This window comes from Algivirga pacifica (assembly GCF_039543525.1).
GTDB classification, from domain to species: domain Bacteria; phylum Bacteroidota; class Bacteroidia; order Cytophagales; family Flammeovirgaceae; genus Algivirga; species Algivirga pacifica.
The window spans coordinates 57,672-115,342 of sequence record NZ_BAABJX010000020.1 but is presented as its reverse complement, the minus strand read 5'-3'; the positions used below and the strand labels follow the sequence as shown (position 1 = coordinate 115,342).

39 protein-coding genes and 1 other RNA gene (2 of these 40 cut by a window edge) are annotated in these 57,671 nt (G+C 40.0%); 31 read left to right on the top strand and 9 right to left on the bottom strand.

Translation table 11 applies throughout. The annotated features are described in order from the left end of the window. The 10 genes from ABD985_RS05730 to ABD985_RS05685 all read left to right on the top strand — a co-directional run. On the top strand, positions 1-825 hold the end of the coding sequence (locus ABD985_RS05730; RefSeq protein ID WP_345369953.1) for a two-component regulator propeller domain-containing protein. It extends 2,610 nt beyond the left edge of the window; the window shows 825 of its 3,435 coding nt (coding positions 2,611-3,435); its start codon lies beyond the left edge, outside the window; it ends in the stop codon at positions 823-825. Positions 826-851: 26 nt separating this feature from the next. Beyond that, the gene (locus ABD985_RS05725; RefSeq protein WP_345369951.1) at positions 852-4,277 is read left to right on the top strand and encodes a two-component regulator propeller domain-containing protein; all 3,426 of its coding nucleotides are present in this window, start codon (positions 852-854) and stop codon (positions 4,275-4,277) included. A gap of 190 nt (positions 4,278-4,467) precedes the next feature. Further along, positions 4,468-4,719, top strand: a complete 252-nt coding sequence (locus ABD985_RS05720; RefSeq protein WP_345369950.1) for an SH3 domain-containing protein — start codon at positions 4,468-4,470, stop codon at positions 4,717-4,719. A 90-nt stretch (positions 4,720-4,809) separates the two neighbouring features. Further along, complete coding sequence (locus tag ABD985_RS05715) at positions 4,810-5,169, top strand: hypothetical protein (RefSeq protein ID WP_345369948.1); 360 nt, start codon at positions 4,810-4,812, stop codon at positions 5,167-5,169. Between the two features lie 45 nt (positions 5,170-5,214). Then, a complete protein-coding gene (locus ABD985_RS05710) occupies positions 5,215-5,730 on the top strand; it encodes a hypothetical protein (RefSeq protein WP_345369946.1) in 516 nt (171 codons plus the stop codon). A gap of 256 nt (positions 5,731-5,986) precedes the next feature. Continuing rightward, positions 5,987-11,275 (top strand): thioester reductase domain-containing protein, encoded by a 5,289-nt coding sequence (locus tag ABD985_RS05705; RefSeq protein WP_345369944.1) that lies wholly within the window; start codon positions 5,987-5,989, stop codon positions 11,273-11,275. Beyond that, positions 11,272-12,342 (top strand): alpha/beta hydrolase, encoded by a 1,071-nt coding sequence (locus tag ABD985_RS05700; protein ID WP_345369943.1) that lies wholly within the window; start codon positions 11,272-11,274, stop codon positions 12,340-12,342. Before ABD985_RS05705 ends, ABD985_RS05700 begins: the two co-directional genes overlap by 4 nt. Before the next feature lie 375 nt (positions 12,343-12,717). Continuing rightward, the gene (locus ABD985_RS05695; RefSeq protein WP_345369941.1) at positions 12,718-14,217 is read left to right on the top strand and encodes an aminotransferase class V-fold PLP-dependent enzyme; all 1,500 of its coding nucleotides are present in this window, start codon (positions 12,718-12,720) and stop codon (positions 14,215-14,217) included. Between the two features lie 710 nt (positions 14,218-14,927). After that, positions 14,928-15,809 carry a tetratricopeptide repeat protein gene (locus ABD985_RS05690; protein WP_345369939.1) on the top strand — a complete coding sequence of 294 codons (882 nt, stop codon included), beginning with the start codon at positions 14,928-14,930 and terminating at the stop codon, positions 15,807-15,809. Between the two features lie 123 nt (positions 15,810-15,932). Then, positions 15,933-16,772 carry a hypothetical protein gene (locus tag ABD985_RS05685; protein WP_345369938.1) on the top strand — a complete coding sequence of 280 codons (840 nt, stop codon included), beginning with the start codon at positions 15,933-15,935 and terminating at the stop codon, positions 16,770-16,772. A 104-nt stretch (positions 16,773-16,876) separates the two neighbouring features. Here ABD985_RS05685 and ABD985_RS05680 read toward each other — a convergent pair whose 3' ends face one another. The 4 genes from ABD985_RS05680 to ABD985_RS05665 form a co-directional block, all read right to left on the bottom strand. Next, entirely contained in the window at positions 16,877-19,531 is a 2,655-nt protein-coding gene (locus tag ABD985_RS05680; RefSeq protein WP_345369936.1) for an FtsK/SpoIIIE family DNA translocase, read from the bottom strand. Between the two features lie 496 nt (positions 19,532-20,027). Further along, on the bottom strand, positions 20,028-20,582 hold the full coding sequence (locus ABD985_RS05675) for a hypothetical protein (RefSeq protein WP_345369934.1): 555 nt from the start codon (positions 20,580-20,582) through the stop codon (positions 20,028-20,030). Between the two features lie 65 nt (positions 20,583-20,647). Beyond that, entirely contained in the window at positions 20,648-21,499 is an 852-nt protein-coding gene (locus ABD985_RS05670; RefSeq protein ID WP_345369933.1) for a hypothetical protein, read from the bottom strand. Positions 21,500-21,873: 374 nt separating this feature from the next. Further along, positions 21,874-22,260, bottom strand: a complete 387-nt coding sequence (locus ABD985_RS05665) for a hypothetical protein (protein WP_345369931.1) — start codon at positions 22,258-22,260, stop codon at positions 21,874-21,876. A 301-nt stretch (positions 22,261-22,561) separates the two neighbouring features. Here ABD985_RS05665 and hpt point away from each other — a divergent pair, with 301 nt between their 5' ends. The 10 genes from hpt (at position 22,562) to ABD985_RS05615 (ending at position 35,276) form a co-directional block, all read left to right on the top strand. Beyond that, the gene (gene hpt / locus ABD985_RS05660) at positions 22,562-23,089 is read left to right on the top strand and encodes a hypoxanthine phosphoribosyltransferase (RefSeq protein WP_345369929.1); all 528 of its coding nucleotides are present in this window, start codon (positions 22,562-22,564) and stop codon (positions 23,087-23,089) included. 172 nt (positions 23,090-23,261) lie between these two features. Continuing rightward, positions 23,262-23,768 (top strand): peptidylprolyl isomerase, encoded by a 507-nt coding sequence (locus ABD985_RS05655; RefSeq protein ID WP_345369928.1) that lies wholly within the window; start codon positions 23,262-23,264, stop codon positions 23,766-23,768. 61 nt (positions 23,769-23,829) lie between these two features. Beyond that, entirely contained in the window at positions 23,830-24,135 is a 306-nt protein-coding gene (nuoK, locus tag ABD985_RS05650) for an NADH-quinone oxidoreductase subunit NuoK (RefSeq protein ID WP_345369927.1), read from the top strand. 44 nt (positions 24,136-24,179) lie between these two features. Then, positions 24,180-26,225: an NADH-quinone oxidoreductase subunit 5 family protein gene (locus ABD985_RS05645; RefSeq protein ID WP_345370236.1), complete on the top strand. Its 2,046-nt coding sequence runs from the start codon at positions 24,180-24,182 to the stop codon at positions 26,223-26,225. Between the two features lie 173 nt (positions 26,226-26,398). Continuing rightward, complete coding sequence (locus tag ABD985_RS05640; RefSeq protein WP_345369925.1) at positions 26,399-28,147, top strand: complex I subunit 4 family protein; 1,749 nt, start codon at positions 26,399-26,401, stop codon at positions 28,145-28,147. 338 nt (positions 28,148-28,485) lie between these two features. Continuing rightward, a complete protein-coding gene (locus ABD985_RS05635; protein WP_345369923.1) occupies positions 28,486-29,958 on the top strand; it encodes an NADH-quinone oxidoreductase subunit N in 1,473 nt (490 codons plus the stop codon). Positions 29,959-30,248: 290 nt separating this feature from the next. Then, on the top strand, positions 30,249-30,854 hold the full coding sequence (locus tag ABD985_RS05630; protein WP_345369921.1) for a TIGR04282 family arsenosugar biosynthesis glycosyltransferase: 606 nt from the start codon (positions 30,249-30,251) through the stop codon (positions 30,852-30,854). 455 nt (positions 30,855-31,309) lie between these two features. Beyond that, entirely contained in the window at positions 31,310-31,759 is a 450-nt protein-coding gene (locus ABD985_RS05625) for a thioredoxin family protein (RefSeq protein ID WP_345369919.1), read from the top strand. 66 nt (positions 31,760-31,825) lie between these two features. Beyond that, the gene (locus ABD985_RS05620) at positions 31,826-33,967 is read left to right on the top strand and encodes a carboxy terminal-processing peptidase (RefSeq protein WP_345369917.1); all 2,142 of its coding nucleotides are present in this window, start codon (positions 31,826-31,828) and stop codon (positions 33,965-33,967) included. Between the two features lie 403 nt (positions 33,968-34,370). Further along, a complete protein-coding gene (locus ABD985_RS05615; RefSeq protein WP_345369915.1) occupies positions 34,371-35,276 on the top strand; it encodes a histone deacetylase family protein in 906 nt (301 codons plus the stop codon). 172 nt (positions 35,277-35,448) lie between these two features. Here ABD985_RS05615 and ABD985_RS05610 read toward each other — a convergent pair whose 3' ends face one another. Together ABD985_RS05610 and ABD985_RS05605 are read right to left on the bottom strand one after the other, a co-directional pair. Then, positions 35,449-36,126: an LOG family protein gene (locus ABD985_RS05610; protein ID WP_345369913.1), complete on the bottom strand. Its 678-nt coding sequence runs from the start codon at positions 36,124-36,126 to the stop codon at positions 35,449-35,451. A gap of 1,266 nt (positions 36,127-37,392) precedes the next feature. Then, entirely contained in the window at positions 37,393-40,548 is a 3,156-nt protein-coding gene (locus tag ABD985_RS05605) for an Ig-like domain-containing protein (protein ID WP_345369911.1), read from the bottom strand. Between the two features lie 323 nt (positions 40,549-40,871). On the opposite strand from ABD985_RS05605, the gene ABD985_RS05600 reads away from it, so the two are divergent. Next, positions 40,872-41,744 (top strand): hypothetical protein, encoded by an 873-nt coding sequence (locus ABD985_RS05600; RefSeq protein WP_345369910.1) that lies wholly within the window; start codon positions 40,872-40,874, stop codon positions 41,742-41,744. Positions 41,745-42,103: 359 nt separating this feature from the next. Here ABD985_RS05600 and ABD985_RS05595 read toward each other — a convergent pair whose 3' ends face one another. Further along, entirely contained in the window at positions 42,104-42,976 is an 873-nt protein-coding gene (locus ABD985_RS05595) for an Rpn family recombination-promoting nuclease/putative transposase (RefSeq protein ID WP_345369909.1), read from the bottom strand. A gap of 152 nt (positions 42,977-43,128) precedes the next feature. On the opposite strand from ABD985_RS05595, the gene ABD985_RS05590 reads away from it, so the two are divergent. The 4 genes from ABD985_RS05590 to ABD985_RS05575 all read left to right on the top strand — a co-directional run bounded on the left by ABD985_RS05590 (position 43,129) and on the right by ABD985_RS05575 (position 49,765). Next, on the top strand, positions 43,129-43,557 hold the full coding sequence (locus ABD985_RS05590; protein WP_345369907.1) for a VOC family protein: 429 nt from the start codon (positions 43,129-43,131) through the stop codon (positions 43,555-43,557). A gap of 55 nt (positions 43,558-43,612) precedes the next feature. Then, positions 43,613-45,253: a hypothetical protein gene (locus tag ABD985_RS05585; protein ID WP_345369906.1), complete on the top strand. Its 1,641-nt coding sequence runs from the start codon at positions 43,613-43,615 to the stop codon at positions 45,251-45,253. A gap of 462 nt (positions 45,254-45,715) precedes the next feature. After that, on the top strand, positions 45,716-49,096 hold the full coding sequence (locus ABD985_RS05580; protein WP_345369905.1) for a methylmalonyl-CoA mutase family protein: 3,381 nt from the start codon (positions 45,716-45,718) through the stop codon (positions 49,094-49,096). Positions 49,097-49,231: 135 nt separating this feature from the next. Continuing rightward, positions 49,232-49,765: an NADPH-dependent FMN reductase gene (locus ABD985_RS05575; RefSeq protein WP_345369903.1), complete on the top strand. Its 534-nt coding sequence runs from the start codon at positions 49,232-49,234 to the stop codon at positions 49,763-49,765. Positions 49,766-49,849: 84 nt separating this feature from the next. Here ABD985_RS05575 and ABD985_RS05570 read toward each other — a convergent pair whose 3' ends face one another. Both ABD985_RS05570 and ABD985_RS05565 read right to left on the bottom strand, forming a co-directional pair. Then, positions 49,850-51,166, bottom strand: a complete 1,317-nt coding sequence (locus ABD985_RS05570; protein ID WP_345369901.1) for a tetratricopeptide repeat protein — start codon at positions 51,164-51,166, stop codon at positions 49,850-49,852. Between the two features lie 311 nt (positions 51,167-51,477). Continuing rightward, entirely contained in the window at positions 51,478-52,584 is a 1,107-nt protein-coding gene (locus tag ABD985_RS05565; RefSeq protein WP_345369900.1) for a hypothetical protein, read from the bottom strand. A gap of 509 nt (positions 52,585-53,093) precedes the next feature. Between ABD985_RS05565 and ABD985_RS05560 the strand changes: the two genes are divergently transcribed. The 6 genes from ABD985_RS05560 to ABD985_RS05535 all read left to right on the top strand — a co-directional run. Next, positions 53,094-54,296, top strand: coding sequence for a hypothetical protein (locus tag ABD985_RS05560; RefSeq protein WP_345369898.1), 1,203 nt, complete (start codon positions 53,094-53,096; stop codon positions 54,294-54,296). 319 nt (positions 54,297-54,615) lie between these two features. Next, the gene (locus tag ABD985_RS05555; protein ID WP_345369896.1) at positions 54,616-55,650 is read left to right on the top strand and encodes a guanosine monophosphate reductase; all 1,035 of its coding nucleotides are present in this window, start codon (positions 54,616-54,618) and stop codon (positions 55,648-55,650) included. Between the two features lie 164 nt (positions 55,651-55,814). Further along, positions 55,815-56,456 carry a PAQR family membrane homeostasis protein TrhA gene (gene trhA, locus ABD985_RS05550; RefSeq protein WP_345369894.1) on the top strand — a complete coding sequence of 214 codons (642 nt, stop codon included), beginning with the start codon at positions 55,815-55,817 and terminating at the stop codon, positions 56,454-56,456. 33 nt (positions 56,457-56,489) lie between these two features. Further along, an RNA gene (gene ffs / locus ABD985_RS05545) (signal recognition particle sRNA small type) lies at positions 56,490-56,572 on the top strand. A 117-nt stretch (positions 56,573-56,689) separates the two neighbouring features. Continuing rightward, entirely contained in the window at positions 56,690-57,346 is a 657-nt protein-coding gene (gene fsa / locus ABD985_RS05540) for a fructose-6-phosphate aldolase (RefSeq protein WP_345369893.1), read from the top strand. Between the two features lie 171 nt (positions 57,347-57,517). Next, positions 57,518-57,671, top strand: the 5' portion of a protein-coding gene (locus tag ABD985_RS05535; RefSeq protein WP_345369892.1) for a fructose-6-phosphate aldolase. It continues 50 nt past the right edge of the window; the window shows 154 of its 204 coding nt (coding positions 1-154); it begins with the start codon at positions 57,518-57,520; its stop codon lies beyond the right edge, outside the window.

Genomic DNA, 57,671 nt, shown 5'->3' with positions numbered 1-57,671 from the left:
AGGGATGAGTTGGCAAAACATAATATTGCACTGGAAGAAGCGAACCAAAAACTAGGGCATCAGAATGAACTGATCGTTTCAGGATTGAATTATGCACAGACGATTCAGGAAACAATTCTTCCTAAACCATCATTCCTCAAGAAGTTTTTTAAGGATACATTCCTTTTCTACCGCCCAAAACATATTGTATCCGGCGATTTTTACTGGTCTTTGGAGATGGAAGATAAATTATGTTTTGCAATGGCAGATTGTACCGGGCATGGAGTACCCGGAGCTTTGATGTCTGTATTGCAAGCCAATTCCCTCAACCGTTTTGTTGGTGAGTGGAAGCTATCCAGTCCATCGATTATCTTACAACACCTTCATGAGAATACCATGAAGGTATTGCGACAGCCAGAGTCGGGAAATACCGATGGTATGGACATTTGTTTATGCTTTTTTGAGAAAACAGAGGAAGGATATCATCTATGTTACTCTGGAGGGAAAATGAATTTCTTCCATTATGAAAAAGCAACGGGGATATTGCACCGAAGAACTACCGGGCGAAAAGCCATTGGAGGTAAAAAGAGTGATAAAGTATTTGAAGATCAGGAGCTATCCTTGAAAAATGGAGATCGCTTGTTCTTCTACACAGATGGGTACATTGACCAGGTGGGCGAAAAGAGTGGTAAAAAGTTGGGGACACCAATGTTGCTGACAGTTTTACAGGCCAATGTAGATAAACCCCTCGGATTATTAGACAAAACATTGCCATTGATTTTTGAACAATATAAAGGAGAAGAGGAACAACGTGACGACGTCACGGTGGTGGGATTGGAGATATAATCGACTTGCTGTTTAAGCTTTGATTTATGAGAATTTTTTTTCTAAAAACTATTATTGCACTACTATTTCTGTATCCCACTTCTCGAGGATTTGCTCAACTACATTCATGGCAGTTTGAGCAAATCACCAATGAAGAAGGGTTGACTAACAATCACGTTTCGGACTTACTACTGGACTCTATAGGTTTTTTGTGGGTAGGAACGCATGAAGGGTTATTGCGTTATGAAGGAAACCATTTTAAAACCTTTACCCATTCCCCTGATGATAGTTTGTCGATTCCCTCTAATAGGGTATTGGATATGTACCCAGCAAAGGATGGGAGAGTTCTCTTAACCTTAGAGGGAGGAGGATTATGCTATTATGATCCAGTACACATGTCTTTTCACCCATTTGACCAACATTACTTTTTAGATACAGATCGTATCAATGGGACCTTTATGGATAGTAAGAAACGTCTATGGGTAGGGTCTTATGGAGGGATATACCTTGTGCAGAATATGGAAGATCAGCTGATTAGCCGCTCTTTTAGTGAAAGTCATAAAAACCTATTGGGGTCAGACGTTCGGGCAATGGTGGAGGATAGTGCTGGACGCATTTGGATAGGAACGACCAAGGGATTAATGCAGTACAATGAGGAAACCCGCTATTTTGATCAATTTTTGTCAGAGGACAATGGCCTTCCTTCCGATCATGTTCTGAGTTTGGGATTGAGTCGTGATGGAACACAGCTGTGGGTAGGAACACAGGGCGGGTTGAGTGTATTAAACTTTTCCAACGAAGAGGTAAAAACCTACCATTGGACACAAGCTACTCGAAAGGGGGCTTCGGTATGGAGTATCTACGAGGATACTGAAGGAAATGTATGGGCTGGAGGACAAGAGGAGTTGAGAGTAAAACTCAAAGGAGAGAATACCTTTACACCTATACCACAAGTGCAAAGTGCCGTGTACAATATCGTAGAAGACCGTTCGGGGCGATTATGGTTTGGTACGGTAGCAGAAGGGTTATACTATACCGATCCTTATATTTCTCGTTTTGAGTACTATAGTGCAAAAGCATCCTATAAAGGAGCCCTGAGCAATGATCTAGCCCTGTCTTTCTTTGAAAATGAAACTGGTGATATTTGGGTTGGTACTGATGGAGGAGGATTAAATCATTTGAGTAAAGAGGGTAGGATTACCCCGCTTCGAGGAGCAAACTTCCTTGATGATCAAGCCATATTAAGTAGCTACTATGATGGTAATGGGAAGGTATGGCTAGGAACATATGCTAAAGGGTTATTCTACATGGACCTGAAAACAGGTGTGGAAAAACATTACGAACATAAAAAAGGCGAGCCCAATAGTCTTCCTTCCAATGATGTCAGAGCAATCTTCAAAGATCATGATGGTACATTGTGGATAGGGACAAACAATGGAGGGGTATCCCATTTTGATCCTCAAACAGAACAATTTACCAATTATACAGGAGGAGAGGGAGATAAGTATCTTCCGAATAATAGTGCTTCTTGTATTATGCGGGATCAAAAAGGTCGATTGTGGGTGGGTACCTATTATGGTTTAGCGCTATTAGAGGATGCCAAAGAAGGAATATTTAAGCACTTCTTCCCCAATGTAGACCTTCAGACTGATAACCTGTCCAATATGATATCCAGTGTCTATGAAGACTCCAAGGGAAGGCTTTGGTTGAGTACTTATGGAGGGGGACTCTTGTTGTTTGATATAACAAAAGGTGCGTTTGTAAAGAAGTACACCGTAGAGGACGGCCTTTCCAGTAATAATACTTATGGTGTTTTGGAGGATAAAGATGGAAACTTATGGGTGAGTACAGCCTACGGCATTTCTAAATTTATTCCGGAAGAGGAGAAGTTTATAGTATATACCGAGAAGGATGGATTGATTACGAATGAGTTTCTGTATGGAGCTTATATGAAGTCCAAATCCGGAAAACTCTACTTTGGAGGCGTAGGTGGCTTTAATACGTTTTATACAAGCTGGTTGATTGAGGATAAAACAACTCCTAAGGTTGTATTGACCGGACTTAGAGTATTTCATGAGGAAGTGAAAGTGGGAGCAGAGGATCATATTCTTTCCAAAAGTATGCCTTACCTGAAAGAACTGACCTTAACGGCAGAACAGTCTTCTTTTTCCATTGACTTTGCCGCATTAAGCTATATTTATCCCCAGAAGAATACCTATAAGTATATGTTGGAAGGCTTTGATGAGGAATGGTTGACTGCTAGTGATATTGCTAGGGCAGATTATACCAATGTTCCTTGGGGGACCTATACATTTAGAGTGAAAGCAGCCAATTGGAATGGCGTATGGAATGAGGAAGGGGCTCAACTAAAAGTGGTTGTATTACCTGCCTGGTGGGAAACAATATGGTTCCGATTGTTGGTCATCTTGACCGCTGTGAGTGTGATTTATGGGGTATACCTATGGAGGATAAGAATATTAAGAATGAAAGAAGCAGCCTTGGAGCAAGCTGTGGATGAACGTACGCTCTTGCTGGCTGATCAGGCTGCTCGATTGGATGAGCAGAACGTAACCCTCGACAGCCAAACCAAGGAGTTGCAAGATCAGGCGACCATATTGGAAGAGCACAAACAAGAGTTAGCCGCACAGAAAGATAGCTTGGAAGAGCAAAACAAGGTACTGGAAAAGGCACATAAGCGAATTGATGTACAGAATACCTGGATTGTTTCTAGCTTGAATTATGCTCAGACCATTCAGGAAACGATTCTTCCCAAGAAAGAGCAATTGCAAGTATTTTTTGAGGAGGTGGCTGTTTTTTATCGTCCCAAGGATATTGTTTCAGGTGATTTTTATTGGGGAGCAATCAAAGGGGAGCAACTGTATTTTGCTTTTGCAGATTGTACCGGGCATGGTGTACCGGGGGCGATTATGTCCATGCTTGGAGCTAATGCTTTAAACAAACTGATCAATGACAGGAACCTAACCGATCCCAAAGAAATTCTCCTCAAACTCAACGAGGAGATCCAAAGGGTACTCAGACAACCCGATTCAGGAAATACCGATGGGATGGATATCTGCTTTTGTATCTATGAGTTTACTGCGTATGGAGGGGTGTTGACCTATGCCGGAGGAAAGATGCCATTGTATCATTATAATGCCCAGGAAGGGAAGCTTGTCCGATTACAAACGGCTAGCCGAAGTATAGGAGGAAGGCAGAAAGAGAAGCCTTTCAGTATGGAAAAATTGGAAGTGAAAAAAGGTGATATCCTTTACTTCTCTACGGACGGTTTTATCGATCAGGTAGGAGAGGAAACAGGCAAGAGAGTAGGCACTCCTCGTTTTATGGACTTACTTCGGGAGCATGTAGACCTCTCACTGACAGAGCAATCGAAGCAGTTAGAAGAGTTTATCAAAACCTACCAAGGAAATGAAGTGCAGCGAGACGACATCACAGTGGTGGGGTTGAAGGTGTAATCTTTTGTTCATGATGTTTAGGGTGAGCTTCGCTCGTTCATAGTGTTTAGTTGTTGAACGAATGGCTAGTCGAAGCACTAAATACTGGTCGAAGCGTCTTCCCAAATACTGGTTGAAGCGTCCTCGCTTCGACCTTTGCCATCGTTTGAGCGTCCACGCTCAAAAGGTAAGACATTTACTGATTTTTTATATGAGAATACTAACATTCATCACCTTACTGTACTTTACCGTATTATGCTCTCTTAATGCTCAAAAGTTAGGGTATATCAATGACCCAGATGGATATACTAATTTGCGTTCAGAAGCTTCTGCAAAAGCAGAGGTAATTGGCATTATTGTAAGAGGGCAAGAATTTACCTATTATCCGGAGCATAACAGTAGTTGGTGGAAGGTGGATTTTAAGTTTCGGACAGGGGTTGTACATAAATCAAGGATAGAATAATACAGACGATTAAGGCAGGGTATTAACCATTTACTTATCCAACCCACTTTTTAGGGTATCTAATTGTTCCATCTCAATGAGTCAATTAACATGAATGGAGAGGATTTTTTCAAGAGTGTACAAGGTAAGATTTTAGGAGGCTTTCTCGCTCTATCTGCATTAGCCTTAGTGATCTATAATTTCAATAGATTTCATCATAACTATGACGAATTTTATCAATCTGAGATAGACTCAATGGTAACCAGTAAAGCCTCTACATTTGCTGTCAATACGGGCTATGAGTACTACACAGAATCGGGTCATATGATTTTTATGAGGGATGATATTTACCTGGATGAAGGTGATTACGTATCAAAAGAGGCTAACTCTTGGGTTATCTCTATTCGCTATAGTAAAAGTGGAATTGTCATGAAGAAGTATGATGTCAGAGAGCAAAGTTATGTAGAGTAATTACCAGTTTATTTATTCACACAATAAGTTATAAATAAGTATCCTATGCGATATATCATATTGGTGCTGTCGATATTATTCGTGGTGCTTTTTTTTGCCACCTATGACCTTTGGTTAATATTCTATGAAGAAAATAAGTCCGATGATTGGGCGTGGAATGTTGGACTTTATCTGTTTGGGAGCGTATTTTTTTTCGTGCTAATAACAGGCTTACGCTCCTCAATTAAGAAAAAAGAGTTTTACCTATGGCGGTTTCTCAAAGAAACCTTTTCATTCATGGCTTTATTACTATTTATCAACTTTATGTTTTTTAAGCCTATAGCATCTGGATTTATACAATTCATTAATGCTAATATTGGCCCAGCTGAAAAAGTCCTTGTAAAAGGAAAGGTCGTTCAGAAAATAGATTCTAGAATGAATCATGTGCTGATCGTTAGAGAACATAATAGTGGTATTACCTATGAACTGAACACTCTTGGCAATATCGTTAAACAGCGCCATAATAAATTTAGAGAAGAAATGTGCGTGGGGTCATTAGGACTTTTATACTTGAAGAATTAAGTATCCCCTAAAATTATCATATGAAAATATAATCAGTTCATAGAAGAAATAAGTGAAAGCTTATTTCATCATATTGAAAAAGGTCAAACTTATGAAGGTGGTAGTGAAAAAAGGTATTATATTCAATTTTATTTTTTAGCAACTATAGACTGGATTGCTAGTAGATCAAGTGTGTATTAAATCGTCAGAAGACTTGGGATTTACTCCACTAGACGTGATGTAGCAGGTCTATTTTTTAATTTTCTTTTGCCAAATAATGATTCAAACTACTTATGATGAAGAGAAGCTTCTGATGTTAAGCAAACAATCTGAAGCTTTTAACCTTGCCTTAAATGTAGGGAAGAAATTTTTTTTCGATGATTTCATTGATGTAAATCTGTTTCAGAAAGCCGTTTGGCAAATGGTACAAAACCATGAGTCTGGGAGAACAGTATTTGTAAAGAAAAATGGAATATTCTATAAGAAAAGCCTTGAGGTATCGATAGAGGAAATACCATTGTTTTATCAGGATTTTTCGGGCTTTCCGTCACCATCTGAGGAGATGGACAATGCTTTTCAAAAATATGTATCTACTCCATTTGATTTGTTTAACGCTTTGCCATGGAAGTTCTATCTTATAAAGCTAGAAGACAAGCGTTTTGTGGGGATGCTGATTTCTCATCATATCATTGGAGATTACCGAGGGTCAATTAATCTCGCACAGGAAATTTTGTACAGGTATAATGCACTGTTGTCGAATGATATTCAAGAGTATACTCCTTATGATAAGAGTGATTATGAAGCGGTTACTGTGAGTGCACAATTTGAAGAGCAGTTTTATGAAAAATATAAGGAAGAAATCTATGAAAAAGTGAAGGGATTGGAAACCTTTTCCCTTTCAAGCAAGCAAGTTTCAGTATTTGAACGATCGTTCAGATTAACTTCTAAAACTTATGATCTTTCTCCTCAATTACTCTTGGGTATTGAGAAATTAACGCAAGAACTAAAAGTAAGCCCTTTAGCAGTATTCCTTTCTGCTACTCAAATTTATCTTTCCAAGTTTTCTACACAAAGGCAGTATGTACTAGGGCTTCCTGTAGACCTGAGACCAGGAAAAGGGTATGTTAAGGCAATTGCTTACTTGTCCAAGATTCATCCTTATTATGTGAATCTTACGCAAGTAGCTACGTATCAGGACTTACTTGTTTACAATGCCAAAGAGGTACGGGGAGTGGTGAAAAAACGTTACTTCCCATTTAGTAAGTTGCAGCAGGAGTACAAGGGAGAGCAACTCCCTCAATTGAATATATTGTTTAATTTCTTTGAAGAAAGAAAAGTTAACCTGAAGTCGTCTTTAGTGGAAATGACGACTGTCAATGAGGCCCTGACACATTCTACTGTTGATCTGTGGTTTACTGTCACTAAAAATACTCAGGGAGTATCCTTGAAATTGGAGTACTCCAACGATTTATTTGCAGGGGAGGAGTTTGAAGACTTTGAGACAACGATGATTTCAATTCTGACTGAAATAGTTACTCGCAAGCATACTCAAATTGAATACCTGAAGGAGGAGAAAGAGACTGCAGAGGTATACCTGTCCAGTAGTTTTACACTTGACCCGATTGATGCACCCCTTAATCAGTTGACAGAAAAAGCTCCTTTCCATATTAATATTAAGCATCAACCTTATAATCAGGTTTTTCAAACGTTGCTATCCAGTAATATTGATGTAGGGAAATATAGTACGATCAGCATCTTACTAAGAATAGAGGACTTCTTTAGAAATAAAAATTTGGAAGAACTTCAGGAAGTGGAAGTGATTCAGGTTTGTGATGAATTATCTCAGGCTATCAGTCAGTCTGTGGAGACTAAGCAAATGGAACATCAGGTGATTGTATGTCCATCAGAGTCTGCTGAGCCGTTATTTCAAAAGTATACCCATCGATTGATTGATCAATTGAAACAGTTGGATGGAGTCGTGCTAACTAACCTTCAGAGCTATAGTACGCCCGATCTTTTCAATAAGTACACGAATGCAGTGGCTCATATCCCTTATAATGAGAAAGGGTATCAGGAATTTGCTTACCATGTAGCAAAATATCAATATGAGAAATCCACTACGGAACCAAAGGTCTTGGTCTTGGATTGTGATAATACTTTATGGAAAGGAGTCATTGGAGAAGATGGATTAGGAGGTATTAAAATACCGGAAGTCTATAGGGCTTTTCAGCAAAAGCTAATTGATTGTTATGAGCAGGGATATTTATTGACACTCTCTTCGAAAAATAACGAAGAGGAGGTTTGGCAGGTATTTGATGAGCATCCGGATATGCTATTGAAAAGGGAGCATATCGTTACTGCTCGAATATCCTGGGATACAAAAGCTTCATCGATTATTAGTATTGCCGATGAGCTGAACCTGTCTACAGATTCTTTTGTGTTTATAGATGATAATCCTGCTGAGCTGGAGCAGTGTCAACAAAGTATACCGGAAGTATTAGTGCTCAGGTTCCCTCAAAAGGAAGAGGATATTCGTCTTTTTACAAAGGAAAATTGGGTAATCAACAGAATGCCAAAGAAGGTGTTTTTCAATCGAACAGTTACCTATAAGCAAGAAAATGAACGAAAACGTGCTTTGCAGTATACCGCCTCTATAGAAGAGTATGTAAAGCAACTCCATCTTGAAGTGGGTTTTGAATCGGTCAGTAAGGAGAACATAGAAAGAGCGTATCAATTGATTCAACGTACCAATCAGTTTAACCTGACAGCGGAAAGAATGACACTAGAAGGACTTAAAAGCAAGCTGGAGGCAAACGTATTTGATGCCTTGCTGATGAGTGCAAAGGATAAGTTTGGGGTGTACGGAATCGTAGGGTTGGTTTTGTTTAGTATAGAAGATGATTGCTTGTTGATTCAAAACTTATTATTGAGCTGTAGGATCTTGGGTAGGGGAGTGGAGCAGTTTATTTGCCAAAAAATTTATGAAATAGCAGAGGAGAATGCCTTGAAACAGGTGGGATTCTCGTTGGTAGATACCCAAAGAAATAAACCAGCCCAAAACTTCTTGCGTCAGGTTTCAGGACAAGAGTTAACGACTATCGTTCGTCAGGCAGGAGTAACGTTGAATGTTCAAGAGCTGTTAGAAACCAAGAGCAGTCAGTTCTTTGAAAGTAAAAAACAGAAGCAAAATGGCGTCATTGAAAAAACGAAATCATCTACTAATAAAAAAGTAGAAACAGACTATGTGACCGCTGTACTCCAAACGTTTAAGCAAAAAAATGAAGAAGAATGTACTGAAAGAAGTACCGTAATAGACTATAATGAGGAACTCAAGAGAATGTGGCTGAAAGCCACGAATAGTAGGGAGTTGTTCCCTCATAGTTCTTTTACAGACCATGGAGGGAACTCCTTGGAAAGTGTTTTTTTATTAAGTGAGTTGAATGAGAAGTTCAATATAGATATCAGCATTAATGACTTGTTTAAGAATAATACGTTTGATGCATTGAACAGGTTGGTGGCTGAGAAAAGAAACAGCACTGTCCCAGACTATCTAGAGAGTGAGGTGAGTCAATTGTATCAGGATGCAGAGCTGTCTCTACAGGATGTTCCATACCAGAAAAATATCAGCGAGCAAATCATTTCCTCTGAACATATATTATTAACAGGTGCTACGGGTTTTGTAGGTATTCATTTACTGAAAGAATTACTTCGTACGCCTACTGTTCAAAAAGTCACTTGTCTTGTTCGAAGTGAAAATAAAGAACATGCTTATCGTCGACTTGGGGAGGCTGCTACGAAATACCGCTGTGACTTCTCTGAGTTAGAATGGCAGAAAATAGTATGTTTGAAGAGTGACTTGGCCGAAGAACACCTTGGGCTTTCGGTAGCGACTTGGCATGAATTAGCAACCTCTGTATCAAGAATATTACATTGTGGGGCAAGTGTAAACTTCTTTGAGACCTATGAGAATCAAAAGCAGGCGAATGTGGAAAGTACACGTTGGCTATTGAAATTGACGGTAGCAGAGAAGGAGAAGACATTGACGTATATCTCTTCGGTAGGTGTTTTTCATCAGGAAGAAAACCTATCACTAAACTCTTTTGAAGAGACGTTTGCCACAGGAAATCCGAGTTTACTGATTACGGGTTATCAGAAAACCAAGTGGGTTGCTGAGAAGATGATTGCTAGAGCAGTTGAACGAAATGTCAAGGCGCAAGTTATCCGACTAGGTACGATTGCAGGAAATACAGACACGGAAGTTATTAACGCTTTAGACTTGTTTGTTCATCTAATGTCTGGAGGTTACCGACATGGCTTTGCTCCAGAAATGCGACCCATGGATTTCCTTCCGGTTAACTTTATTTCCTATGGAATCTCCTTGATCTTGAATAAGGGAAGTTATGCTGGAAATATCTATAATTTGGTGAATGAGAATGTCCTCTCTGTAGGAACGATGAAGATGTGGTCCAACTTTGGAGGGCAAGCACTGGAAATATACCCGTACCAGGAATGGTTGGAGAAACTTCAGGAATATTTTGTAGAGCACCCGGAAGATAGCCTGAGAAAATACCTTCCATTGTTGAAAGGAACTAATGGTCGAAAGAGCTTCATGGAAGTATTACTACAATCGCCAGTAGTCGATGTGACAAATACCAAAGCATTATTTAAAGACAATAATCTGAGGTACCCGAAACTTGACCAGAAATTATTGTTGAACTATAAAACAGTCTATCTTCAAGAGGGGTTGCTTGAAAAGGATGGCTTTTCTAAGCAGGTTGATTCGAAGAATATTTTTTGGTTTGATGAAGATATGAGTGGGTATGTTACTCTGATCGCTCAACAACAAAAACTTAGTGATGAGGATTTCTATGAGGCTTATAAGAAGGGAAAGAAAGAAAGGAATGGGATTCACTTTTTGACGAAAGGACATGTAACGGACTATTTATCATTAATTAATGATCGTAAAGTGTACCTGACGGGAGAGATCCTTTGCCCTGCTATTAGTAAGGAGCCATTGAAACTATCTGAAGGCTTTTTTGAAATTACTCCTTTTGGAGGGTATAGTCCAGGAAGGAAAGATTCATTGATTTATCTGAATTACGAAGTCAAATGCTATAGTTCGGAAAAAGACTACCTGTTCAAAGGGTATAAAGTTTCCAAAAACTATCCGAATATGTTCTACGAAGTGTCTACCATCTTATTTACCATTGAAGAGGAAGGGAACCCTGAAGTACGATATGTAGGAACCATCAATACTCCATTTGAGCAATTGTTTAGGGATCAGTTGATGAATATGGAGTTTAGACACGGAGTTTCGGACCATGACAAGCTTAAAAGTAGAGTCATGTGGATGGGAACATTAATGTTTTTTGCTACTAAAAATTACCTCAACCTGTATTTGCGTGACCATACCATTACATGGGATGAGGTGTACGAGAGTCTAAAGTCTGTTCCTGAGTTGGAAAGTTTAGTTAACAGGTATATAAAGCGATTCAAGTCGGTGAAGAAGTTTGGAGTGTTGGCAAATGTAATTGATTCACAAGTCAAGAAGTGGTTTAGAAAATGATAGAAACAAAGAGATATTTTGATATAAGACAGGTTGAGAACGCAGAAGTGACCACATATACATTGATGACCATCGACGATGTTGAGTTGACCTTGACAAGGGTGCAACGTTCATCAGATACCGATGCTGTATTGATGCTGCATGGGTTGTCTTCTAGTTCTAAAATGTTTACAGGAAGGGAATGGTATAACCTTACTTGTTATATGATAGATCATGGAATAGGTGATGTATGGTTATTGGACTGGAGAGGAAGTGCTGAGTATGGTACAAAGTACGTACATAGGGAAGATAGTGCAGATGATGTAGCCTTTAAGGATATTCCTTTGGCAGTGGAGTTTATACAGCAGCAGATTGAAAACGGCTTGCATATTATAGGACATTGTATTGGAGCAATGACTCTTTCTATGGCATTGGCAAAAGGTACTATTCAGCATGTCAAGAGTGCAATAATCACAAGTATTGGTTTATTTCCCAAATTGAATAATCTGACGACAGCGAAGTTGTATGCAGTACCTCAGTTGGCAGAAAAGCTATTGGATATAGATTATTTTTCGATGAATGCCGATCAGGTTAATCCACAGGATGGTCAGTTTATGATTCACCAACTTGCTAATTTGGGAAGCAATGAGTGTGAACATCCAACTTGTAAGATGTTGAGCTTTGTATGGGGTACCGGACATGAATCTACGATATTCAAGCACAAGCATTTGCCGAAAGAAACCCATGAGCGCTTGGAGGAGTATTTTGGAGCTGTGTCTTCTTCTTATTTTAGACATTTCCAGAAGATGTTACAGCATCAGGCTGTGGTGAATACAGATGCATCTGAGAACTATCTTGACCAAGTAGAAAACATCAAAACACCTATGTTATTGATGACTGGAAAGGATAACCGGTGCTGGCATGATGCTATTCAGGAGTATGCTAAGTTACTGGATAGGTTCTTCCCTTCTGTTAACTATGAAAAGTTTGTTATTCCTGACTATTCACATAATGATGTGTTTATGGGTAAGAATGCTTACTTGGATGTGTTTCCAGAAGTTTTGGCATTTATAAAGAAATACAGTTAGAATTTGTTTGGAATACTGATTTAGATAGAAAAAAAATCTGTAACCTGTTCAAATTGATTCAAATTTGAGAATAATAGTGGTTTTATTTGTCGACGTACGTAGTGAAATTTGAGTCGATTTGAACAGTGATTAGAGGAGTATTCTATCTGAAGATGTATTCCAAATAAGCTCTAAATCAGTATTTTAAATAAGTTTTTAATATAAGGAGATTTTAAAGTAGGCCTTCCAAAGAGACGCTCTTTGAAGTGTAAGGTAAGCGTTTAATAGTGGCTTATTTTATGATGATTTGCATAAGCACTTATATTTTTAGATATTCTCCTCCAAAAATCACTGCTGACAAACGAATCAACGCTAACACCGCTAAACAACAAGCTAATGGAACAATACTTTTCATTTTTTAAACAGCATATCATCGGAGAGTATCAGACGATTGACACTCCTTATCATAAAGATTTACGTATCGTATATGCCGACTGGACGGCCAGTGGACGTATGTATGCTCCTATAGAACAGCGATTGCAGGAGCAGATATTTCCCTTGGTAGCGAACACACATACGGATACGAACGATACAGGTTCAGCCATGACTTATGCCTATCATAAGGCGCAGCAAATCATCAAGAAGCATGTAGGGGCAGGGAAAGAAGATGTATTGATCTCCTCTAATGCAGGGATGACAGGAGTGGTCAATAAGTTTCAGCGTATTCTTGGACTTAAGGTGCATGAGCAGTTTAAGGGCAAGGTGCAGATTGCAGAAGAGGATCGACCAGTGGTATTTATCTCTCATATGGAGCACCATTCCAATCAAACCACCTGGTTGGAGACCATCGCAGAGGTGGTGATTATACCTCCGGATGAAGAGGGACTGGTATCTGTGGAGAATCTGGAGAAACTGCTGCAGAAGTATGCGGATAGAAAGATGAAAATTGTATCGGTGACTTCTTGTTCCAATGTAACGGGAATCATGACTCCTTATATGGATATTGCTGAACTTACCCATAAGAACGGAGGAGTATGTTTTGTGGACTTTGCATGTTCTGCTCCTTACGTACAGATCAATATGCATGAGGACGATGAGCAAGGACGTTACCTGGATGCTATTTACTTCTCTCCACACAAGTTCTTGGGAGGACCGGGTACAACGGGTATTCTGTTGTTTAACCAAAAGCTTTATGGAAATAGCGTACCGGATAACCCTGGAGGGGGAACGGTAGATTGGACCAACCCTTGGGGGCAGCATAAGTATGTGGACGATATTGAGGCGAGGGAAGATGGAGGTACTCCTGCTTTCTTGCAAACCATGAAGGCAGCCATGTGTATGCAGTTAAAAGAGGATATGGGTGTAGAAAATATCCTGGCAAGAGAAGAAGAGCTGCTACAGATCGTTTGGGAGCGATTTGAGGAGATCCCTAATGTCCATGTTTTGGCTCCACAGCACAAACACCGTTTGGGGGTTATCTCTTTCTATATTGAAGACTTGCACTATAATTTGGGCGTAAAAATCCTGAATGACCGTTTTGGAATTCAAGTGAGGGGAGGCTGCTCTTGTGCCGGTACCTATGGACACTATCTATTGAATGTTTCTCCTGATATTTCTGAGAATATCACGTGTATGATCAATGAAGGAGATAATTCGTTGAAGCCGGGATGGATTCGTATGTCGATTCACCCAACGATGACGGATGAGGAGCTGATTTACATTATGAATAGTATACAGCAACTGTCGAAACACCATCAGGAATGGGTAAAGGAATATGATATGGATCTGGTGAAGGGACATATCCGCCATCAAAATGCCGATGCGAATCAACCTATAAAGGAGAAGATGGATAAGGCATTGATGGAAAGCTTTGGGCATTCTGTAGTGACGTCTTAATAAGGTGTCTAAGAGCTTGTTTGGAACCACATCTTTTGGAATAAAATTCCTCTAATTTTGACTGAAAGAGTCCTGATTATCCCCATAATAGAACCACTATTAGGCTCAAATCAGGACTCTTTCAGTCAATTTATAGAAGTTTTATTCTCAAAATCTGGATTCCAAACAAGCTCTAAATATGGTTAGAGTTTTTCTTCTGACAGGAAGGAAGAAGGATAAAGGAATGGAGTCTCACAGATAAAATCACTCTTTGACCATCTATATAAAAATCCTACATAAAAAATAGAGTTTATCACGGTTAATTGTCTATGAGTAAGAAAGCCTACTGAACTGCTTCTAGGGTGGATAATTTTCAATGATCAATTTTCAATTAAAATGAATTACCGAAAAAGGCTACTGAAGGAGTTCTAGCGTGTATTATTTATTGAAAATTAATCATTGATCATTGAAAATTTAAAAGCTATAGCGCACCACTGCCCTATTTTAAGAGCTCAGAGTTTTCTGCTTATACTAAATTAACCGTGATAAAGTCTAATGTAGGATTTTTTTTATGCTCAATATTCCTAAGAGGGGAGAGTCTTGATGTTTTGATGAAAATTATAGAGTCCATGAAATTCTGAGAAGGCCTTTCATGTTATGGGAGCAATGCAGTAAATAATATTTGTAAATCCTTGTATCGTTTTAATTGCTAGCTTCTCTCCATTTATACTATGAAAGTACAGGTTCTTTCCATATTACTTGGGTTATGTATGGCCATAGGGATACTCTGTTGTATTAATACAGGAGCTTTGGGAAAAGTGCAGCAAGACTCCTTGCAGCAGTTCAAGGAACCTATGTATAAACCTTTGATTGAGCGCTATATACTGGACGAGTTGAAGCAACTGAGAGTAGAACAAGAAGTGTTTAAGAAAAATATCCATGAACAGGTTGTTAATCTGGAGTTGAAAAGTGCCGATCGGGCGATCCGGTATACAACGGATACGACAACCAATATATTCTATATCATCACGATTGCGGCTTCTATTCTGGTCATATTGGGCTGGCGGTCGCTTAGTGATATCAAGGACAAAATTGAATCCATCACCGCACAGAAAATAGATGCAGTCACCCAGCAGTATGAAGAGCGATTGTCGCAGTTGGAAAGCAACTTAAAGCAGCGTTCGAAGGATCTCTTGCAAACTCAGGAAAAGCTAGCCGTGACCAATCAGGTACAAAGCCTTTGGAGACGAGCAGCGATTGAAGAAAAGGTGGAGGAGAAAGTACATATCTACGATCAAATCCTGACGGTTAACCCCAAAAGTGTGGAGGCGATGACTTATAAGGCGGATAGCTTATTGGATATGGAGGAAATCAAATGGGCGATATCATTACTGGATCAGGCGATAGAGATTGACCCTACCTATTATCTGGCGTATTGGCAAAGGGCTTGTGCCTTTGCTTTGCTGGGGAATATCCCTTCCTCTATTCAAGACTTAAAAAGAGCGATAGAGTACTCAGACCTTACGGCAGCGGAAATAGAGGAGGAGCCAGCCTTGAAGTCATTGAGGAAAACTGAAAAGTATAAGACCCTAATTCGCAATTTGAAAATATAAGCGCTTATCTGGGTCAGTATTCCAAGTAAGCGCTCATATACTGATTTTATCAGTGAAGTCTTTTCAGGATATAGCGATATACCTAAGAGACAATTATTAATTCAAAACCCAAACCAAATAACTATGAAATATGCATTGAAATTTACTATGTTTTTAGCCTTTTTGGCATTTGTTGCAAGTTGTGATGACGATGATGATACCTCGGATATTCCTGGATTGGACGAAGAAACTGTTTACCAGTTGGAGTCTGTGAGTGAGGATGGGATATCAGCTGAAGTGACTTTTATTAGGTTAGACGAAGCTTCTACAGAAGTGCGTATTGAATTATTTGATGAGCCTGAAAGAGCGGAGCCTTATCCGGTATATATCCTGATGAACACTGCAGCAGAAGGAGGGGATATTGTGCTGTCTCTGGGAGAGGTGAGTGGTACGGCAGGAGAGTCGGCTATTACCATTACCGAGACCAGCGATGGAACGCCTATTACCTACGAGGACTTTATTAGCTACGATGGCCATATCAATGTCTATGAATCACCAGGTAACTTGGATAGTGTGATTGCTCAGGGGGATATTGGAGGCAATGAACTGACGGGTGAGTCCACAGAGTATGTTTTGAATACTTTGGATGTGGAAGGTATTAGCGGTACAGCCACGTTCTATGAGCGTGCCAACGGAGAGGCGTTGGCAACCATTATGCTAGAAGGAACTCCTGAAGGTGGGATACATCCGGCGCATATCCATATGAATTCTGCAGCAGAAGGAGGGGATATTGCCTTCACCTTTACGCCAGTAGATGGTACTACAGGAATGAGTACGACACACGTGGCAGCCTTGGATGATAGTACAGCTTTTGGTTACGAAGATGTACTGGAGTATAATGGTTATATCAATGTACACTTGTCTGCCGAGGAACTGTCAACCATTGTTGCCCAAGGAGATATTGGTTCTAATGTAGAGGAATAGCCAGTTTTAAGTGAAGAGTGATGAGTTATGAGTGATAACATTTAATTTTGTTTAACTCATAACTCATAACTCATAACTCATAACTCATAACTCACAACTCATCACTATCCATTCAACGTAGATAGCACTTGCTCCAACATCACCTCATCACTCACCAGTACTTGTCTGGCCTTGCTTCCTTCAAAAGGTCCTACAATACCAGCAGCTTCCAATTGGTCAATAATTCTTCCGGCGCGGTTGTATCCCAGGCTGAGTTTACGCTGTACCAGGGAAGTACTTCCTTGTTGATGTCTGACCAATAGACGGGCCGCTTCTTCAAACAGTTCGTCACGGTCATCCAAAGGTACACCAGAACCTGAAGAGGATTCGTCCTCAAATTCGGGTAGCATATAGGCGGTATCGTAGCTTTGTTGGCTACTGATAAAGTCACATAGACGTTCGACTTCATCGGTGTCGACAAAGGCACATTGTAAACGAATGATATCGTTACCATTGGATAAAAGCATGTCTCCTTGTCCAATCAGCTGCTCTGCGCCTCCGGTATCCAGAATAGTTCTGGAATCAATCTTAGAGGTCACCCTAAACGATAGACGGGCAGGGAAGTTGGCTTTGATCATACCTGTGATGACATCTACGGAAGGACGCTGAGTCGCAACGACCAGGTGAATGCCAATCGCACGGGCAAGCTGCGCCAATCGAGCAATAGGAGCTTCAATTTCCTTTCCAGCCGTCATCATCAAGTCAGCCAACTCATCAATAACCAGTACGATATATGGTAAGAAATGGTGGCCGTTATTTGGATTGAGCTTTCTGTTTTTGAACTTCTTGTTGTACTCCTTGATGTTTCGGGCACCAGCCTTTTTCAGTAAGTCATAGCGGGAATCCATTTCGATACAAAGAGAATTCAAAACATGAATGGCTTTCTTGGTATCGGTAATAATGGCTTCTTCAGCATCCGGCAAACAAGCCAGGTAATGTCTTTCAATGGTATTGAAAAGAGATAGTTCTACCTTCTTAGGGTCAATCATCACAAACTTCAGTTCCGAAGGATGCTTTTTATAAAGCAAAGAAGTTAGGATGACGTTGATCCCTACGGACTTACCTTGACCAGTAGCACCAGCCATCAACAAGTGAGGCATCTTGGCTAGATCGGCAATAAATACTTCGTTGGAGATCGTTCTTCCCAAAGCGACCGGTAGTTCCTTATCGGTGTTGATAAATTTCTCCGTGCCTAGGACTGATCTTATGCTTACCAGTTCCTTATTCTCATTCGGTACCTCGATACCGATCGTTCCTTTTCCTGGAATAGGTGCAATAATACGAATGCCCAAGGCCGCAAGACTCAAGGCGATATCATCTTCCAGGTTTCGAATCTTGGAAATCTTGATTCCGGCATCAGGTACAATTTCATAAAGGGTCACTGTAGGGCCAATGGTCGCAAAAATGGACTTAATATTGATGCGGAAATGCTTTAGTGTTTCTACAATTTTCGTCTGGTTGGCCGTAAGTTCTTCCTCTGTTACCTTGATTTTCCCCTGAGGTGTTTCATTAAGTAGATTGAGGTCAGGGTTTTCGAAGCGACTGAGCTCGAGCTTAGGATCATAGGTGTCCATGTCCTCAATAATCAATTGCTCATTAGTGTGAAGGCTTTGAATATTCGCCTGATCAACATCAGAGGTATCAGTGACACTTAGTGGCTGAAGCCCTGTAGAAGCCTCCTCCGTTGAAGGGGTTGGAGTGGGACTTGCCGGGTGCTCCGTAGGATTGGGAGCGGGCACTGATGAGGCAGGTGCTTGCTCAGGCTTTCCTTGGAAGTTGACATCGAAAGTGACTTCGGAAGAGGTCGTAGATTGTTTGACAATATGTGTATCGTCTTGGTTCACGTAAACATTGGCGTGTTGTATGACAATACTCTTTCCTTCAGAAGTGTTTACTTTTTCGTCTTCCTCTGTGTTATTTGACCCATAAGGGACTAGTCCAGTTTCTTTGTAAGGAGCTTCTTCTATGTTATCTGTCTCCAAAGAGTCCTCTTCGTCGTCTTCTGTGAAAGAGTCTTCCTCTTCTCCCTTTTCTTTCTTTTGGAATAAGTTTTTGATCATCAACTCTATTTTCTTATCCAGGTCATTCACCTTGAAGTTGTAAATGACAAATACCACCGCTGCTGCGATTAGGATAAGAATAGTACCCCATCCTGTCAGGTTATGGAAACCATCTGCCAATAGTAGTCCCAAGTACCCACAGAGGAAGTTCAATAGGATAGGGTTTTCGTTATTGACCACAACGTATCCAAGTAAAATACTACTCCATATCATGGTAAAGAGCGTAGTATTAATAACCCTGTCAACAGGAAGAAGTTCTTTATCTGTCAATAGCCAAAATCCACTGACAAAGAGTAAGGGAACCAAGGCAATCGTACCGATTCCAAAGGTGTTGTAAATCAGGATATGAGAGACTAATGCTCCTACAAGTCCAATCCAGTTGTGTACCTCTCTTCCAGAAGAAAGCATATTGCCTAATCCTGCCTGATCGATCACACTTTGATCCGCCTTTCCTGTGAAAATAAAGGAGATCATGGATAGTAGGATGATTAGTGATGAGGCAATCATTAAGACTCCGACACTCATCTTAAAACGTTTCTCCTTCATAAAGGCCAAAGAGATGCTAGGAACCTTAAAGGAAGGTGCCTTCCATTTCTTCTCTTCTTTCTTATTGGAAGGTTTACGTTTATAGGTGTTTTTTTTAACGGTATTAGTTCCCATAGTTACGCTTGGTGATGCCTTGTATATAGTTGATGAACCTGTACGAAGTGATCTTGCTCTTTGCTTACCTCTTGAGCATCAATTGGATAACAGGTTGTGCTTGCTTTTATTCTAAACATAAAGCTCAAATATTGAGCTTTTCATCCTAAAAATATAAAACACTTCATTTAAAATGAATATTATTTCTTGATAAAATAGCAAGAGATACTCTTAATTTTAACAAATGAAGTCTATTGTTCTTTAACGATGAAGTGCAGGAACTATTGCTAGCAGGATTGTTCATATTGTTTAATTGAGCTTCGCTCGTTCATGTTGTTTAGTTGTTTGATTAATTCTCATAGGATGCATGATTTGTTTACTGAGTTCCTCAATAAAACACATACCATATAATGGGCGATTTGGTAAGCAAAGCTCAATTGAAGTCACAGAATAGATTCAACTAAACATTATGAACGAGCGAAGCTCAATTAAACAGCATGAACAAAAAGCTAGCCGTTTATCCTAACTTAAAGGAGCTTCCGATCTTCCACTGTATAAACTTAAAAACGATTTTAAGGAGTTGGTCAATGATGATGTGCTTCAGGTATTTTCGGGTAAGGAAAGAACTGCCTGCCATTAGTGTAGAGGTAAGACCTTCTTGTGTAGTAGCACCATCCAGTAACGCGAAAAAAGGGAGGGCATTGGCCGAGAGGAGCATGGCATCAAAGCATCGTTCCAATAGTTGTTCGCTTCCCTTTAGTTTTTGAGTAACCTCGTGTATTTTTTGTAGATGTAGTATGTGATTTTCTTTCCACAGGCGAATAAATTCCTCCTCTGTACATTTGGTGTCAGGGATATAGTTGATCACATCAGCATCTAATTGCAGGTGGGTAGTAAAGTGGTAAGTTTTGTCTTTGTAGTCAAAAGAAGTATTCACCATATAGGCACCTTCTGTCAGCATGACCTCCAATACGGCGTAGGTCTGGGAAGGAGCCTTAAGCTCTTTTCTCATTTGGTCCGACAACTCGGACCAGGAAGGGATATATTGTTTGTACGAAGAGATGCCTTGCATATTGATGAATGATACTTTGCAGCCCCTCACCTCAGGCAAGGGGAGTATGTTTTACCGCTTACTTTTTACTTATTAAAAATCTGTCCCAAAGCTTTTCCTGCCAACTGGCTTACGGTCTTAAATAACTCGCTCCAATGTTTGGTGGCAGCCGTAGTGGAATCGGTATGCATTTCCAGTGCAATTTTACGAATCTCTGGAGGGAGGTTGATAAAGTGGTTGGTCAAGTAGTTGGTCACATCTCCATCAATCTGCACGATGGTTTGTAGTAGCACTTGTTGTGTTCCCAACTCCCATGCTTTGCGAATGACTGTGAGGTTATCCGGTGTTAGTTCCAAGTCTTCTACTAAGTTGACATCCTTTAGCGTAAGGTCATTGTTCCAAATATAAGAAGGAAGCTGGGAAGGAATGGGAGCTAATGGACTACCTGCCATTTCTACCATGGGGATATCCCTTAGACCATCTTCTAGGGTATCCGGCCCTACATTATAACGTAGTCGTCTACTTTTGAAGATGCCAATCATGGCAGCGGATTGTGCCTCAATACGTTGAAGTATTTTTATGCGCTTATTAAGCGCGTCTTGATCTTTTTGTTCACTAAGAGTCAGGACAATCTCTTCATAGTAGTTTTTTCCAGCAGTGGCTGCATGTTTGATTTCCTTAAAAGAGTATTCTCCGGCGCCTTGCCAACGAAGAAGTTTTTTCTCTCTTCCATCACTTCCTTTGGGAGCGGGGTTGCCATTGGCATAGGCACAAAGTCCATAAGCGACCAAGGTATGTCGGTATTCATTGGCAATTTCCAGAAGCGCTACCCTTCGGTTGGTAGGCATCTTGGCACCGGTAGTATTTTCCTTAACAATGGTGTTGACTTCCAGGTTGAGTAGTTCTCCAGCTAGATTCTTTAAGTAATTCTGGTCCATAATGTGGTCTTCAAGTAGTGTGCAGAAGAGAGCGTTGTAGCTTAAAAGTTTATTGTTTACCGGTTATCGATTATTAGAGTTTATCACGGTTAATTGTCTATGAGTAAAAAAGCCTACTGAATTGCTTCTAGAGTGAGTTAATTTTCAATGATCAATTTTCAATTTTTAATTAAAATGAATTACCCAAAAAGGCTACTGGCCTAGTTCTAGCGTGTATTAATTATTGAAAATTAATCATTAATCATTGATCATTGATCATTGAAAATTATAAAAGTTATAGCGTACCACTGCCCTATTTTAATAGCTCAGAGTTTTCTGCTTATACTAAATTAACCGTGATAAAGTCTGTTATTAAAATAATTTTCTTAACCGATTTACATGCCTTGAGCGTTGGCGTGACTTTGCTCTTCTCCCGCTCTCATTTCTTTTGTCTTTGTGTAAAGTTCAAAAAGACTATAGATCGCACGGATATTATTTTCTACAATCATATGACCTTGCTCTTCCTTGCGAGAGTGAAATTCTCTTAGCCAAGTGTATTTGTCCTGAATCAGGCTTTCGCTAACATGTGTGGTAACATCTCCTTGAAGCAGGTTGATGGAGCTGCTGATTACTTTTTCGTCGGCAGCTTCTTTGCGAACGATAGTACTTTCGCCTTCTACCTTGTAATCACTTACAATAGTTTTGACTTCCAGGTTGATCAGGTTACTAATATGCTCTTCGATATTCTCAATGAAATCAGTCAGTTTATTGTTCTCAGCCATGGTTTATAGTTTATAAGTACAAACGGAAATATAATGTATGTTAAGCAGGAAGGGGATTATAAAGAAGTAATATTCCTAATAATCTCTTGTTGTTACTTCTATTTTGTTTACCCTTTCCTTTAATACAATAGTTCAATTTTAAGGATTGTCATTGAATTTTACATAGTTTAAAATAATATTTTTTTGAGATAAGCTCAGAAACTAAGAGAAGCATACAATTCATCATTGTGGAATAGCGGGTTTATTCCGATGTTTGCGGGATATACTAAAATGACCATATTAGAACTATACAATAATTCAAATGAAAGTTTGGGATAAAGAATTCGTACCGTTTATCAGTAAGGAAGAGATTGCAGGGAGAGTACAAGCATTGGGACAAAAGATTACCGAAGATTTCAAAGACAAAGAAGTTGTGGTCGTTGGGGTCTTGAATGGCTCATTTATGTTTACCTCAGATCTTTGTAAAGAGATTGACCTTCCGGTAGAGATTCAGTTTGTACGCTATGCCTCTTATCAGGCGACAGAAAGTACAGGAAAGGTGAAGGAGCTTATTGGTTTTACGAATAACGTAACGGATAAACACGTACTGATCGTAGAGGATATCGTGGATACGGGATATACCATGAATCAAATGATTGAAGACCTGAAGCAGTTTAATCCAGCTTCTGTGACAGTGGTGTCGTTGCTTTTCAAGCCAGAGGCTGTAAAAGTAGAAGTACCGGTACATTATGTAGGTTTTGAAATAGAGCCTCGTTTTGTCGTAGGGTATGGTTTGGACTATGATGGTCGTGGTAGAAATATTCCTGATATCTGGGTGTTGAAACAATAATAGAGGAAAGAATATATTCCCTCGTATACCTTGCATTTTGGAATAGCTTACTGAATAGTTGATTTATCTCCAATATTTTCCAAGGAATGAAGTGGTCATAACTAAGAGTTATGGCCATTTTTTGTATACTAGCGGTTTATCCTGTATTTCTGTTGTTTTTTGAAGAATAAATATGAAATTTGCTAAGATAACCACGAATAAAGGGGTATTGACCGTCATGTTGTTCGAGGAGGAGGTACCGGAAACGGTGGATCACTTTTGTCGTTTAGCAGAGCAAGATGTATACAAGAATAGTAAAATCTTTAAGTATATCAAGAATGCGTTGCTGCAAGCCGGAAGCCCAACGAACAAGCCTGGGGGATGGTCTGGCTTCCTTTTGAAGGGAGAGGGGCATGCTGCGAAGTTGCAACGACACGACTTTGGTGTGTTGGGAATGGCTGCGATAGCCAACAATATGGTCAGTACACAGTTCTATATTTGTCTTGGTAGAGAACATACCTATCATATGGATGGGTTTCATACCTGTATAGGACAAGTGGTGCGGGAAGATTTCGGAGTGCTGAAATCATTGGAAAGAGGGGATGATATATTAGATGTCGAGATTATCAGGGCGTTAGAGGATGATGACGCTGCTCTAAGAAAATACTCGGCACAGAAATTATCAGATGATGATTACTAGGGGGTGATCCTTGGTGAAATCATCTGTCAAACAAATGGTTAGGTGATAATTAAATGATGAGATGATACCTTTGTCCTATTTTTTAGTACTAGGCATGTTACTCTTTTGTGTAGGAATAGGCATAATCGTGACTAAGAGAAATGTCATTGTGGTATTGATGGGGATAGAATTACTCTTCAATGCAGCCAATATTAATTTAGTAGCGTTCAATCGTCTGTACCCGGATAAACTGGATGGACAACTGTTTGCACTTTTTGTGATTGTGGTGGCGGCCTCGGAGGCGGTGGTTGCACTCTCGATTATTATACAGTTGTTCAAGCGATTTGAAACCATTGAACTAAACCGACTAAACAGCTTAGGGGATTAACGCTCTCTTAGGTATGTGAAAAACAAACTTCTTATACTTTGAATATGCTCACATGGACCGTTTTGGGAAGTGTTTTCTTTCCCTTGGCGAGTTTTATAATTCTATTGTTCTGGAGAAGCCCCCAGAAGTCCGATATGGTGGGGGTGTTGATGCAAATCTCTTCTGCGTTGTTAGCTGTGGCTGCTTTTGTCATGGGACTGCAGCAGGAGGAGGCTTTGTCTCCCTATATTTTTGACTGGCTTAATGTAGGCCATTACACCGTAGCGTTAGGAATTCAGCAGGATTTCCCAGCCCTTCTGATGCTGATGGTGACGGCCATTATTTCTTCTTTGGTACAGGTGTTTTCATCCTCTTATATGAAGAATGATCCTAGTTATCGAAGATTTTTTGCATTTCTAGGGCTGTTTACTTTTGCGATGTATGGAGTGGTGCTCTGTACGGACTTACTGCTGATCTATGTTTCCTGGGAGCTGGTAGGCTTCTGTTCTTATATGCTGATTGGTTTCTGGAGAGAGAAAAACAAGGCGGTAAGGGCGGCCAAGAAAGCCTTTGTCGTGAACCGTATTGGGGATGTTGGCTTTGTGATCGCTTTAATGTGTTTGTTTGGGTTGTTTGGAACGACCAATTTACAACTACTCTCAGGACAGGTCTTGACCGTATTGGCTAATCCGGAAAACGTATGGTGGGTAGGACTGGCTGGTGTAGGGTTGATGTTGGCGGCGATGGCGAAGTCGGCACAATGGCCTTTTTCTGTTTGGCTTCCTGATGCCATGGAAGGTCCTACGCCTGTTTCGGCTTTGATTCACGCAGCGACCATGGTAGCTGCGGGAATTTATCTTTTGGCGAGAGTATTCTTTTTGCTGCTACCTGAGGTACAAGAGGTATTGGCATTTATTGGGTTGATGACAGCCTTTTTTGCGGCTTATGCTGCTTTGGGGCAAAACGATATCAAGAAAGTATTAGCCTATTCCACAATTTCCCAGCTCGGATATATGGTGATAGGGATAGGCGTAGGAGCGATTGACGCGGCTTTTTTCCATCTGGTAACACACGCCTTTTTCAAGGCAGGATTGTTTTTGGGAGCTGCAGCTATCATTCATAAGCTTCACAAACTACACGATCATAGTGATACGCATTTTGATGCTCAGGATATCCGTATCATGGGGGGCTTGAGGCACCGTATGCCTGTGACGTTTTGGTCATTTATGGTTAGTGCGGCGGCATTGGCAGGGATACCTTTATTCTCTGGTTTCTTGTCCAAGGATATGATCCTTTCTGCTTCCTGGCATTATGCAATGGCCGAAGGAGGGGTGACTTACCTACTTCCGGTGATTGGGTTACTTACGGCCTTGATGACGGCTTTTTATACGGGAAGACTATTTTTTAGAATCTTCATGGTGAAGCCTTCTGAGTTGATACAGCAGCATGGAGAGGTAATTACTGACCCAGGGAAACGAATGCGTTATCCTTTGGTGATTTTAGCGGTAGCCTCTTTGGGAATTGTCTTTTCATTAAATCCAATCCATGGAGTTCACGGTTGGTTACATCATAACTTATCGTTTGATGCATTTGACTGGAGTCTTGTAGGAGTGGAGATCGAAGTGTTATCCATATTCTTGACGGCCATAGGGTTGGGGTTAGCCTGGTGGTTATACCTCAGGAAAGATGCCTTTGGGCAGTTGGTTCGAAAGCCATCTGTCTTGAGAAGCTTATCGACACACTTTTTCTACTTCAATGAACTGTATGCCGGAAGCGTAAATACCATTACCAAAATGGCCGCTTTACTCAATAGTGTTCCTTCAGCCGATGGCATTATCGTGCGTACTACTTTGTGGAGTTCCGTAGTAGTTAGAAGATTTGATAATGGTGTAGTAGATGCCCTGGTGAGGGTTGTAGGGGTGATCAATGTATTACTGGCTCACCTTTTAGCCTTCTTTGATCGCTATTTTGTAGATGGTGTCGTAAAGGGGCTCGTATACCTGACTGGTTTTTCCGGAAAAGTAACCAAGTCCGTACAAGACGGCAAAGTACAAGTATATATCGTTTGGAGTATCCTACTATTGATAGGGTTACTCTGGATAATACTATAGTGATTAAGGTTAATGCTGTAACATGAGATCGGATTATGGTTTATAAACGATAATCAATAAGCAATAAGCAGTGTTTTATTTCATAGACAGCTACAGAGTTAACTTGAAGCACTATATAAGCATTAAGAAACTTGATATAGATAGAAATTAACAAACAAACAAACATAGATCAAATGACAGATTTGTTACTTCCAATTCTGGTGTTTTTGCCAATCGTAATGGCTATAGTGGTATTATTGCTTCCTCGCAGATCCTATGGCATGTACAAGGGCTTGACAATAGGAGCGACGACCGTACAGTTATTGATTTCCTTAATGCTGTTGGGGATATACCATACGGATATTGGAGCAGAAGCCGCAGGGGTGGTCAACGAAGCAAACTTCCAATTAATCACGAAAACGGATTGGATCACGCTTTCATTAGGGGAGTTCGGAAAGCTGAAAGCAGACTTTTTCCTTGGATTGGATGGCGTCAGTTTGCCGATGGTAGTATTGACCGCCATAGTGATGATGATTGGAGCCATCTCCTCTTTCGAAATAAAAGATAAGCAGAGAGGTTTCTATGCCTTGTACTTATTACTGGCAGGAACCATCATGGGATGCTTTGTGGCCTTGGATATGTTCCTGTTCTATCTGTTTTTTGAGTTTATGTTGTTGCCGATGTACTTCCTCATTGGTTTATGGGGTGGGAAGCGCAGCGAATATGCCGCGATCAAGTTTTTTATCTATACACTCTTTGGTTCCATCCTGATCCTTATCGTAATGATTGGGTTATCGGTATCGGTTATGGACCCAGCCGCTACGGCAATAGAGTTAGGCTTAGCGAATGCAGGAGAATTGGTGCCAACTACAGTGGTAGAGCAGGTGCAGCAAATGCTGGCTGCGGGACAGATTTCTTCAGAGTATATTGTTAGAACCTTCAACGTGCTGCGTATGATGGAGGCAGAGAATTATATTCCAGATAGCTTATTGAATATTGATGCTTCTTATATGCTGTTTGGAACGAAAGTGAGGTTTGTGGCTTTTCTGATGGTATTGATTGGCTTTGGAATTAAGTTACCGGTAGTGCCGGTACATACCTGGTTGCCGGATGCCCACGTAGAGGCGCCCACTTCTATCTCCGTTGTTTTGGCGGGTATCCTATTGAAAGTGGGTGGTTATGGTATGCTCCGTATGGCTTATGGCATCTTCCCGGATGGAGGCTATCACTTTGCCTGGTGGATCGGTTTGTTTGGTGTAATCTCTATCATTTATGGGGCTTTTGTCGCTTTGGGTACACACAACTTGAAGCGTTTGATTGCTTACTCTTCAGTTTCCCATATGGGCTTTGTAGCCTTGGGAATTGCTTCTCAAACAGGAGAAGGAGTGACGGGAGCCATCTATCAGATGTTTAGTCACGGTATTATATCCTCTCTACTGTTCTTATTGGCAGGTGTATTATACTATCGTACCAAGAACTTGGAGATCAATGATTATAGCGGTTTATATAAGAAAATGCCAAGGTATACGATTCTGGCAACTATAGGCTTCTTTGCTTCCTTAGGTTTACCAGGGTTCTCCGGGTTTATTGCCGAGGTAATTATTTTCTTGGGAGCCTTTAGTTCTAATGCCGTAAACGGTCTATTGCCTCGCTGGATGCCGATTGTCTCTACCTTAGGGTTGATCCTTAGTGCAGCCTATTATCTATGGGCTTTACAGCGTATGTTCCTGGGCAAGTTTCAGGTAAGGGTAGAAGAGGATGAATCCAAGTTGATTGATCTTTCGACTCGTGAAATGTTGATGATGGTGCCTTTGGCAATTACCACCTTTGTATTTGGGGTATATCCTCAGTTCCTGATCGATATGATGAGTGCATCGGTAGAGGTATTCATCGATTTTACCAATGAGATGGGACCGCTTTATTTAGGAACGCTATTGAAGTAAAAGGTAAAAGGTAAAAGGTAGGGGCGCTCCTTGTGGTCGCCCGGACAAAAGGTAGGGGCTGGACAGTGAACAGTGAAAAAGGTAGGGGCGACTCCAATGCTGTCAACTTAAGCCGAAAGTAAAACATAGAAACTGGTCTTAGGGTCCTCCCTAAGACCTAAAGCGGGTTTGCACTACGCTCTCTACATGCACTATTTCCTTAGGTTGACAGCATCGGGAGCGACTCTACGTGGTCGCCTTTTCCATATAGAGGCCTCATTAAAAGGAGGTATAAAGATGATAATCCTTCATCTATATTAGTAATAAAAATTTTCAACGAATCATCGAATTCACAAGGTATGCTAAAAGAACAGCTGACGGTTATTACGGAGAGTGTGGGAGTATTATTGCCAGAGATAAGTTTATTGGCAATGTTGCTCTTGTTGGTCGTGGCCGATCTTGTTATCGTTAAAAATAAATTAGCCGTACTATCCTTTTTGTTTGTTGTAGGGTTAATAGGAAGTGGGCTAGTTCTTTATAATATGCCCATGGAGGAAGGGCAACACCTGTTCCTGAAAGCGTTGTATGTTGATGGGACGATGCACTTCTATAAGTTTTTATTGTTGCTATCAGGCGTGATTTTATTGGGTTTTCGTTGGTTGGGCAATGATAAAATAGCACAAGCACCTTCTGAGCGAGGTTTGGCACTGTCAGGCGATGGGGAGTTTTTTGTGTTGGTGACAGCAGTATTGTTGGGAGGACATTTTTTATTGATGTCCAACAATCTCTTAATGCTGTTTCTGTCTATAGAGTTGATCTCATTACCTTCTTATTTATTGGTGTTATTCCGTTTTAATAAGCAGGCCGCAGAGGCAGGAACGAAATATTTGCTGTACGGAGCAGTAGCTTCAGGGATTACGATTTATGGAATCTCCTGGCTATACGGTTTGTCTGGTGGAAATATTCACTTTGAAGGACTTGCCGCAGGGATGATGGAGGCTGATGGAATGTATTATATGGGGTTATTCTTCTTGTTGGGAGGAATCTTGTTTAAGCTTTCTGCGGTACCTTTTCATATCTGGGCACCGGATGTTTATCAGGGAGGACCAACCTCTGTGGTAGCTTTTGTCTCAGTAGTGCCTAAGGTGGTGACATTGGCTGTATTGGCGCGTATGTTGGAGATGAGTCGACTGTTGACTTATGAAGGAGTACAAGAAACCATATTGGGTATTGCCCTATTGAGTATTCTTTGGGGAACATTGTCTGCCGTATGGCAGAAATCATCCAAGCGAATGATGGCCTATTCGACCATTGCACATATTGGTTTTATGTTGATTGTGACGACCATCAACGGAGATCTGGCATGGCAGGCATTACGTTTTTATATGGCTATTTATATGTTGGGAAGTTTTGCAGCCTTCTTCTTTATTGATTTGGTAGAGGAAGCCCGTGGAACAGATCATTTTAAAAGCTTTGAAGGAGTAGGGCGCAATATTACTTATATAGGAGCGCTGATGGTGATGGTGATGGTATCCTTGACAGGTTTACCACCTACGGCAGGGTTTACAGCAAAGTTTTTTGTCTTTTCATCCCTTTGGCAAGATTATCAAGTGGACAGTAGTCCTCTAAAAGTAGCTTTGTTATTAGTGGGGTTACTTAGTACGGCTATAGCCCTGTATTTTTATATCAAGATACCTTACCATATGTACTTCCGTAAGGGGGAGGTAGAGGCTACAACTATCCAATGGTCTTTGGGACGTAAGCTTTTCTTTGCGCTCCTTTCTTTACCACTATTGCTGATCTTCTTTATCCCGTCTTTGTTGGTCTTTTAAGGATGAAGGATGAAGGATGAAGGATGAAGGATGAAGGATGAAGGATGAAGGATGAAGGATAAATATCCTTTCTAGGAGTCTAGATTCCTTCCTCCTTCATCCTTTTCCATATAGTACCTATCCGAAACTTTAGAGGTTAATCATTATAGTAGTTGAGATTGAATCTGTAGCATGATACATGGTTATCGTTTATAAACAATAAGCGATAACCGATAAACCACACGTTATTTCGTAGAAAGCGACATGACTAACCTAAAAGTCGATAGTAGCGTCGTGACATTATCAAAATAATGGAGATGTTGAAAAAGGAGCAGTTGATTATTTTCGTGAAAAATCCTATAAAAGGTAAAGTAAAGACTCGATTAGGAGCAACCATAGGAAATGCTAAAGCCGTAGAGGTCTATCGAAAATTATTGGCCTATACCCATAAGGTAACACATGCTTTACAGCTCACCAAAAAGGTCTATTATGGGGACTTTGTTAATCCAGATGATTTATGGGATACCGAGGGGTATGAAAAGCACTTACAAGCTGAGGGAGATCTAGGACAGCGAATGGCATCAGCTTTTCAGGATTGCTTTCGCTCAGGAGCGGAGAAAGTGGTGATCATTGGGAGTGACTTACCCGAATTAACGACTACCATATTAGAAGAAGCTTTTGACGCATTGGAGCAGCAAGAGGTAGTCATTGGCCCAGCTACTGATGGAGGGTACTATCTGTTAGGAATGAGGCAATACGACCCTATACTGTTTGAGGATATCGTATGGAGTACAGATACTGTCTTTTCAACAACCATTCAAAAACTAGAAAAAACACAACGTTCTTATACTTTATTGCCCGTATGTTCTGATTTGGATAGGGAGGAGGATTTGAGGCGTTTTCCGGAGTTTCAATAGAGAAATACTGTTGAATCGTTGAACCGTTGAATTGAGCTTCGCTCGTTGATTCGAGTTGATATGTTGTCTGATTTTTGCTATATCTAATAACAGTTCAACTCGAATCAACGATTCAATACGCCATGTAATGGAGCGAAGCTCAATTCAACGATTCAACAAAGCTGATGGCTTCCTGCTTTCCATACCCACCAAGGACAACGAATATTTGGACCTATCCGCCGATTTTACATAGAAATACTGTTTTTTTCTCCAATAATGTTAAATTACTTTAAGGATTCTCTTTTTTCCTCCTTCAATTGTTCCCTTATTAAGCCAAATACTATATAATGGTCCTTTATAGGAAAAGTACTAAAAACGATGTAAGGAGAAAGTGACGAGTACTCCCTATTGATTGTCCTTGGGGAGTGATCTTCCGTGGATTCGTTCTTTATTTAAATTAACTCATTATTGAAAAAATGAATTATAAGTACCTCTTGGGGGTGTGTATAGCCCTATCCTTATTGTTAACTTCTTATCAGGCTGCAGACAGTATTCAGTGGACTTCCTTTGACAAAGCCATGGAGCAGGCGCAAGCAGAAGATAAAATTGTCTTTGTAGATGTCTATACCGACTGGTGCTATTGGTGCAAGGTGATGGATAAAAACACATTTACAGATACAGAGGTTATAGAGTATATGAATAAGTATTGTGTTTCGGTCAAGTTGAATGCAGAAGCGGAGGAAACGCTAAACTTTAGAGGAGAGGAATATTCTAATCGTGCTTTTGTGAGATCTATAGGGGTGAGGGGGTATCCTTCATTGTTGATTATTTCTCCTGACGGAAAACAGTTGGAAGTCAAGGCAGGGGCACATTCGGCAGAGGAATTGCTAAGCTTATTGCAGAAATACAATAAAAAATACCATTAACAAAAATGCGGAGTGATATTGGGAGACCACTTACTCCATATCATCCATCAAAATAAACATCAGACTATGTCAAAAAGAAAACTCATTTTCGTACCAGCTGTCTTGGTCGTTATATTTGGTTTTATAGGCCTTCAGGATAACATCCTGAATTCCGGTATGAATGCAGATAAGCAGTCTGTGATCAAGGAGCTGCTATATATTACCCTTAGACAAGCACATTTCAATAATATCAATGTAGATGATAAGTTCTCGGAGCAGGCTTTTGATGCTTACATCGAGCGCATGGATCCAAATAAGCGTTATTTTCTGAAAGAAGATATTGAGTTGCTTTCCCAGTACAAGAGAAGTATTGACGATGACCTGAAAGGAGCAAGAAGTCCTCTGTTTGAGGAGTCTCAGCGTATCCTTAAGCAACGTCATGAAGAGGCAGAGCAATATATGGAAGAGGTCGTAAAAGAATCGATGAATTTTTCCAAGGAAGAGCAAGTAGAATTAGATGCTGATAAGATTGATTTTGCAGCTTCCAAAAAAGAATTGAAAGACCGCTGGAGACAGCAAGTAAAGTATGCAACGCTTGTTAGAGTCAACGACAAGATGACAGGGCAGGAGAAGAAGAAAGAGGATGCAAAGAAAAATAAGGAAGAGTTTACCCCTAAGACTTTTGAAGAGATCGAGGTAGAGGCACGAGAAAAAGTAGAGGAGAGCTATAGCAATATGTTTAGCGTATTTGAGAAAATGGATGATGTAGACCGTTTCTCTACGTATGTAAACGCTATTGTGAGTATCTATGGACCACACACAGAATTCTTCCCTCCAGAAAGCAAGGAGAAGTTTGATGAGGAAATGGCAGGTAAGTTTGAAGGAATTGGTGCTCGCTTGCAACAGTCTGGAGACGAAATTAAAGTAGTGCAAATCATTCCGGGAAGTGCTTCATGGAAACAAGGAGAGCTGAAAGAAGGAGATGTTATTCTTAAAGTGGCACAAGGTACAGACGAGCCTGTATCGGTAGAAAGCATGTCGTTGAAAAATGCCGTAAAGCTGATCAAAGGTCCTAAAGGAACAGAAGTACGTCTAAGTGTTCGTAAGCCTGATGGACGTTTGGAAGTAGTGCCAATTATCCGTGATGTCGTAATCATCAAGGAGTCTTATTCTAAATCAGCAGTGATCAAGGATCAGGCAACAGGCAAAAAGTGGGGAGTGATCAACTTGCCAAGTTTCTACGCTGACTTCAATGACCGTAAAGGAAGATCATCCGGAGAGGATGTAGAGCAAGAAATCCTGAAACTGAAAGGACAGAATGTGGATGGAATCATTCTTGACCTAAGAAATAATGGCGGTGGATCTCTAGGAGATGCCGTGAAAATGTCTGGTTTGTTTATCGATAAAGGTCCTATCGTACAGGTACGTGACCGTATGAACTCATCCAGAGTACACGAAGATTTCGCCAAGGGAGCGGTATATGATGGCCCATTGGTGGTGATGGTGAATAAGTTCAGTGCTTCTGCTTCAGAGATCTTGGCAGCCGCTTTACAAGATTATGACCGTGCCGTAATCGTAGGGTCAAATACTTTCGGAAAAGGAACGGTACAACGTTTCATTGATTTGGATCGTTTAGTGAACTCAAGAAAGCAAGAATTTAAGCCTCTTGGAGCAATTAAGCTAACGGTTCAGAAGTTCTATAGAGTAGACGGTGGAGCCACACAGGTAAACGGTGTAAAACCGGATATCCTATTGCCAGATACCTATGCTTACCTTGACGTAGGGGAGAAAGATCTACCAAACGTTATGCCGTGGGATAGAATTGAGCAAGCTAACTATATGGAATGGAACCGTAACGTAGACTTGAAGAAATTGAGAAGCAGCAGTGAGCAGCGTGTTAAAAGCAACCAAGTCTTTCAGATGATTGAGCAAAATGCTTTGCGCATGAAGGAAAACAGCGATATGACCTTGCAATCCTTGAACTATGATAAGTTTGCTTCCAGACAGCAAATGCTGAAAGAGGAGTCGGATAAGTTCAGCAAGCTAGAGAAAGAACACGAAGGACTGGATATCGCCGTAATGCCAAGCCACGTAGCAACCGACGAGCCAGATTCTGTGATCGTTCGTACCGCCAACACCTGGAAAGAGCAGTTGGTGAAGGATGTATACATCAAAGAAGCAACCGATGTGTTGAATGATTGGGTAGAGAGTAGCATTACGAAGAAGTAATTAGCTTTTTTGTTTAATACAGTAGAAAGCCTACTGAGACTGACAGGGTCTTGGTAGGCTTTTTTGTTGAGGCCGCTTACGCGGCTGGTTGAGTGGGCTTCGCCCGTTGAGTAGAGCTTCGCTCTGTTGAGTAATTGTAGAAACTGGTCAGACACTGGTCTTAGGGTCCTCCCTAAGACCCAAAGGCGCTTTCGCCGAGCGTCCACGCTCGGGTGGTAAGAATGAGAAATAGAGGTTAGTGGTAGATTGAATGAACAATCGCCATGATAGCCAGAGATTACATAAATCCGCTTTCCGTACACCTATATCTTTTCCCCCTTCCATAAACATAACTTTCTCCCGATTGGTTAATATTGCATCTGAGTAATATTGTCGAATACATTGATGAACAAACCGACCAGTCATGTTGAAAATCGCCTACGCCCCCCTTTACACACACCCTCTACCGGACGGACACCGCTTCCCTATGATCAAGTACGAACTACTGATTGAGCAATTACTGTATGAAGGAACGATTACCCAAGAAAACATTTTTGAGCCGGAGGAGGTGAAGGAGCAATATATCCTGGATACCCACGATGCAGACTATTGGGATAGGCTGAATGGGCTAGCCTTGGAGCGACACGAGGTGAGGAGAATAGGTTTTCCCTTATCGGATTTGTTGGTGAAGAGGGAGCGAGTGATTAATCAAGGGACGATTATGTGTGCAGAGTATGCCTTGCAGTATGGGGTTTCGTTGAATATTGCAGGGGGAACACATCATGCATTTTCAGATTGCGGAGAGGGCTTTTGTTTATTGAATGATATTGCGATGGCTGCTAATTATCTACTAAAATATAAAGGCTTCAAGCAAATATTGGTGATCGATTTGGATGTACATCAAGGCAATGGTACGGCTAGTATTTTTGAGGGCAATGATCAAGTGTTTACGTTTAGTATGCATGGGGCTCATAATTTTCCTTTAAGGAAAGAAACATCTGATCTTGATATTGGATTGCCCGACGGCACGACTGATGAAGAGTATCTCAAAACGCTTCGTTTTCATTTACCGATGTTACTGGATAAGGTACAGCCTGATTTTGTGTTCTATCAATCTGGTGTTGACGTGCTGGAAACTGATAAGCTAGGACGATTATCCATGAGTATGCAAGGCTGTAAAGAGCGGGACCAAATTGTGTTTGAACACTGTAAGGAGAGAGATCTTCCGGTGTGTGTCAGTATGGGAGGAGGGTATTCCGAAAGAGTTGCCCGAGTGGTAGAAGCCCATGCTAACACATTTCGATTGGCTGAGCGGATTTTTATAGAATAAGTTTTTGTTCATGATGTTTAGTTGAGCTTTGCTCGTTCATAATGTTTAGTTGAATTCATTTTATAGTATTTTGAATTCTTACCTTTAGTAGAGTAGTCCCTTAAAATGCAACTCACGAAACCTTCTAAATAAAACAACTAAACACCATGAACGAGCGAAGCTCAACTAAACATCATGAACAAGCGTAATAACGCTCAATTTCCTCGACGACTTCTTCTGCGCTATCGACCATCTTCACCAATGTCAGGTCAATAGGATTGATATAATTATGTTCCTTCAGTAGTTGCTCCTCCATCCAGGCCAATAGGCCTTTCCAGAAGTCTGTACCCACCAAAAAAACAGGAAAGCGTTCCTTCTTCATGGTCATTACCAAAACATAGATCTCAAAGAGTTCATCCAAAGTACCTACTCCTCCCGGCATGACAATAATACTTTTGGAGTATTTTATGAACATCATCTTACGGATATGGATATACTCAAAGTATAGCAGCTTTCCCTCATCAATATAGTCATTGGCAGGTTGGGGGAAAGGTAAATTAACCTTAAGGCCTACGGAATGGGTTTGAGCCATTTGAGCTCCTACATTGGCTGCTTCCATGGCACCACCGCCTCCTCCGGAAAGGATACCATACCCTGCCTTGCCTATTTGGTAAGCAATGTCTTTTGAGAGGTTGTAGTAGTGACTGTCTTTTTCTGTTCCTCCTGAACCAAAAATAGTAACACAAGGGCCTAAAGGTTCTAATGTTTTCATGCCCTCGTGTAGCTCTTTTGTCGCTTGTTCGCTGGTCATGCGCTGGTCTTCTGAGGAAAAGTGTTTGACGTCTGGGTGATCGTATGGAGAGTTGCTCATGAGTAATACGTTGTTGGTCTAGTTTTTTGAAGGGAAAAGATATTGACTTTTTTGACCTATTAAAAGTTTGAAAGGGAAATACCTATTGTGTCGGCGAATGTTGAGATTAGCTTTTAAAGGATAAAGGATAAAGGATAAAGGATAAAGGATAAAGGATAAAGGATAAAGGATAAAGGATAAAGGATAAAGGATAAAGGATAAAGGATAAAGGATAAAGGATAAAGGATAAAGGATAAAGGAAGGGCGCTCCTTGTGGTCGCCCCGACGTAAGGAAGAAGGATAAACCGTGTTTCAAGATACAGTTACTTGTGGAGGCCATGCAATGTTTATCGCTTACCGTTTAAAAAAGATTGAAAAAATACCCATAGGATATTGTATGTCGTTTAGGGGTAAAATAATTTTGCTCACTGCTCACTGCTCACTGCTCACTGCTCACTGCTCACTGCTCACTGCTCACTGCTCACTGCTCACTGCTCACTGCTCACTGAAACATAAAAGTCTCCAAGATTTTTTGAGCTTTCCTTAGATGAATAAACCCTTCCTTAACACTCCTTCAGAATCGTTGATTCTTGTTAATGAAAATCGAAAACCAATCCTTTTCGGAATTTGTCTTATAGTTGAACATGACAAACAAAAAATAGCACAAAGTAAAGAGCTCGTCTCTTTTCACTTTAATAAGCAAAGCAAACAAATAGAGGTTTAGGACTTAGGTAAACTTCAAAAAGATAATATTCATAGCAAACAGATTTTGAAATAGTTTTTGGGTATAATAATAAGTGGATGATGTGGAACTCCCTTACAGCAATGCGGTAAGGGAGTTTTTTATCTTATTAGTATTGATGACTTATTATTTTGACTCCTTACTGATGAAATGCCTTATCTCAAGATCTTTTTGAGGTGTCTTTAGGTGAATAACTCTTTCTTTAACATTCCTTCAAAATCGTTGATTCTTGTTAATGAAAATCGAAAACCAATCCTTTTCATATTTTGTCTTATAGTTGAACTTGACAAACAAAAGATAAGACAAAACGAAGAAAGAAGAGCTCGTCTCTTTTCACTTTAATAGACATAAATTAAGAATTGAAAGTATAGGTTTTAGGGAACCAAACAAACTTCAAAAGGTATTAAAGACAACTGATTTTTCGAATTAGTTTTTGGGTATAATTATAATAAGTGGATGATGTGAAACTCCCTCGTAGCATTGCAACGAGGGAGTTTTTTTATTGGTTTTTCTTTAAAAAAGAAAGTGTGCTCTTACCGTGATTATTATTTAACAAGACGAACAGTCTTTTTGAGTCCAATACCCTTTGCTTCTGCCAGGTAAACTCCTGCAGGAAGTGTAGCGGTTTCGATCTCTAATGATTGTGTTCCTTTTTTAACCTCAAAAGATTTGTAATACACTTGTTTTCCCTGAAGATTAAATAGACTCACTTCTACACGTCCATCCTGTGGTGCGTCCATTCGCAGGTAAGTTAACTCACCAATTGGATTAGGGTAGAACGCCAAAGAATTACGCCTTGCTGTTACTATACGTGCTGAGCCGCCACTTTGATAAGTCACGAACAGTTCAGCGGCATTGCTGCTAGAACCATTGTAAGATTCTGCCACTCTACGTCCATTTCCTTGGATAATAAAGGCCATATCATAACCACTGTTCCATCCAGATCTGTTCACAATTTCCTGAACAACACTTTTTAGATCAGGCGTTCGTTGCGCACTACCTCTTTGACCTACGGAGTTCCAGGAAGCTGGAGACCAGTTGACGGAAGCAGACGTTTTGCTTCTGGAAGAGATATTGCTTGAACTGCTGCTATATCCAGCGGCATCATTCGTGTCTTCTCCGTAGATTGTTAGGGAACCGCTATCGTTCTTGGTTTCATCACAGGTAAACTGAATATAGGCATTGGTCACAATAGCCCCTTGAGGAATCGAAAGGTTCGTAAAACGAATGCCGACTTTCTGGTTGCCTGCAGTTTGATAAGAGTCATATACTAATTCCAGATCGGAGCTGGTAAGGTACATCGTACCATTTTCAGCTTCTTCAGCATCGTCATTCCCTGTGACTACTTTCTTGTTAATTGTAGTGGTGGTACTGATGGCTTGAAAATTAGCAGTAATGACCTTATTGGTATTCATCGTGATGGTTACAGGATTTTGAGAGCCACTGATATCACCACTCCATCCTGCAAAAGCATACCCACTATTTGGTGTTGCAGTTAAAGTAACATTGCTACCTTCCGTATAAGAAGATTGATTTGGTGTCTTGCTAACGTTGCCATTTGTGGCATTGATGGAGAGTGTATATTCTTCTGGAGCTGGAGGAGGTGTAGTACCTGTGCCCCCCGTAGTGTAGGTAACCACCAATAATGGTGCACTGCCTGCAACGCCGTCATATGACTCTGCTGTTCTTGCTCCATTGCCTTGAATAATAAAGACGGCATCGTTGCCAGAAGACCAGCCATTTCTATCCACCACTTCTTGCAATAAAGCTTTTAGTTCGGGCGTTCGTTGTGCTGTGCCAGCTTGCCCTACGCTATTCCAAGCGGCAGGACTCCAGTTAGCAGATGCAGAGGTTTTGTTTCTAGAAGAAACATTGAAGTTGCTTGTGCCAAAAGCGGCAGCATCGTTTGTGTCTTCCGCATAAATACTTAAAGTCCCATTGCTTCCGCCTGTCTCATCACAAGTGAACTGAATATAAGCCTGATCGATGGTAGCTCCTTGAGGTATAGATAAGTTGGTGAAACGAAGCCCAATCGTTTGGTTGTTCTGGGAGTTATGAGCGTCATAGACTAATTCTATGTCCGAGCTATTCATATACATAGCACCAGACTCACCTTCTTCTACGTCATCATTCCCATTATTCACTCTCACATTAATAGTTTGTTGTACAGTACCTACATTGATATTGATCGCTTCTGAAGTGGTAGTGTTGCCATCGTTATCAGTAGCCTTAGCCGTAAGCGTATATACTCCCTCACTAGGTAGTGTATAGCTTCTGGAGTAAGGGTTTGAGGTATCTGTTCCGACCAATGTATTGTTTACGTAGAACTCCACTTTACTGATAGAGCCGTCGCTATCAGAAGCATTGGCTGATAGGGTGATACTTTGTGGTGAAGCGTAGTAAGTATCATCAGCAGGGGAGGTCATACTTATAGTAGGAGCACTTACATTTTGGTTTTCAATCGTTACGACCGATCCATTGGAAGGATTCCAAATATCCAAGTTAGCAGGAGCAGCAAAGATATTTTGATCATTTACGGTACCTACTTGAGTGGCGTTATCAGTACGAATGGTGCGTAATTCTATGCGTGATTCATCTACGAAAATCCATTTTACCTGATTGAACATCCCACTATTTCTCGTCCAGTTTTTATTATCGTTGTTAGAGCGTAATGGAGCGCCCCAACAGCCTTCTCCTGCGTAAATAGTTCCTCCCTGGTCGTCACGAATAAAGCCTTCATCACTTCCACTTCCAGTGGACGGACGAACTGGCCAAGTGGTTTTCACGGTATGGGCATCACATTCGATGACTAACTTTACTTGGTGCTGATAGAACAGGTTGGCCCAACTGCTATACTGGGTATTCCCTTCTGACTTGCTCCCTACGTGTGGTCGCATTGGTTTATGATACTGAGCAGTCTTCCAAGTAACATTACTGCTCGATGAAAGGTCATTGGACAACCAAGTGGTTTGGTTACCGCTGATAGACATTTCTGTATTTAGGGTATATGTCCTGATTAAGCTGCCGCCAAAGGTAATGGCATAATAAGCATCAGTAGAAGGGGTGTCAAACAGATTATAGATCATACCATTGGAGCTTTCGTGGTTTCCTCTTGCTGCAATGATAGGGATCATACGCCCATCGGTTCCTGTAGTTAATTGCCAATCGTCAAACCAGTTTTGCCATTGGCTATTGCTGCCATTGTCCGTCATATCACCTCCAAATAACACAGCATGTGGACGAAGTTTGGCAACGATACGGTTGGCGTTTTGTCTTGGTGTACGGTTATTTCTAGAGTCTCCCCCTGCAATAAAAGACAACCTTTGATCAGGTGTAGATGGAGCAGTTTTAAACCAAAAACGTTGGCTGCTCCCTTCACTGTCCCTGATCACAAAGTAGTAAGCAGTGTTAGGGATAAGTCCTGTCAAACGAGCAAAATGATTATTCATGCCTGCGTAAGAAGCTGTTCTACTCGGAGTTTTGCTGTTGGTGTAAGCAGCATAGTTGGTGCCCTGGTCTGTTGTGCCGTAATAGACCACTGGATTACTTCCTGAGATTTGGTTCCAGCCTATGGTGATGGTTGTTGCCGGGTTATCTCTTAAGACAAGGCGGTACTTGTCCGTGTTGGCAGTACCTATGCTTGTACCTAGCAAGCATAGGGAAGTCAGGACAATTAAAGTCCTGATAATAGAAGTAAACATACGTTACAGTGAAATTAAAAGTAAATAAAGGTTTTCAATAGAGTATTGTAGAATGCCTGAGGTTCCTCAAAAAATGGGACATCCTATAAGTCTCTTTCTATTGCGAAATAGCACATCAAAGATGACCTGATCATTGTCTCAAAATGACGTTATAATGCTGATTTACTTTTATTCTCGGCTTAACAAAGTGCCCCCATTTTTGCAGAGTTCACGGATGTAACATAATGCTCTTTGTTTCTTATTCATCCATTGACTTTCAGTTGATGTATTGCAAGTAATTTGCCGGCTATTGAATTGATGTTTTCTTTTAAATAACCATAACAATGAACCGCAAAGAGCTTACAGTATCTTGGTTAACAATTTCAGCCTCCTTGTTATTTATAGGGAGAGGGATACAACATATTTTTTGGGATGCTCCCTTTCGTACTTTTTTTTGGGACGAAGCATTACTGAAACCGGTGGTAGAAGGACTATTTCGAGTAAATTGGCATTACTATGTGACTAGCCCGGTGATGGATTCCTGGATTAATGGAATGGTTACAGGGACAGGAGTACTTTATATCATGGCGGCTATCGCTGTTTTCTTTTTGAAAGCAGATCAGCCCTATAAGTATGTAGCCAAAGGTATTGTACTTTTTAGTGGGGTAGGACTTTTTATTCTTGCGGTACTTTATTCCAAGGAAAAGTTTTTTCAACTAGGGCAATTGCTGGAATATTCCGCACAAGTGGGAACACCTTTCCTCTTACTATATATGACACAGAAGGAGCGTAAGTTTCCAGTATTGGTAGCAAAAGGATTAGTAGCCCTTACGTTTGTTTGCCATGGGCTTTATGCAGTAGGATTTTATCCTTTGCCAGGAAGCTTTGTGGACATGACCATTCAGACGTTGCATGTAACGGAGGGGCAAGCAAAGGTATTTTTACATATTGCCGGGGTATTGGATTTTGTCGTGGCTATAGGAATTTTTGTACCTCGGGTTGCTCAAACAATGTTGCTTTATATGGCCTTTTGGGGAGGAGTGACATCTCTGGCAAGAATCACCGGACATTTTCAAGAAGCTTTTCTATTCGATACGATTTCTTACTGGTGTCCACAGATGCTGTTGAGGGTACCTCATGCTCTATTACCTTTGACCCTTTATTGGCATTTAAAACAAAGTGTTGATATCAAAACAGGGAAAGTAGAAATGGCTTGATCAATTACAGAAAGGAAAGTCGTTGTAGGATTACCTAAAGATGAATGCTTCCTTCCTTAACACTCCTTTAAAATCATTGATTCTTGTTCGCAAAATCCGAAAACCAATTGTTTTCGGATTTTGTCTTATAGTTGAACTTGACAAACAAAAGATAAAACAAAACAAAGAAAGAAGAGCTTGTCTCTTTTCACTTTAATAGACATAAATCAAGGATTGAAAGAGTAGGTTTTAGGTAACCAAGCAAACTTCAAAAAGAGATTAAAGACAACTGATATTTCGAATTAGTTTTTGGGTATAATTAAATAAGTGGATGATGTTGAACTCCTTTACGGCAATGCGGTAAAGGAGTTTTTTATAAGCTACAGTTTATCGATGACCTCTTTGCTAAGGCCGGTCAAGAGCATAATGGTCTCTAGAGGTATACCTTCTGCCTTAGCTTTTTTAGCAATTTCTATTTCTCTTGCTTTTTTACCTTCCTCACGACCTTCCTCACGACCTTCCTCTTTAGCTGTATCCAAGCTATTTTTTAAGTCATTATACCGTTTCAAACTTTCTTCGTACATAGTATATTCCTCTTTACTTAGGTTAGCAATCTGGGCTTCTTTCAAAAATTTCTTGAACTGTCTTTCTACTAAACCAACAGGCATTTCTTGTAGTTGGTTTAGATTTTTGAAGAGGTACAGCCACTTTTCGAAATGGTTGGAACATTCATGCCATTCCTTTCCAAATTTAGGCATTTCCAAGTAAATGAAGGTCAATTTATCGTACATGATTTTGCCTTTTCTGAGGTCATACAATTTTCCTTCACTGATAATATCCCTATCTAAGGGGTCAGACTGAGGGAGTCTGAAATCGAGAATAGCAATGGAATAGATGGCTTTCAATTCGTAGTTCCAGTCTCCTTTTTTAGCTTGTTCTTGTATGGGAAAGGTCGAATAGTAAACCATTCGATCCTTGAAGTGATCTTGCTTTGCTTTTTGGATTTCCACTATAAAGCGTTCTCCCCTTTGATTTTCACAATAGATATCATAAACAGAGGTACGGCTTTCTTTATTCTTTCCTTTTTGTTCTTTGTTTAAATAGGTGATGTCTGTGATGAGTCCTTCCTCTTCCCGTAGTAGTGCGTTAAGGAAATCAATAAGTAAATCTTTATTCCTCTCTGTCCCAAAAAGCAGTTTAAAACCGTAGTCGGTGAAAGGGTTAATATAGCGTGGTGAAGATTTCGTTTTCATGGTTATAAGAGGTTGTTGAGTAACCAATTAAGGGAGGAAGAAGGTAATCATATGGACTTGGGGTTAATAAGCCATAATCGTTTGTTGGACAAGAATTACGCTTTACCTATTTTGAAGCAAAATAATTCAATTGAAACTAGAATAAGTTAAAAATGGGAAAGCAGCAGATAAACCCTTTTCATTTGGCATTTAAGGTAAAAGACCTTGAGTCGACCAGAGCTTTTTATATTGATATTTTGGGGTGTCAGGAGGGACGATCTACGGATACATGGGTCGACTTTGACTTTTTTGGACACCAATTATCGGCTCATATTAGTGCGTATATCCCTGACTTAGATTATTGTGGAGTAGTGGCAGGAATTAAAGTGCCTATACCTCATTTCGGATGTATACTTTCTATGGAGGAGTTTGAAACCATACAAAAGCAATTGGAGAAGCATGACATTCCTTTTGTAGTGGCTCCTTATATAAGATATGAAGGAGAGCCGGGAGAGCAGCGTACCATGTTTGTCTTGGATTATAGTGGTAACCCTATAGAGTTCAAGGCTTTTAAGAACATGGAAGAGGTGTTTGCTAGCTAATCTGATATTTAAACCAATAAAACTATTTCAATAATTTTTTTAATAACCTGAATTTATGAGAATACTATTTTTCATCTTTTTTATAGGAACTACCTCTCTTCTAAGTGCACAACAGCATTCTTTTCTTGGGCAATATTTTGATTTAGCTGGACAACCTTTGAGGGGAGATTTTGACGATGCGGTTTATATGCCTGAGCGTATGGCTACACTTACTTATGACTTAAGTAAAAACTACTCATTGGGGAATGTTTATTATGCGAATGGTACTGCTCGAAGTGTGGCAATCAAACCTGTTCAGGATGGGCGAAAAGTCATGGTCAAAGGGAAGAATAGGGCAAGAAGCGTAAGTCCTGATAAAATTCAAAGCTTCTCTGTAGGTCTTGATTCTTTTGTGGTGATGCGTAACTTTTATTTTCACTCTGCAGTAACCGAGAATGTAGGCCAGCAAGAAAGTAGAATATTTGAGGTGGTCAATAATATTGAAGATCTAGATCTTTTGAGGTATATGTTTTCAGGAATAAGACAAGATTACTCCTCTTATTATCTATATAAAAAAGGAGGAATGCTTCAGCTTTTGAGTAAAGATATAGTACAGAGGAAAAGTGAAATCAATGCATTAATTAATGGAGGAATTGAAAGGTATATTCCTAGTAAATATGGTTCAAAGTCCAAGGATATGGATACTTCAAAGTGGTTTAATTTCGTGCGTTACAAGAAGATTTTTGACAATCAATCCAAAATCTTTTTTAATCAATATGGTTATGAAGTGAAGGGTAAAGAGAAAGCTTCACACTATGGTATTATTGATCGATTCGTGAGAAATAGCTATAAAATATCATATTACTCTTTGAGCGGGGATAAAATAAAGACGATTACTTATAAGGATTTATTTCCTCATCAGGTAGGAGGAAAGACAGTCTGGTATAATCAGGAAGGAAAGCTTAGGAAGAGTGTAATGACTACGCAAAATGGAAGTGAATTGCGTCAAAAATATATGATTTATGATAGTGAAGAGGAGCCGATAGAAGTCTTTAACTATACTTGTCAAGTAAAAAAAGGTGATGATGGGATCAATCCATTAGAAAATACACTGGTTAATCAGGTAGCTAAAGGAATCAATTATTATAAGAGTAGAAGCGAAGTACACTTTGTCAATAACCCCTCAAGGCAGGATGTTTATTATGATAGTATTAGAGAACACAAGGTGTTCTATAGTTACCAAAATCAGCAGAAAGGGATTTTTGAAACAACAAAGCTTCAAGAGGTTTACTATTTGAATGAATCGGAGGAAAAAACGTATATGTATATTGATGGGTATCGTCCCAAAATAAGCATGGAGGCCTTATCTGATTTCCTTTCTCAAAGTTTAGCAATTTCCATTACAAATCCTGAGCTAGTTCAGGGGTTTATTTTACTGAAGGTTAATATTCAAAGAGACGGAACAAAGAAGGTCGAATTACTCAAAGGATTAGAACGAAATATAGATTATGTGTTGACGGGTAGCGCGATGCAATACCTTTCTATATTGCCAGACATGACCGTAAAGCGTCAGAAAGAAAAGGTTAATTTTGAGTTTATTCTTCCTATCTATTTAGAGACCAAAGGGTATACGGAACGCGTTTATAAACCTAACTCGAATTGGTATCAGATGATGTATATGCAAAACAGAACACTTCCTCCAACATTCGTGAGATAATAATGGCATGACTATGTAATATTTCACAGCTACTACTATGGGAGGTTAAGAATAGGGTTGAATCCCTTAACACTCCTTCAAAATCATTGATTCTTGTTCGCAAAATCCGAAAACCAATCGTTTTCGGATTTTGTCTTATAGTTGAACTTGACAAACAAAAGATAAGACAAAACAAAGAAGAAAGAGCGAGTCTCTTTTCACTTTAATAAACAGACAAACAAACCTCGAATAGGTTTTTGAACTAGGCTAACAAATAGTATTGCAAAAAGAAAGCAGCAAATGAACAAATAGTTTTTGGGTATAATTAATTTAAGTGGATGATGTGGAACTCCCTTACGGCGATGCGGTAAGGGAGTTTTTTTATCTCGGAAAAATTATAATTGTATTTTGTACATTTCGTAGGATAATGATATTTTACATTCAAAAGATGAAAATTTTTTTTCAACCTATTTCACTAACGAAATGCAAACTGACCATATTAAGGCTTACCAACCGAAAAACAAGATTCGTATTGTGACAGCAGCGTCCCTCTTTGACGGGCACGATGCGGCAATTAATATCATGCGTAGAATTATTCAGGCTTCAGGCGCTGAAGTAATTCATTTGGGACATAACCGTCCCGTAAAAGAGATTGTAGAATGTGCCATTCAGGAAGATGTGCAAGCCATTGCGATCACTTCTTATCAGGGAGGGCATATAGAGTTCTTTAAGTATATCTATGATATGCTAAGGGAAAAGGGCTGTAGCCATATCAAAATCTTTGGAGGTGGTGGTGGAACCATTCTGCCTTCTGAAATCGAAGAATTGCATGCTTATGGTATCGATGGAATTTATTCTCCAGATGATGGCAGGCAGATGGGCTTGCAGGGAATGATCAATGATATGCTACAGAAGTGTGACTTCCCTACAGGGGCTTCTGTGAATGGAGCCATGAATCATCTGCAGGAAAAGGATATGAAGTCCATTGGCCAACTGATTTCTGCCGTAGAAAATTATCCGGAAACGATTACCGAATCCATGGATAAAGTTCATACCATGGCCGCTGAGGCAAAGGTGCCCGTATTGGGAATTACAGGAACAGGAGGGGCTGGTAAATCCAGCTTGGTAGATGAGTTTATTCGTCGATTCCTGAATGATTTCGAGGATAAACGTCTGGCCATTGTATCCGTAGATCCATCCAAAAGAAAAACAGGAGGAGCATTATTGGGAGATCGTATTCGAATGAATGCCATTTCCAATGAGCGGGTATATATGCGGTCTTTAGCAACGAGACAATCCAATCTGGCATTATCCAAACATGTGAAGGAAACCGTTGATATTCTGAAAGCGGCACAATTTGATTTGGTGATTTTGGAGACTTCGGGTATTGGACAATCCGATACGGAAATTGTTGACCATTCGGATCTGTCATTGTATGTGATGACCCCAGAATATGGAGCGGCATCTCAGCTGGAGAAAATTGATATGCTGGATTATGCAGACCTGATCGCTGTCAATAAGTTTGATAAAAGAGGTGCTCAGGATGCTTTGAGGGATGTCAAAAAGCAGTACCAAAGAAACCAACAGTTGTGGTCTTCGGATCTGGAAGAAATGCCAGTCTATGGAACCATTGCCTCCCAGTTCAATGATCCGGGAATGAATAATCTTTACAAGGCGATTATTGAGGCAGTAGGTGAGAAGTTTCCGGGCGAATGGACTTCTCATATGGAGAAGACTACGGTTGAATCAGAGAAGGTGTATATTATTCCTCCGGCTCGTACCCGTTACCTATCAGAGATCAGTGAGACGATTAGAAACTATGATCAATGGGTAGAGGAGCAAGCAAAGAAAGCAGATGAGCTCTATAGTCTGAAACGTTCCTCTGAAGTATTGCAAGCACAGGAATTAGGAGAGGATACGCTGAACGTTTTGGGGCAAGCTTATACTTCTAAAGAAAGAGAACTTGATTCGGAGAGTTTGCAAATTATAGAGGGCTGGGAAGAGAAAAGACAAGCCTATAAGGAAGAGATCTTTACCTATACGGTAAGAGGTAAAGACATTAAGGTGCCAACCCATACCAAATCCCTTTCACATTCGAATATTCCGAAGGTCGTTTTACCGTCTTACCGTAACTGGGGAGATATTCTGAAATGGAGTATGCAGGAAAATGTGCCAGGTAGTTTCCCGTATACGGCAGGGGTATTCCCATTTAAGCGTCAGGGAGAAGACCCTACCCGTATGTTTGCCGGAGAAGGAAATCCTGAGCGTACCAATAAGCGTTTCCATTACTTATCAAAAGGACAGCCGGCAGCACGTTTGTCTACGGCATTTGATTCGGTGACACTCTATGGAGAGAATCCTGACTTCCGTCCGGATATCTATGGTAAAATTGGTAACTCAGGAGTAAATGTGAGCTGTCTGGATGATGCCAAGAAACTATATTCTGGGTTTGATCTTTCGGCACCGACTACTTCGGTTTCTATGACAATCAATGGACCTGCTGCCGCAATGACAGCCTTCTTTATGAATGCGGCTATTGATCAGCAGTGTGAGAAATATATCACAGAGCATGGACTAGAAGAGGAAGTGAATCAAAAGATAGAAGCAATCTATCAGGAGAAAGAGGTACCTCGCCCAGTTTATAATGGAACCTTACCGGAAGGACATAATGGTCTAGGTTTAATGCTATTGGGAGTAACTGGAGATCAAGTATTGCCACAAGGGGTATATGAGCAAATTAAGGCAGAGACACTTTCCAAGGTAAGAGGAACCGTACAGGCAGATATCCTTAAAGAAGATCAGGCACAAAATACTTGTATTTTCTCTACAGAGTTTTCGCTTCGCTTGATGGGGGATATGCAGCAGTACTTCATTGACCAGAACATCAGAAACTTCTATTCCGTCTCTATCTCAGGGTATCATATTGCGGAGGCAGGGGCGAATCCTATTACGCAGTTGGCACTCACCTTAGCCAATGGGTTTACGTTTGTGGAATATTACCTGAGCAGAGGGATGGATATTGATAAGTTTGCACCAAACTTCTCTTTCTTCTTCTCGAATGGAGTGGACCCTGAATATGCGGTGATCGGACGTGTTGCCCGTAGAATTTGGGCAAAAGCCATGAAGCATAAATATGGAGCAGGTGCTCGTTCACAAATGTTGAAGTATCATATACAGACCTCAGGTCGTTCCTTGCACGCGCAGGAAATTGACTTCAATGATATCCGAACAACACTTCAGGCATTGTATGCGATTTATGATAACTGTAACTCTCTGCATACCAATGCTTATGATGAGGCCATTACAACTCCAACAGAGGAGTCGGTAAGAAGAGCTGTGGCTATACAGTTGATCATCAACAGAGAGCTGGGGTTAGCTAAAAATGAGAATCCATTACAAGGGGCGTTTATTATTGAAGAACTGACGGACTTAGTAGAGGAAGCAGTATTGAGAGAGTTTGATCGTATTACAGAAAGAGGAGGAGTATTAGGAGCAATGGAAACGATGTATCAGCGTACCAAGATTCAGGAAGAGTCTATGTACTATGAGCACCTGAAACATACGGGAGAGTATCCAATTATAGGGGTAAATACTTTCTTGTCAAAAGAAGGTTCTCCAACGATTATTCCTCAGGAAGTCATTCGCTCTACAAAGGAAGAGAAAGAAGGGCAGATTGAAGGAATCAAGCATTTACATCAGGCAAATAAAGAAGCCGCAGAAAGTCATTTGCAAACCTTGAAAGAGAAAGCAGTGATGAATCAAAATGCTTTTGAGGCATTGATGGAAGCCGTTAAAACATGTTCTTTGGGACAAATTACACAGGCATTGTTTGAAGTAGGTGGGCAGTATCGTCGTAATATGTAAGGACCTCCCTAGTGGGGTGACTGTTTGGGTAGGAAGTCATAAGTTTCCTACCCATTTTTTTTATTTAAAAAGGATAACCTATAACTTCCGTAAAGCATTACATGGTATTTGAAAACCACAAAACTATAAAGCCAAATGAAAATATTAGCATTCGCAGGCTCTAACAGCAGCACTTCGATTAATAGACAATTAGTAACGTATACCTCATCGCTTTTTTCAGAACATGAGGTGGAACTATTAGATCTTAATGATTTTGAGATGCCTATCTATAAAGCCGATAGAGAGGAAGAAAGTGGTGTGCCTCAGCCAGCATATACACTAGCAGAAAAAGTCGATCATTCTGATATGATCTTATTATCGCTTGCAGAACATAATGGTGCTTATTCTGCCGCATTTAAGAATGTATTTGATTGGTTGTCCAGAGTGCCAGAGCGTAAAGCGTTTGGCGATAAGAAAATCTTTTTGATGGCCACTTCACCTGGAGCGAGGGGAGGAGCAAGTGTACTGGAAATGGCTCAAAAGCGTTTTCCTTATAATGGAGGGCATGTGATTGCCACATTTTCACTACCTAACTTCTATGATAACTTTAAGGAGGGAACTATTGTGGATGAGCAGCTGAAGGAGCAGCTGATAGAGCTGGTGGATCAGATAAAAAGGGAAGGAAAGTAGTGGTTAGTTTGAAGTCTGGAGTTAAGAGTCTGGAGTTTGTAGTTTGAATATTAAACTCCTAACTCCTAACTCCAAATTAAAAAACTATTGAGGTTGTGCCCCTCTAAGTTTACGAATAGCCTTAAACTCGTGTTTTACGACATTCTTATAAGCTCCGGCATAAGCATTTTTAAGGGCTTGCTCAGCAGCATCATAGTCACCAGCCTTTTTGTAGGCTACACCTAGTAAAAGGTAAAAAGTAACTTTTTGTTTAGAGGAGAATTGAGGATTACGAACAATCTTAGAAACCTGCTCGATAGCCAATCCATTCTCATTGGCTTGCATTTCTGCAGAAGCCCTCATGAATACGACGTTGATGTCACGTGCATTTCTCAATGAAAGTTCTTGATATTGATTAATGTATTCTACAGTACCGCTGAAATCACCTGCCTCAAAAAGTAATTGAGCAATACTTAATAGTTTTTTTGACTTGTCCGCAATATTTTTTTCTGAAGCCAGGGTTTTGATATAAGCGTCAATCACTTTATCACTTTCCTTATCTTTCATGCTGACTAGCTTCTTGTGCAATTGAGCAGCCTCATCATTTAGAGGATTTAAGCCAATAGCAATCTCTAAAGCCTTTATACTTTCATCGTAGTCCATGATAGAAGTGTAGGCATTGGCTAATGATAGGTAATAAGTATCCGTAAAGTCTTGTAGGTGAAAAGTAATGTTCCCTGGAAGTTCATCCTGTAACTTGCGTACAGTTTCAAACTCCCTTAGGTTGATTAGGGCAATGCAATATTGCTCATAATACATCTCTGTACCTGTAACGGGTTGTATATCTTGAACGATTTTTTCGGAAAGTTCCAATGCTTTTTCATGGTCTCCTACTTCATTGTAGTACATGGCAGCATAATAGCTCAATTCGAAAGTATCTCCAATGATCTTTTTCGCATCTTCTACATGTTTCTTCAAGTCTCGAATCATCCCATAACTTTCCAATTGATCAATGATCTTAAGCTTGTAATGATATTGAAACTCGATCTCTTTTGATGCTTTAAATGCCTTGTCATAGCTTTCGATCGCCTTGGCAACATCTTTAGATTGAGAATATAGGTCACCCATTAGGCCAAATGCTTCTGTATAAGCGGGATCTTTTTCCGTTGCTTCTTCTAAGGCTTGTATAGCTTCAGGAAAGCGTGCCATAGAGCTGTAAATACTGGCTTTTTTGTAGGAAAGTTCGGCATTGTTTGGCTCAATCTTAATGGCATTGTTTAGCATGATAATCGCATCTTCATAGCGGTTATTCTCCACCATAAATTGAGAGCGATCAATTAATTCCTGAACCTGCGCCTGTGCTTGTAAAGAAATAAAAAGGCTTGTGACCAATGCCAAGGCTAGGGGTAGTATTCTTTTCATTTTTTATTGAAATTTTAGCTTTGTAGTTCTATGGTACACCACATATACCATGATAGGTGAAAAATAGGTGAGATATATATACCTATGTGTCTTCAACGTAAAAGGGAGTGTACGTAGATCAGCAATAAATCCTATTTTTGATATAATTATATCAATTTTTGTGCACTTAAGGAGAAATAAAAGAAAAAAATATCACAGCATCTCATTATTCTATATTGGATGTCTGTGAATGAAACAGATATTTTTGTTTATCGATTATCACTTCTTACTGATTGTAAACGATAAGTAATAACCGATAAACAAAAAGGTATTTAATTATTCTTTCTAAAGTGAGAAACATTTCCTCGCATACCAAAGGTCAAAAGCTTTCGCTGATAGTCCTCTGCTTTTTGTCTATGAGTGAAATTGCCAATATATACCTGATAGGAAATATTTCCAGTGTATTGGTCAATCATGATATATACATCATCAAAGTATTCCATCATCATATTACAAAAAGTAAGGGCGGCTTCTAGATCTCCAAAATCCTCTACATGTACAGAGTATTGATTCTTTTCTATACGAACTCCCTCGGGATTATAGAGGTAAGTATGGTAAGGGTCAAAAGAAATATACTTTGTGAAATAAGTTGTCTTCTCGATGGACTGGTTGTTCTGTCCTTTTACATCAAAGAACCAATAAGCCTTAAGGATTTGAAATTGATTGGCTCCTTCATCTCCTTCTGCAAATAGGTAATAAGAGTTTCCTTGATCAGAAAGTTGCTTAGGAGTTCCATTACCTACATTGTAACAAGTGATAAGGTAATGGGTATCTGCATCGGCTGCTGTACCTCCCTCAGGAGCTTTAGGAGCAAAACGTACAAAATCCAGTTGACCATCATTGTTAAACTCTCCAAAAGATTCTACTCCTTCAAAGATACTGGAGAAAGAAGTTTGGACGATTCGTTTGGGGTTGGTAATGTCGAATAAATTATAGCATCTATAACGGCAGTTATCGCCTAAACAATCTTCTCGGAAAGAGATAAGGACAAGGTAGTTCTTTCCAAGAAAGGAAAATTCATTAGCCTGAAGAACGTTACTATAGTTTTGTCTTAGAGACATTTCCATCCCACAATAAAATTGGAATTCTTGATTGTTGAGAATAATACCAGTGGGGTTAGGGTTAAAAACAGGATCGTACTGATCACCGTTGATAAAGTAGATCTTGAAATCGATGCTGCTTTCTCCATATAAAGTAAGCGTACTGTCTCCTGATTCCATCGATCCCGTAGGGTATAACTCTTTAGTTACATTGACGGGTTCTTGTGACAGTTGAGCAGTTGCATACCAATTTCCTTCCGTTAGCGTTTGTGCCACGGTAGTTGTAGAAAATGTGATAAAGTAAAATAGGAGGAATAATAACGGATATACCTGTTTCATGTGAATAATGTTGGTTCCTTTTTCTTGTAACTTTAATTGGAGTACTTTTAGTATGTCAAGACTCTTATTTATTCCAAGTAAATGAGCTGTTCTTAGTCATTTTCTTGGGCTTGAGGATCTTGCTTTAGCTTCTTCTGATGAAGAATGATGACGATGATATATTTTTTAATGCTGCACGGGTGAATTACTTTATATAAAGTAACCCTACTGTAATATTTGTGCCATAATTTTCTGTTCGTGCTGGGCAAAGTTAAAAAAATAATAATCTTTGTAATATCTTATTGTATACTGTAGAGGAAACAATGCCGTTTTATTCTTTGTAAACCTTTGTGAGGTCGGTGGTTTGACCTTTTTGCTTAGTAAATTGTCCTCTTATTGTCTCCAGGGTCGAAACCTTTGTTTGTAGACACAGTTATTTCATATCAATGATATAAGGCTTAAAAGCCATCTTTATAGTTTATAAAATAAATCTGAGGAAAAGAGTATTGTTCTGTAAAACCATTTAACTAATGAGTAAAAGAATTTTGAGGAAAGGAATATACCTGACCACTTTGTTGATGTTGATTTTTGCTAGTGGATATGCACAGTCCTCTAAGTTGAAAAAAGTGAGTATTCTTGTAAAAGATGGCAAGCAGACGAATCATCATTATGTGCAGATTGTTGCCTTGGCGGCAGGAGCTACTTGGATGAAAGTAGGAGAGTCTAGTCAGTTTGATAAGTCTGTGTGGGTTCGTTTTAAGCCACATATTAAAGTGCATTTATCATCAGGTGATGGACAAAAAGAGATCATGGGGCAGTTCAAAGATGATAAAGGAAATATTTCGCCAGTAGTGACGACCTCCGTTTTGCTGGATACCCAACCTCCAATAGAGCCCTTTGTACAATTTGATAGTCCTTCTGGTTTTCATACAGATCTAAATAGTATGAAAATAGGTGTCATTTTAATGGCCCATGACGCTAAGTATTACAAGGTGAGTAATACGTCCAATTTTAGTATGCTGAAATGGCAACTGTATCGTAATGATTATATCGAGTGGGAACTGGAGAAAGGAGATGATGGCATTAGAAGGGTGTTTGTACAGTTTAAGGATGATGCAGGTAACGTGAGTCATATTGTAAAGGATGAAATTATTGTAGACCGTATGCCTCCTATGGGGGTGAGTGTGAATATCAATAATAGCAGTCGCATTACCAGCATGCAAGATAAGGTAGTTCGACTGAAGTTTACAGCCATAGAAGCAGACTCTATGCGTATTGCCCAAAGTGAGCATGAGTTGGAAAAGAAAAAATGGGTATCTTATATTAATGCTGATACCTTAACCCTTAACGAGGGAGATGGAGAAAAAAAGGTTTTTGCTCAATTCAAAGATAAGGCAGGGAACCTGAGTATTATAGTACAAGATAATATTGTATTGGACCTAACACCTCCTGAGAATTTATCCATCCAAATTAATAAAGGAGAAAAAATAACCGATAATGATGAAGGAAAAGTACACTTGTCCATACATGCAGAAGGAGCTATGTTTATGAAGATAAGTAATAACCCTGCATTTCAGGGCGCCAACTGGAGACCTTACATTCCAGAGGTTCGTCATTGGAAATTGGGCGACACGAGGAATGGTGTGAAGAAAGTCTTTGTGAAATTCAAGGATAAGGCGGGTAATGTATCATCAGCGGTATCAGCTTCTATTGAACTGAAAATAGGAAGCTAGAGGGAGGGGACTCTTGTGGTTGCTTCCAGAGAAAGGATGAAGGATTAAGGATAAAGGATGAAGGGTAAACAACTCTTATAGCTGTCTTGATAAAAGGAGAGAGTTAACAACCTTCTACCTCTTACCTCTTACTTTTCACCTAAGTTAAGGGCCTTTGCTAACGTAAGAAAGCAGAGGCCTTTTTGCGTTTACCAACAAACGTCATTTCAATTTGATGATAGATTTTATAGCTTCCTGAGTAATATAAGGGTAGCTTTGGCCGCAAGGCTTATCCTTGTAAAATGTTTTATTTGTTGTAGATCTATTAAAGTACTGGGTTATGAACATTAGGAAGGCCTATAGTTTTGACGATGTGTTGATCGTTCCAAAATATAATGCGATTCGCTCAAGGAGGGATGTTACCTTTGAAACCAAGGTTTCGAAAAATCATAATATAGGAATTCCTATGCTGATCGCAAACATGGATACGGTTTGTGAGGCTCCTATGGCAATTACAGTAGGGAAATTAGGGGGATTAGGTGTCATACATCGTTTCCTGACTATTGAAGAGCAAGTGAATGAGGTGAAGGCTGTAAAGGAGGAAGGGTTACTTTGTGCGGCAGCATTGGGAATCAAGGATTATGAAGCCCGATTAGAAGCTTTGGCAGAGGGAGGAATGGACATTGTTGTGTTGGATATTGCCCATGGTCACTCTGTAATGGCAAAAGAGACCTTGGATTATATTAAAAAGAACTACCCATCCATCGATGTGATGGTAGGGAATATAGCGAGTAGAGATGCCGCTAAGGAGTTTGTTGATTGGGGGGCAGATGCATTGAAAGTAGGAGTTGGGCCGGGGTCCATGTGTACGACTCGAATTATGACAGGTTGTGGGGTTCCCCAGTTGACTGCTATTGATGAGGCATTCAAAGGAACTAATGGTGCTATTCCTATTTGTGCTGATGGTGGTATCAAGCAACCTGGAGATATAGTGAAAGCGATTGGGGCAGGAGCAGATAACGTCATGGTTGGATCAATCGTTAGTGGTACAGATGAAGCACCAGGAGAGATGATTACGGTAGAAGGCAGGTCCTATAAAACATATAGGGGAATGGCTAGTTTTGATGCCGCAGTCAGTAAAATGAAAAAGGATAAGCAGAAGGTGACGGAAGTAGTGAGTGTAGAAGGAGAGAAGACACTGGTACCTTACAAAGGTCCTGTGGAGCCTATTATTAAGAAATATCTGGGAGGGTTAGCTTCTGGAATGACCTATAATGGCGCTCAGACGATTGAAGCCTTAAAAGGTAATGTAGAGTTTGTTGAAATGTCTACCCTTGGGTTAAAAGAAAGTATCGCCCATGGGAAACGTGACTAGGAACTGTATTTAGAAATATTCTATGGAAAACTTATGTACATAGGATGGAAGTAAGAAGGGCGTATGAGGTTTCTCATATGCCCTTTTTTTTCTTGAAAAATAAGACAGATTGAATAAATGTAAATAACAGTACGACTTAATAACCAGATTAAAAGTTAACAGCTATGTCAGTAATTAAACCAGAAACTCCCCGTGAAGAAGTAGCCAATGCTATTACACACGGCATGGGGGTAGTACTTAGCATTGTGGGGTTATTAGCTTTGCTATATCGGGAAGACCCCGATTTTCATTCTCTCAAAACCGCTAGCTTTTCCATTTTCGGGGGAAGTATGATTGTCTTATACCTAGCTTCTACGTGTTATCATGCATTCTTTAGAAATCCTAGACTATATCGCTTCTTCCAGTTGATGGATCATTCCGCTATTTATGTCTTGATCGCCGGGACCTATACGCCATTCTCTTTGGTAGCGCTAAAAGGGGAGCAGGGAGTTGTGATGTTTTTCTCTATTTGGGCTTTAGCAGTATTGGGAGTAATCTTTAAGTTATTCTTTATTGGAAAATTCAAGAAACTGTCTTTGATGATGTATTTAGGAATGGGATGGTTAGGTATGGCGTATTATAATGAATTAATGACGGCTTTGGAGTTGGAAGGATTTAGCTTAATTCTGATAGGAGGGTTGTTTTATACACTAGGTACGATATTCTATATCTGGGAAAAGCTGCCGTTTAACCATGCGATCTGGCATTTGTTTGTTATGGGCGGAAGTGCATCCTTATATTTTTGTATTTATTTTTATGTGTGGTAGGATTTAATTAATAAAGTTTCTACCTTTGTCACCTGTCAGGGCGAATAGCTCCCAATGACTCCCCCAGGTGCGGAAGCAAGCAAGGGTATTTGGTTGAGCATTGCGTCCTGGCTTTTTTTATTTTCCCCTTTTCTTAGGACGTTCTGTCCATAAAAAACTCCCCCTATTTTCATGTATCTTTTGTGATCTGTCCTATATTTGTTTTTCAAATAAACGACATAAACATAAACTACATGAAATTCTTTATTGACACAGCTAATCTTCAGGATATCCAGGAAGCTTATGAGTTAGGCGTATTGGATGGTGTAACCACGAACCCTTCTTTGATGGCTAAAGAGGGAATCTCTGGTTTAGAAAACCAAAAAGCCCATTACAAAGCAATTTGTGATATTGTAGATGGAGATGTTAGTGCTGAAGTAATCTCTACCGATTTGGAAGGGATGATTGCAGAAGGAGAAGCACTAGCGGCTATTGACCCTAAGATCGTAGTGAAAGTACCTATGATTAAGGATGGTGTAAAGGCTATTAAGTACTTTTCAAGCAAAGGAATCAAAACAAACTGTACGCTAGTATTTTCCGTTGGGCAGGCAATTCTTGCGGCTAAGGCAGGGGCGACTTACGTATCTCCTTTTATTGGTCGATTGGATGATATTTCATCTGATGGAATGGCTTTGATTCAGGATATCGTAGAGATCTATGAAAATTTTGGATTCGAGACACAAGTATTGGCTGCATCGGTGAGACATACCATGCACTTGGTGGAAGCTGCGCGTTTGGGATCTCACGTGGCTACTTGTCCACTAAATGTGATCACAGGTTTATTAAAGCATCCATTGACCGATATTGGTTTAGAGAAGTTTTTGGCTGATGCCAAGAAAATGGAAGTATAATCGTGCGTTAAATAGTATTTGGAATGAATGTTCTTTCCTTCAAGAAGGAACATTTATTCCAATATTTGTTTAGTAAGGAAATAGGACAATCCTGTGTTAATAGGAAATATTTTTTATCAAATACAGGTAGGAACTGATTAAAGTATTCATTAATAAAAGGAGCGCATAACTATGTATATCATTAAGGTGAAGGGGAAGGCAAAAATTCCAGATTACATTCAATTACGTGACGAGAATTTTGTCTTGGTAGCATATTTCAGAGCAGACCGACCATTGAAAAAGTTAGAGAAATATGGCTTAGAAGGTAAGGAAGAAGCTTTACAAT

Excerpts from the sequence above, each read along its gene's own strand:
- ABD985_RS05725 (WP_345369951.1), top strand. The coding sequence starts at position 852 with ATGAGAATTTTTTTTCTAAAAACTATTATTGCACTACTATTTCTGTAT.
- ABD985_RS05720 (WP_345369950.1), top strand. The coding sequence starts at position 4,468 with ATGAGAATACTAACATTCATCACCTTACTGTACTTTACCGTATTATGC.
- ABD985_RS05715 (WP_345369948.1), top strand. The coding sequence starts at position 4,810 with ATGAATGGAGAGGATTTTTTCAAGAGTGTACAAGGTAAGATTTTAGGA.
- ABD985_RS05710 (WP_345369946.1), top strand. The coding sequence starts at position 5,215 with ATGCGATATATCATATTGGTGCTGTCGATATTATTCGTGGTGCTTTTT.
- ABD985_RS05705 (WP_345369944.1), top strand. The coding sequence starts at position 5,987 with ATGATTCAAACTACTTATGATGAAGAGAAGCTTCTGATGTTAAGCAAA.
- ABD985_RS05700 (WP_345369943.1), top strand. The coding sequence starts at position 11,272 with ATGATAGAAACAAAGAGATATTTTGATATAAGACAGGTTGAGAACGCA.
- ABD985_RS05695 (WP_345369941.1), top strand. The coding sequence starts at position 12,718 with ATGGAACAATACTTTTCATTTTTTAAACAGCATATCATCGGAGAGTAT.
- ABD985_RS05690 (WP_345369939.1), top strand. The coding sequence starts at position 14,928 with ATGAAAGTACAGGTTCTTTCCATATTACTTGGGTTATGTATGGCCATA.
- ABD985_RS05685 (WP_345369938.1), top strand. The coding sequence starts at position 15,933 with ATGAAATATGCATTGAAATTTACTATGTTTTTAGCCTTTTTGGCATTT.
- ABD985_RS05680 (WP_345369936.1), bottom strand. The coding sequence starts at position 19,531 with ATGGGAACTAATACCGTTAAAAAAAACACCTATAAACGTAAACCTTCC.
- ABD985_RS05675 (WP_345369934.1), bottom strand. The coding sequence starts at position 20,582 with ATGCAAGGCATCTCTTCGTACAAACAATATATCCCTTCCTGGTCCGAG.
- ABD985_RS05670 (WP_345369933.1), bottom strand. The coding sequence starts at position 21,499 with ATGGACCAGAATTACTTAAAGAATCTAGCTGGAGAACTACTCAACCTG.
- ABD985_RS05665 (WP_345369931.1), bottom strand. The coding sequence starts at position 22,260 with ATGGCTGAGAACAATAAACTGACTGATTTCATTGAGAATATCGAAGAG.
- hpt (WP_345369929.1), top strand. The coding sequence starts at position 22,562 with ATGAAAGTTTGGGATAAAGAATTCGTACCGTTTATCAGTAAGGAAGAG.
- ABD985_RS05655 (WP_345369928.1), top strand. The coding sequence starts at position 23,262 with ATGAAATTTGCTAAGATAACCACGAATAAAGGGGTATTGACCGTCATG.
- nuoK (WP_345369927.1), top strand. The coding sequence starts at position 23,830 with ATGATACCTTTGTCCTATTTTTTAGTACTAGGCATGTTACTCTTTTGT.
- ABD985_RS05645 (WP_345370236.1), top strand. The coding sequence starts at position 24,180 with ATGCTCACATGGACCGTTTTGGGAAGTGTTTTCTTTCCCTTGGCGAGT.
- ABD985_RS05640 (WP_345369925.1), top strand. The coding sequence starts at position 26,399 with ATGACAGATTTGTTACTTCCAATTCTGGTGTTTTTGCCAATCGTAATG.
- ABD985_RS05635 (WP_345369923.1), top strand. The coding sequence starts at position 28,486 with ATGCTAAAAGAACAGCTGACGGTTATTACGGAGAGTGTGGGAGTATTA.
- ABD985_RS05630 (WP_345369921.1), top strand. The coding sequence starts at position 30,249 with ATGGAGATGTTGAAAAAGGAGCAGTTGATTATTTTCGTGAAAAATCCT.
- ABD985_RS05625 (WP_345369919.1), top strand. The coding sequence starts at position 31,310 with ATGAATTATAAGTACCTCTTGGGGGTGTGTATAGCCCTATCCTTATTG.
- ABD985_RS05620 (WP_345369917.1), top strand. The coding sequence starts at position 31,826 with ATGTCAAAAAGAAAACTCATTTTCGTACCAGCTGTCTTGGTCGTTATA.
- ABD985_RS05615 (WP_345369915.1), top strand. The coding sequence starts at position 34,371 with ATGTTGAAAATCGCCTACGCCCCCCTTTACACACACCCTCTACCGGAC.
- ABD985_RS05610 (WP_345369913.1), bottom strand. The coding sequence starts at position 36,126 with ATGAGCAACTCTCCATACGATCACCCAGACGTCAAACACTTTTCCTCA.
- ABD985_RS05605 (WP_345369911.1), bottom strand. The coding sequence starts at position 40,548 with ATGTTTACTTCTATTATCAGGACTTTAATTGTCCTGACTTCCCTATGC.
- ABD985_RS05600 (WP_345369910.1), top strand. The coding sequence starts at position 40,872 with ATGAACCGCAAAGAGCTTACAGTATCTTGGTTAACAATTTCAGCCTCC.
- ABD985_RS05595 (WP_345369909.1), bottom strand. The coding sequence starts at position 42,976 with ATGAAAACGAAATCTTCACCACGCTATATTAACCCTTTCACCGACTAC.
- ABD985_RS05590 (WP_345369907.1), top strand. The coding sequence starts at position 43,129 with ATGGGAAAGCAGCAGATAAACCCTTTTCATTTGGCATTTAAGGTAAAA.
- ABD985_RS05585 (WP_345369906.1), top strand. The coding sequence starts at position 43,613 with ATGAGAATACTATTTTTCATCTTTTTTATAGGAACTACCTCTCTTCTA.
- ABD985_RS05580 (WP_345369905.1), top strand. The coding sequence starts at position 45,716 with ATGCAAACTGACCATATTAAGGCTTACCAACCGAAAAACAAGATTCGT.
- ABD985_RS05575 (WP_345369903.1), top strand. The coding sequence starts at position 49,232 with ATGAAAATATTAGCATTCGCAGGCTCTAACAGCAGCACTTCGATTAAT.
- ABD985_RS05570 (WP_345369901.1), bottom strand. The coding sequence starts at position 51,166 with ATGAAAAGAATACTACCCCTAGCCTTGGCATTGGTCACAAGCCTTTTT.
- ABD985_RS05565 (WP_345369900.1), bottom strand. The coding sequence starts at position 52,584 with ATGAAACAGGTATATCCGTTATTATTCCTCCTATTTTACTTTATCACA.
- ABD985_RS05560 (WP_345369898.1), top strand. The coding sequence starts at position 53,094 with ATGAGTAAAAGAATTTTGAGGAAAGGAATATACCTGACCACTTTGTTG.
- ABD985_RS05555 (WP_345369896.1), top strand. The coding sequence starts at position 54,616 with ATGAACATTAGGAAGGCCTATAGTTTTGACGATGTGTTGATCGTTCCA.
- trhA (WP_345369894.1), top strand. The coding sequence starts at position 55,815 with ATGTCAGTAATTAAACCAGAAACTCCCCGTGAAGAAGTAGCCAATGCT.
- fsa (WP_345369893.1), top strand. The coding sequence starts at position 56,690 with ATGAAATTCTTTATTGACACAGCTAATCTTCAGGATATCCAGGAAGCT.